Source organism: Streptosporangium sp. NPDC048886, from assembly GCF_055586905.1.
Genome location: NZ_JBVJHH010000032.1, coordinates 59,377 through 116,227, shown reverse-complemented (window position 1 = coordinate 116,227; position 56,851 = coordinate 59,377). Strand labels below are relative to the sequence as shown.

The following is a 56,851-nucleotide window of genomic DNA, read 5'->3' as shown; positions in this document are numbered from 1 at the left end:
GATTCGCTCACCCCGAACCGCGCGGCCAGCTCCGCGTTGGACAGCCCCTGCCGGACGAGCCGTCGCAGCTCGTCCTGGTCGATCAGCGCTCTGCGCCCCACCTGCACCCCGTCTCTCGCATGATCACATCCGCCCGCTGGACGCCTTGGCGTGCGCACGTCCAGCCGATCTGCGCTAAGGTTATGACGTCCCGCCCGAGAGGGCGCAGGACAACCGGGACGTAGCGCAGCTTGGTAGCGCACTTGACTGGGGGTCAAGGGGTCGCAGGTTCAAATCCTGTCGTCCCGACCAGGTTCTCACTGGTCGGCAAGGGTGTCACCCATACGGGGGACACCCTTTCTGCATTGTGGGGCACGGGCCGGGTGATCTCCGGGTTCTCGGCGAAGTGCAGCACCTGACCGGGTCTGGCCGCATGATCTGTGTCCACCGTCCCGCCCCGCGGGGCGGGTGAGCCCGCGCACCCTTCCGGACCGCCGTCCCGTGCCCGGGATGCCCTGTCCGCCCGAGTGGGCTGGACCAGCCGGCGTCAGGGGTGGGCCGGCCGGAGCGTGGCCGCCGGCTGGGTCGCCGGCACACCCTCCGGCGCCAACCGGACGCGCACCAGCCAACCGGACGCGCACCATGGGGCCGAGCGTTCCGGGGGTCTGATCACCCGGGCGGGGAGCCGTCGAATGACGGGTGAGGGCTTCCACGGGCACTCAGGGTAATGATTTAATCACTTGGTGTGACCATGGCAGTTGCTCCCCCAGAGAAGGACACCCCATGATCAGAACAGCACTGAAGGCCGGAGCCGCGGCGCTCGCCGCGGCCGCACTGCTCGCCGCGCCGGCCCTCTCGGCGCCCGTCCAGGCCGCGACCGTCGCCGCGACCAGCCGGATGCCTGCCGGCGATGACGTCTACCGTGACTGGTACACCAGCCACTCCAACTGCGTGACGGCCGGTCAGGGCGGGATCGACCGAGGCCACTGGGATCACTACACCTGTTCCGAAGGCGATTGGCTCTGGCACCTGTGGACCAACCGCTGAACGGCGCGGACCTCGTCGGCCGCAAGGCGCCCCCACCGCCCTGGTCAGGGTGGACGACGGAACGCCACCCGGCTGGATCTGCGTCGTAATGGAGCCCGGACCGCACGCCGGCGGTCCGGGCTCCGTCGTCAAGCTCCCGAACGGCAGATCAACCGTTTGCCGCCTGGCGGCCGGGGTCACGTTCGGGGGGACGCCGCCGTGTCGGGCTTGCGGACTCCGGTCGACTCGACGGTGAGCGCGGTGCCGGCGGCGTCGCGGGGCTGGAGTTCGGGCACGATCGCCCCGTGCCCGTCGACGAGCACCGAGTGCGGCTCGTGGGGGGCGAACAGGTGGCGTTCGCCCCACTGGCGCAGGGCGACGACCGTGGCGAACAGATTCCGTCCGGCCTCGGTCAGGACATACTCCTGCCGTCTGCCCGAGGGGGCCGTCCGGCGGGCCAGAATGCCGTGCTCGACGAGGCGGCGCAGGCGGACGCTGAGGATGTTGCGTGCCACGCCGAGGCGTTCCTGGAAGTCGGTGAACGCACGCGCGCCGTCCATCGCGTCGCGGACGATCAGCAGGGTCCACCGGTCGCCGATCAGGTCGACCGTGCGGGCCACCGGGCAGGTGGGGTCGGTCCACTGACCGCCCGAAGGGGTCGGGACGGGTTGCTCGCCGGTCATGCGCCACCTCCAAAGAGTTGCGATTTGAAACTATTATGTCCTACCTTCAATCAGTTGCATTTTGCTACCAATTGGAGGTCGGAATGGGGCAGGGACCAGGACGCGGGCACCGGACGCTGCTGGCCGTGGTGTGCGCGGTGGCGGTGTCGACCATCTACGCGGCCCAGCCCGTCCTGGAGCGGATGGGGGCCGACCTCGGGCTGACCCCGGGCGGACTGGGCTGGGTCGTCGGCGTCGGACAGCTCGGATATCTGGCCGGCCTGATCCTGCTCGTGCCACTGGGCGACCTGCTGGACCGGCGCCGGCTCATGGCCTGCCATCTCACCCTCACCGCGCTCGGCACCGGCCTGGTGGCCGTCACCGACCAGCCGGCGGCGGCGTTGGCCGGTCTGGCTGTGGCGGGCGTGTTCGCCGTGGTCGTGCAGATCGCCGTGGCCTATACCGCCGCCACCTCCGCCGCACCCGAGCGTGGGCGCAACATCGGCGTCGTCACCTCCGGGGTCGTGATCGGCATCCTGGGCGGCCGGGTGCTCGCGGGGCTCCTCGCCGACCTCGCCGGCTGGCGCGGCATCTACCTCACCCTCACGATCCTCTCCCTCGCGCTGGCGGCCGTCGTCCTCGTCGCGCTGCCCCCGGACGCCCGGAGGTCCCCGCGCGGCCGGGACGGCCGCCGCGGTGGCGCCCGGCGGTATGCGCGGGCGATCGGCGCCGTGGGGCGACTGACGGCGACGGACCGCCTGTTCCGGGGGAGGGCGCTGATCGCGTTCTTCCTGTTCGCCTCCTTCGGCACGCTCTGGAGCGGGATCGCGCTGCCGCTGTCGGCCGAGCGCTGGCAGCTGTCGACCACCCAGATCGGCCTGTTCGGCCTCGCGGGTCTGGCCGGAGCCCTCGGCGCCGCACGGGCGGGACGCTGGGCCGACCGCGGTCGCTCCGGCTCCGTGACCGGATGGTCCCTGGCCGCTCTGATCGCCTCGTGGGGGCTGACCGCCCTGACGGGTCATTCGCTGTGGCCGCTGGGCGCGGGCATCGTACTGCTCGACTTCGCCGTGCAAGCCGTGCACGTCACCAACCAGCAGCTCATCACCGCTGCCCACCCCGGCCGGACCAGCGGCACCATCGGCGCCTACATGGTCTTCTACTCCCTCGGCTCCAGTCTCGGCGCCGTGACCACCACCTGGGCCTACGAGGCCGCCGGGTGGACCGCCGCGAGTGTGCTCGGCGCCGGCTACGCCACCGCCGCCCTGGTGATCTGGGCGCTGCACCGGCGGCCTCACGGCGACATCGGTACGGGCGAGCTCGCCGCGACAGAGAACACGATGGCCACTCCATGAGGCCGTCGCCGTGGGGCCGCTCGTCCCGGCCTCCGCCGCGGGCCGGCCCAACCTGTCGCCGGGGAAGGCGGCCCAAGCCGGCAGTTCCGTAGCCGGTCACGAGGTGTCGGCGGTCAACGACGGCGACCAGGCCACCTACTGGGCGGCCGGCTCCGGCGCGTTCCCGAACACGCTGACCGGCAAGCTCGGCGCCAACGCCGTCGTCGGCTCGGTCGTGGTGAAACTCAACCCCGGCTCCTCGTGGGGCACCCGTACGCGGAACATCCAGGTCCTGGGCCGTGAGCAGAGCGCCACGACCTACCAGAGCCTGGTGTCGGCGGCCGACCACACCTTCAACCCGGCGGACAGCGTCAACCTCTACCTCGGCGGCACCTTGGCCGGCGCTTGAGAGACGGCCGGCCATATGGCGTGCTCCCGGTTGGAACCCCACCGTGGAGCACGCCCGTAGCCGGCCGGGTCACTCCGGTGGGTCCCGCTGGTCGGCGGTATGAGCCTGCTCACTCACAAGAACGTGGGCATGCGGGGAAATCGGCCGGAAATCCCTTGATGTAATTCTCCGCCATAAGAAGATCGCCGACTCGGGCCGCCGACGGGCCGGAGGGTGATCTCTTTGGATGGCATTTGAGATGGTTTATACCTTATATGGCTATTTACCGCATATATGAGGGTATCCCCCGCTTGCGCCCATGAGTGCCCTTCTGTAGCGAGGCAAATACTCTGTTATTTGCCGGAAAGGAGCAGTCATGTTTGGTAAATGCTCACTCATCATCGGGCCGGCACTCGCCGCCTCCCTCGCGTTCCCTCTGGGCTTCGCCGCGGAGGCCCTGGCCGCCCCGTCCCGAGCGAATCCAGAGGTGGCAGCCCCGTCGGAGCCGCAGGACCCGTGCGAGGAGAAGGGGCATGGCTGCCAGCCGGGCATCACTCAGGGCCAGCTCGACGGCCATCGCTGCATCGATCCCAACCCGGGTGGTCACGGAGACTCGGGCCTGCCGGACTTCGAGTACGGCTACTACATAGGTTATGAACAAGGCTGGAATCACGAGGGGTGCGACGAGAGAGGGCAGTGGACGGACGACAACGGCGACGGTGAGGACAACGGAAACGGCGAAGACAACGGCAACGGCGACGGAAATGGCAATGGAAACGGCAACGGCTGGTAGCCGCTGATTTCGAAAGCCCGGGGTCGCGGCGGCTCGGAGACCGGACTTGGACCGCGACACGGCGCCCTGCCGATACTCGGTCGCATGGTCAACACGGGTACTGCACTCCGCAGGATCTCCGCCGTGCCGGCGGGTGCGCTGCTGGCGCCGCTCCACGCCGCGCGCGCCTGGCCGTGGGACTCCGACCTGACGCCCCGGCGGACCGCCCGCCGTACGGCACGGCCCGGGGACGCCGGCGGAGCCCCCCCCCGGGCGGTCAGGGGTTCTGCCAGCGCCCGGCCAGGCTGACGAGGTCCGGGGCGCTGAGGTGCGGGGCGGTCATCGCGCCCGGGTAGGGCGTGCCGTGCCGGTCCAGCCATGCTCCGACGAGCCCGGCCCGTTGCGCGCCCTCGATGTCCCACGGGTGCACGGCGACCAGGACGGCCTGGTCAGGAGGGACTCCGGCGCGGCCGACCGCGTACAGGTAGGCGGCCGCGGCGGGTTTCCACACCCGGGGGCCGTGCACGTCCAGCCGCTCCTCCACCAGGTCGAGGAGCCCCTCCCGCGCCAGCAGGCGCTCGGTCGCCGACGCGGCGCCGTTGGTCATGGTGAACATCCGTATCCCCGCCTCACGGAGCATCCGCATCCCGTCCGGGACGTCCGGATGCACCTTCAGCCCGGCCAGCCCGTCCAGCACGTGCGCGGCCGCGCCGTCCGGGTCGCCGTGCCAGCCGGGCGTGGCGGCGAGCAGCTCCTTGAGCACATCGGCGGCGACCTGGGCGAAATCGGCGTAACCGCCTGCCGCGGCCAGCGCGAACCCGTCGCGCAGCACGCCCGCGAACCAGGTGGGCATCAGATGCCCGGGCGCCCCCACCTCCTCGAAGCGGGCACGCATCGGCGCCATGTCGCTGAGCGTCTCGTTGACGTCGAAGATCACAATCTGGGGGACCGCGCTCATGTCACTCCTCCCGGATCGGTCCGCTGCCGCGTCGCCCCGGGATCACTCCATGTCGTCCGGCGACTGCGCTCTGCGTGGCAGCCAGTCATGTTGCCTGCCGGCGTCGGGGTCTCCCTCGGGCTGGGCGTCGGGCGACTGCGCGAGCGGTGCCGGCCACTCCGATTCCTCGATCGGGAGGTCGTCGGCGGAGCGCCCGTCCTCAACGCTCACCGGCTGGTCCGGGGTGGACGTGTCGTCATGGATCATTGCTCCTCCTTCGGCGCCGCGCTCCCGCCCGTGCCCCGTCATGGAGGAGCGCGCGAGCCGGGCGTGCTCGACGCCGGCCCCGCCGGGCGGGGCGGTCGGGCTCCGGTGAGATCGCGGAGCTGCCGGCCCGATCCTGGTGCTTCCTACCCTGTAAGTATGCGCCGATTCTTGAAGGTCATGGTTGTCCGGGCGCCGCGGGCCGCGGCCCCTCCGGCGGCGTGCGGACAGGCAACCGCCCGACAGGGGTGACCAGCTCACCGGTGTGCGGGCAGAACCACGCCGCCTGGCCGCGCTCCGCCCTGGCCAGCAGGGGGTGCGAATCAGGGTGCGCCGGGCAGTGCGGCCACACCGCGGGCAGGCCCGCCGCCCACAACGCCTCCACCGCCCACTCCTGCACCTGGTCGGCGAGCCGGGCCACCTGCTCGGCCGGATCCTCGCCGAGCACCACGGAGACCTCCTGCCCGCTGCCGTCGGGGCCGTAGAACCAGGCGCAGGCCAGCCCCTCCCAGCGGCCCGGGTCGGCGTGTGCCTCACGGATGTCGGGGGGTACGGCGCAGCCCGTGCGCAGGTCCCGGCAGATCGGTTCCAGCGCGGCCAGAAGTTCCGCGTGCATCGCACCATCGTAGAGCGGGGGAGGGCGACGGCCCGGGGAACGGGGAGATCCGGCCCCGGCGCCCGCGTTCACAGCGCCGCCCAGTCGATGGCGAGCCGCCGGGCGTCCGCGGGGTCGACCCGGACCGGCACCCTGCGGCCCGGCAGCACCGCGCCGGCCGGCAGCCTGGGCAGCGTCTGGCGATGGTCGACGACGTAGGGCTCGGCGGTGCCCGTCCGGACCTCCAGCCGGAACTGCGCGACCGGGGAGTCGTTGACGGTCATGCCCGTGTCGGCCATCGCCAGGATGTCCGCCTCGGCGGGCAGGCCGCCGGTCAGCAGGCCGTCCTCACCGGTCAGGACGCCGATGGAGGACAGGAGCCCGCCGGGGGAGCCTCCGCCGGGGACGGCCTGCACGGAACGCTCCCACATCCGGTCGAAGTAGGCGTGGAACAGCACCGTCGCGGCGCCGATCTCCAGCAGGAGCCCGACGACGAAGAGCGGCACCGCCCAGGCCGGCAGGTGGAGATCGGTGGCCGGGATGACGGCCATGCCGTACAGGCCGGCCAGTGTCATCGCCGTGCCGGTGCTCACGCCGGCCCAGCCCAGTGCTCTCATCATCCTCGCCTCTCGGGATCGTCGGGCGATCGACGGCGCCGTCCGGCGGGGGTGCGCGGCGGCGGCGATCGGCGGGCCGATTGTCGGCGGGGCCGCTTGACCGGCGCTTGCGGGACGGTTGCCCGCACCTCCTCCCCGCGGGGGCGTACGGCGGCGGCCCCGGGGCGGCGCGACCGTACGGCGGACGGGATCCCCCGCCGGACCCGGTCCCGCCCGCCCGGGGCGGGCAGGAGACCGGCCGCCCGGCGCGGCCGTCGTCAGCGGGGGCGCAGCAGCGACACGATCGACCTGAGCTCCGGCTCCTTCGCCTCCTGACCCGGCGTGGCCGCGTAGGCCCAGATCAGGTGGCGAACCTCCGGATAGGTGCCCTCCAAGACCAGGCGCAGCGCCTGCAGGTCCAGCTCCTGGTCCCTGGCCGTGCCCCGTTCGACGTGCTGGCGCAGATGCTCGTGCGCGGTCTGGATGGTGAAGGTCTCGACGTAGAGGGTCGGCTCCTCCATGTCCTCGAAGAGGCTCCACATCGTCGCCCCGGTGCGCCGCCGTGCCCGGCCGATCTCCTGCATCACCTGCAGGAACGCCTCGGCGTTCGCCGGGCCGACGCGCCATTCGACCACCACCAGCAGCGGTCCCCTGCCGTGCTCCAGGTCGCTGGGCGGCTCGGGGTAGTGGCGCACCTGGCGCATGTCGAAGCGCGCCGTCGGCAGCGGCACCCGCAGTACGCCGATCGGCGTGCTCAGGATCAGCACGGCGGCCGGGACCAGGAAGGCCGCCCGCAGGGACAGGCTCTCGGCCACCAGCCCCCACACCAGCGCCCCCACCGCCTGCCCGCCCATGAACACCAGCTGGTAGTAGGCCAGCGACCGCGCGCGCGCCCACTCCGGCAGCAGGAGCTGGGCCGCGGCGTTCAGCGTCGACAGGACGGCGATCCAGGCCAGGCCGGCCGCCACCAGGGCGGCGATGACGACCGGCACGGCCTCGACCGTGCTGATGACGACCATCGCCAGGGCGTAGCAGATCGTCGAACCGGCCACGACCGTGTTGGGCCCCATCCGTCCGCGGGCCACGGGGAGGGCGAACGCGCCCGCGACGGCGCCGGCGCCGACCCCGGCCAGCAGCACGCCGTAGCCTCCGGCGCCGAGACCGAGCGGGCCGCGGGCGAGGGCGGGCAGCAGGGCCCACATCCCGCTGGCGCAGAAGGTGAACGTCACCGAGCACCACAGGACCGCGGCGAACTCCGGGGCGCTGCGGACATAGCGCGCGCCCGCGCGGATCGCGTCGCGGATGTGCTCGGCGCCCAGGGGGCGGTGGTCGGGTGGCCGCTTCCAGACGTACAGCACCAGCATGACGCCGAGGAAGGACAGCGCGTTGAGGGCGAACGTCGCCTCCGGCCCCGCGACGGAGATGAGCACACCGCCGAGCGCGGGCCCGACGGCCCGTGCCACGTTGCCGTTGGCGCCGTTGAGCAGCGCGGCCTGTGGGATCTCGTCCAGGCTGACGAGCTCCGGCTGGATGGCCTGGAAGGTGGGCACGGCGAATGCCTGTCCGACGGCCATCAAACCGGTCAGGGTGAGCAGGAGCGGCCGCGTCACGGCGTCGGCGGCGGTGAGCACCGCGAGGGCGGCCGCGCCGGCGAAAGTGAGCACCTGGCTGACCAGCAGCAGGCGTCGCCGGTCGAGGATGTCGCCCAGCGCTCCGGCCGGGACGACGAGCAGGAAGACCGGGAGCGCGGTGGCGGTCTGCACCAGGGCGATGTCCAGCGCGTCGCCGCCCAGGTCGCCCATGAGCCACTGCGCGCCGACGGTCTGCATCCACGTGCCCGTGTTGGCCACGAGCTGGGCGATCCACAGCGCGCGGAACAGTCGGCGGCGCAGGGGCGCCCACATCGCCTTCGTCGGTGGGACGCCCCTTGGCTGCTGCAGTGGCGGCCGGCTCATCTCTGGCGCTCCCCGGTTCGCTCGGTCCTGGTTCGGAGGCTCCCCTTCGCGCGGTCCCGGCTCCGGAGGCTCCCCTCGGTCCTCTGCGCTCCCCCCGGTTCTCCGCCTCCCCCGCCCGTTCCCTCCGGGTCCCCCTACGCGCTCCGGTCCCAGACGGACGCGCGCGGCGAGATGAGTTCGAGCTGTGCCAGCAGGTGCTCGGCCGTCGCGGCGGCGCGGGCGCGCAGGGCCGGGGTGCGGGCGTTGATCCGCTCGGTGTGCGCGGGCCGCTCGTCCCACACCCTGTCGACCTCCGCCAGCAGCGGGCCGGCGGCCTCCCTGACGACGCCGCTGAGGGCCGGCGCTCCCAGCTGTTGGGCGAAGTCGAACACCTTCCCGGCGTAGGGCAGCGGCAGCAACGGCACCCCCTGCAGCGCGGCGAAGATCAGGAAGTGCAGCCGCATGCCGACCACGAGGTCCAGGTGCCGTGTCAGGCCGAGGATCTGGCGGGGCCGGTAGTTTCCGTGCAGCACGCGGCAGCGGTCGGCGGCGTTCATGTGGGACAGCACCGCGTGGGAGTGCCGTATGTCGTCCCGCTCCATCGGGACGAAGACGATGTAGGCGTCGAGCCGGCGGACCAGGAAGTCTCCCACGTGGGCGAGCAACTCGTGGTAGCCCTGCACGTCCAGGTGCTCGGCGGCGCGGCCGGGCTCGCGCACGCTCATGCCGACCAGCCGGACCCGCTCGGGCACCCCCTCGGAGCGGAGCAGGTCATGGCCGAACTCCTCCTGTTCGAGCAGGAGCGCCGGGTCGGCGGTGACCGTGATCGCGCTCATCACCCCGGTCTCCTCCAGCACCAGCCGGGACTCCTCGTCGCGGACGGTGATCGTGGTGCTGTCGTTGAGCGTCTCCCGCACCAGCATGCAGTCCAGGCGGTCGGTGAGCGGCCCGGCGCCCAGCGCGTAGGTGAAGACCGGGACGTTCTGCTCGTGGGCCAGCCGGGCGAGCCGCAGGTAGCGGCGGGCCTCGGTGTCGTAGAGGATGCCGCCGCCGCCGAGGACCAGTACGTCCAGGCGGCTCACGATCTGTGAGGCCGGTTCGCGGCTGATCCCCTCCCAGCCGACCACCTCGATCCCCTGATGGTGGACGCGGGTGTGCTCGGGGGTCCGGGAGAACACCACCGTCAAGGCGTCGGGGCGTCCTTTCCGGATGCTGTCGAGAATGCTGGTGAGGATGGCCTCGTCCCCTACGTTGCGGCCACCGTAGGAGCCCAGGAGCCCGATGGTCGGCCCGCGCGGTTTGCTCATATTCGCCCCTTTTTTCCGTTTTCGGATATTTTGTACCCGTAGGGCGTTCGGCGTATCCCACCCCGGGCCGGTCCGGTCGTCGGCGTCCCCGGCACCGGGCGGTCAGGGGGTGACGCGGAGCACGAGCTCGCCCCTGGTGCGCAGGACGTCGAGGGAGCGGGTGCCGGTGGAGTCGTGGTCGTCGCCGACCAGGTCGACGACCACGTCCACGTCGTGGACGGCCTCCTCGAACGGGGTGGCGGTGTAGTCGACGAGCTCGTCGGCTCCCAGCTCGCGCAGCCACCCGTGCTTGGCCTCGCGGGCGGTGCCGATCACGTACGCCCCCAGGCGCTTGGCGATCTGGACGGTGAAATGGCCCACCCCGCCCGCGGCCGCGTGGACGAGGACGCGCCGGCCGGGCCCGACGCCGGCGGTGTCCGTCAGGATCTGCCAGGCGGTCAGGGCGGCCACCCGCACCGGGTGCAGCACCTCCGGGCCGCCGAAGGTGTCCTGGCTGATCGCGCGCATGAGAGCCACGATGTTCTCCCCTGCCTGTTGTGGCCTTGTCCCGCCGGTCACGGGTTCCGCCGGTCACGGCGTCCCGGCGGCCGGCCTCCGGACGCGTGACGGCCGCCGGGACCTCCCTCCCGCCGGGGAGCGCCGAGGCCGGCGCGGGAAGAGCGGCCCGTGTCCATGACATGCGCCGTGGGGCGGCATGACAAACACGGCGGACGGGCGGACGGCTCCCGCCGGACGGCGGGCGGGGACGCTCGGGAACGGTAGTAACTTCGACCCATGCGACTGGGTGTTCTAGACATTGGTTCCAATACGGTGCATCTGTTGGTGATGGACGCCCATCGGGGGGCTCGGCCGCTGCCCGCGTACTCCCACAAGGAGGAGCTGAGGCTCGCCGAGCACATGGAGGAGGGCCACCGGCTCTCCGAGCGGGGCGCCGCGCGGCTGCGGGAGTTCGTCGAGAAGGCCGTGCGGCTCGCCGAGGACAAGGGGGTCGAGGACCTCATGGCCTTCGCGACCTCGGCGGTCAGGGAGGCGGTCAACGGTGAAGAGGTGCTCGAAGGGATCAAGGCCGGTTCCGGGGCGGACATCGAGGTGCTGTCCGGCCAGGACGAGGCGAGGCTGACGTTCCTGGCCGTGCGGCGGTGGTTCGGATGGTCGTCGGGGCGGCTGCTGGTGCTGGACATCGGCGGAGGATCGCTGGAGATCGCCTCGGGGATCGACGAGCAGCCGGACGTGGCGGTGTCGCTGCCGCTGGGGGCCGGGCGGCTCACCCGTGACTGGTTCACCGCCGACCCGCCCCCGGCCGACGAGGCGCGGGCGCTGCGCAGGCACGTGCGGGCTGAGATCGCCCGCACGGTGGGCGAGGTGGCGCGGTACGGCCGGGCCGACCACGCGGTGGCGACGTCCAAGACGTTCAGGCAGCTCGCCAGGATCGCCGGGGCGGCGCCCTCACAGGAGGGCTCGGACGTCCGCCGGGTGCTCAGGCACGCCGACCTGATCGAGTGGGCCGACCGGCTGGCCAAGATGGACGTGCGGGAGCGGGCGGAGCTGCCCGGGGTCTCGGACGGGCGGGCCCCGCAGCTGCCGGCCGGGGCGATCGTCGCCGACGCCACGATGGACCTGTTCGGAGTGGGGGAGCTGGAGGTGTGCCCGTGGGCGCTGCGCGAGGGGGTCATCCTGCGGCGCCTGGACGCCATGCCGGAAAGCTAGGTTTACCTCCCCTTTAACCGGTAAGAGCGCATTGCTATGAGAAGCGCTCAGGTGGAAGGCGCCGCGCGCAGAGCGGCGAACAGTCAGACGTTGGACAGGCTGGCCCGGCTCGGACTGGCCTGCCGCGGCGTCCTCTACGGGCTGATCGGGTTCCTGGCCCTGCAGATCGCCTTCGGCGGCGGGAGCGGAGGCAAGGAGGCCGACAAGACCGGCGCGGTCGAGATGGTGGCCGAGCAGCCGTTCGGCACCGTGCTGCTCTGGCTGATGGTCCTCGGCTTCGCCGCGCTGACCGTCTGGCAGTTCTCGGAGGCGGTCATCGGCCGCGGCGAGGCCAAGAAGCGGGTCGAGGCGGCGGCGCACACGGCGGTGTACGCGCTGATCGTGGCGACGCTGCTCAGCCTGCTGCTGCGGGGCGACGCGGGCAGCTCGACCGACAAGAGCTCCAAGGACCTCACCGCCAAGCTGATGGACCTGCCCGGCGGGCAGGTCATCGTCGGCCTCGTCGGGCTGGGCCTGATCGCCCTGGGGGCCTACTGGATCCACAAGGGCTGGAAGAAGAGGTTCCTGGAGGACCTGCGCACCGGCGAGATGCCCCCGAAGGCGCGCGAGCTCGCCGAGAAGCTCGGCATGGCCGGATACCTCGCCCGTGGCGTGATCGCCGCGGTCGCCGGGGTCTTCGTCATCCAGGCGGCGCTCACCTACGATCCCGACAAGGCCAAGGGCGTCGACTCGACGCTGCGCGCGCTGGCCGACACCCCCGCCGGGCCGTGGCTGCTCGGCGTCATCGCCATCGGCCTGCTGCTGTTCGCGGCCTACTGTTTCTTCCAGGCGCGCTGGCACCGGCTGTGACGGATGGGATCGCACGGGGCGGCAGGTGCGGGCACGCAGGCCCGGGCCCGGCTGGCAAGCCCGACCTGCCTATCCGGTAAGTGACCCCATTCATACTTTTGTGAGACATCTACCTTTCCGAGCCCCGCGTCCTCCAGAGGCGCGGACAGCATCGGAGGGGGCCGGATGGACTCGTGGGAGCATGACGGCAGCGAATGGATCCTCCGCCTGGCGGGCTCCGCCGACCAGGTGGCACGGGCCCGGCGGCTGGTCTCGACGACCTTGGGCCGGGACCATCCGCTCCACGACGACTGCGTGCTGCTGACCAGTGAGATCGCCACCAACGCGGTGCTCCACTCCCGATCGGGGGACGGCGGGGCCTTCACCGTCACCGTCGCCTGCTCGCCGGAGGCGGTGCGGGTCCGCATCCAGGACGAGGGCTCGCCGAACGCCCCCTGCGGGTGTCACGCCCCGGCCGACGCCACCGGCGGCCGGGGCCTGCCCCTGCTGGAGGCGCTGTCGCACCGCTGGGGCCTGGTCCGGGAGGCGGGCACCAACATGGTCTGGTTCGAGCTCGTGCTGGAGAAGGCCGCGGTGCCGGCGGGCCGGCTGGCCGGCGCCCGATGAGGACCGGGCCCCGCCCGGGGCGCCCGCCGCCCGGGCGTCCGCGGTCCGGGGCGTCCCCGCCCGGGGCGAGAGTCCGCGCGCCCCGGGCTCAGACCAGCAGCCGGCACAGTCCCTCGGCGAGGGCCTTGGTGGTCAGCCGGGTCCGGCTCTCGCAGCCGAGCTTGGCGAAGATGTGCTCCAGGTGGGTGGTGACGGTGCGGACGCTCAGCACCAGGGCAGCGGCGATCTGCGGGTTGGAGTCGCCGAGCGCGACCCGCGTGATCACCTCGATCTCCCGGCCCGTCAGCTCGTACGGCAGGGCGCACGCGCGCTCGGCGACCACCGCGCCCTGGATGGCGCCGTGCGGCCCGACCCCGGCGCGCAGCAGCCGCACCTCCCGCCACCGCCCGGTCCCGTCGAGCCAGAGCCCGCGCCTGTTGAGCTCGCGGGAGTCGATGAACTCCCTGGCCAGCTCCGCCATGGCCGGCTCGGCGGCGACGGCCTCCGAGGCAGGGGCGCCGGCGACGTCCCTGCGGGTGCCGCTGCGGTCGAAGGCCGCCGCGTGGAAGCCCGGCGGCAGGCCGACGGGGTCGATCACGCAGCGGCTCAGGTCGGTGACGTGCGCCAGGGTGGGGGAGACGGCGCTGATCAGCGTGCTGGTCTCGGCGGAGAACGCCTCGGGGTCGCGGGCGTTCAGATGGAGCAGGCCGGTGTAGCGGCCCTCGGCCAGGAACAGCGGGGTGGTCAGCCCGGCCCGCCAGCCGTACGGCTCCAGATGGCGCCGGAAGTAGCGCTCGGTCCCCGGGGCGCCCATGGTCAGCGGCACCCGGGAGTCCATGGCCCGGCGGTAGGAGTCGAGCCGGACATACTCCTCGGCGGCGTCGCCGTCCACCCGCGCGTAGCCGTCGGAGACCAGGCTGCGGTGCCGCCCGGTCGCCGGGTCGTAGGCGACGAACTCGTAGGCCTCCAGCGCGATGACCTCGCGCAGGGCGCGCATCGCGGCGCAGGCGCCACCGCGCCCGGCGACCTGGAAGCCCACCTCGGTGAACGCATGGAGGTGGCGCGGGCTCAGGGTGATCTGGTCCATGGTCTCCTCCGTGCACAGGGTGCCCCAAGCCGACCGGGGTAGGGAATACGTAAATTATCCGATGCCGTGCCTTGCAACCGTCTTTACCCTCTCCTCGCAACACCCCCTGGAGGAACACAGTGACGGTCTTGACGAGGACGCGGGGCTCCGCCCTCCTCCTGGCGACGATGCTCGCGGTGAGCGCGTGCGGCGGATCCCCGGCCCCGGGCGCCGGTGGGCAGCAGGGCGCGAAGGAGTTCTCCGTCGGGCTGACGGAGCCGGACCACCTCACCCCCGGCAACACCTCCAGCAGCTACTCGATCACCGTGCTGCAGGCGCTGTTCGACCTGCCGGTGTTCATCGACGCCAAGGGACAGCCGCAGATGCGGGCCGCCGAGTCGGTGACCAGCGAGGACCAGAAGGTCTGGACGATCAAGCTCAAGCCGGGGCAGAAGTTCCACAACGGCGAGCCGGTGACCGCCGAGAGCTTCGCCGACGCGTGGAACGCCGCGGCCTACGGTCCCAACGCGTGGACCAACAACTACTACTTCGAGAACATCGAGGGCTACGACAAGCTGAACCCCGAGACCCCCGAGGGCTCGGAGGAGGCGCCCAAGCCCACGACCGACAAGCTGAGCGGGCTGAAGGTCGTGGACGCCACCACCCTCGAGGTGACGCTGACCGCGCCGTTCAGCCAGTTCCCGATCACGCTGGCCTACACCGGCTTCGCCCCGATGCCGAAGGCCGCCTTCGCCGACCTCAAGGCCTACGACGCCAAGCCGATCGGCAACGGCCCCTTCGCGCTGGACGGCGACTGGGTGCACAACCAGAAGATCAGGGTGAAGAAGTTCGACGGCTACGCCGGGCCCCGTCCCGCCAAGTCCGCCGCGGTCAACTTCAAGATCTACGAGAGCCGTGACACCGCCTACGTGGACCTGCGGGCCGGCAAGGTGGACCTGATCCAGACGATCCCGCCGGCGAGCACGTCGGAGGCCAAGCGGCTGCTGGGCGACCGGTTCGTGCCCACGCCGAGCGGGACCATGGACTACTTGGGCTTCCCGGTCTACGACAAGCGCTTCCAGAGCGCCGACCTGCGCAAGGCCGTCTCGATGGCCATCGACCGCCAGGCGATCGTGGACGCGGTCTTCAACGGCGCCTTCAAGCCGATGGGCTCGCTGGTGGCGCCCCTGGTGCCGGGCTACCGGGAGAACGCCTGCGGCGAGCCGTGCGTCTTCGACAAGGCGAAGGCCAAGGCGCTGTTCGACAAGGCCGGCGGGTTCAGCGGCACGATGAACCTCTACTTCTCCAACGCCGACCCCAGCTACGAGCAGTGGATGACCGCGGTGGCCAACCAGCTCAAGGACAACCTCGGGATCGCCGACATCCAGTTCCGCAAGATCCCGGCGGCCGACTACCTGTCGACGCTCCGCGCGCACAAGCAGGACGGGCCGTACCGCAACAACTGGGTGATGGACTACCCGAGCCCGCAGAACTACCTGCAGCCGATGTGGGGCGAGGGCAACCGGATGGGCTGGGAGAGCAAGGAGTTCAACGACCTGCTCGACCAGGCCAACTCCGCCGCCAGCATGGAGGCCAGCATCCCGCTCTATCAGAAGGCCGAGGACCTGGCGCTCAGCGAGATGCCGATGGCCCCGCTGTGGAACTGGCAGGACCAGGCCGGATACTCCGACAAGATCGGTGACGTCCAGATCGACGCCTACAGCCCGAACCTCGACACGATCACGGTGAAGTAGTTGATCAACGAGGCACACGTGACCCCGGGGCGCGCCGCCCCGGGGTCTCCCCGTGGGGCGGGGACGTGAAATACGCGGTCCAGCGGCTGCTCCAGGCCGTCCCGGTCTTCTTCGTCACCACGTTCCTGATCTACGCGATGGTCTTCGCCCTGCCGGGCGACCCGATCGTGGCGCTGGCGGGGGACAAGCCCCTGCCCGACGAGGTCCTCCACACGCTCCGGGAGCGCTACCACCTCAACGACCCGCTGATCGTCCAGTACGGCATCTACATGCTGAACGCCGTCCAGGGCGACCTGGGGGAGACCTTCACCGGGCAGCCGGTCAGCGAGCTGCTCCAGGGACGCTGGGCGGTGACCGCCCAGCTCGCCGTCACCGCCTGGATCTTCGAGCTGGTGGTCGGCATCGGCCTCGGCGTGATCGCCGGGCTGCGCCGCGGCGGGATCGCCGACACCGCGGTGCTGGCCGGGACCACCTTCGTCATCGCGGTCCCGGTCTTCGTCGTCGGCTACACCGCGCAGATCATGCTGGGCCTGAACCTCGCGCTGTTCCCGACCGCGGGCGTGGACGAGGGATGGCCGGTCAGTTACCTGCTGCCCGGCATGGTGCTGGGCTCCTTCGGCCTGGCCTACGTGGCGCGGCTGACCCGTACCAGCCTGATCGAGAACATGCGGGCCGACTACGTCCGCACGGCCCGCGCCAAGGGGCTGCGCCGCAGGCGGGTGATCGGCAGGCACGCGCTGCGCAACTCGCTGATCCCGGTGGTCACCTTCCTCGGGGTGGACTTCGGCAACCTGATGGCCGGCGCGGTGGTCACCGAGGGCATCTTCAACCTGCCGGGCATCGGCCAGCAGGTCTTCCAGTCCATCCAGCTCCAGGAGGGCCCCGTCGTCGTGGGCATCGTCACCGTGCTCGTGATGATCTTCATCCTGGTCAACCTGCTCGTCGACCTCCTGTACGGCGTGCTGGACCCGAGGATCCGTCGTGGTTGAGATGCAGGTCGCAGAGGCCGAGACCGTCAAGAGCCGGCCCGGCTCCCTCTGGTACGACGCCTGGCTGGAGCTGCGCCACCGGGTGATCTTCTGGTTCTCGATGGTGATCCTCGTGGTCGCCGTCGCGATGGCCCTCTTCCCCGGCCTGTTCACCAGCTTCGGTCCCAACCAGGGCTGCAACCTGCGGATGTCGAAGAAGGGCCCGGGCGGCGCGGTGTTCGGCTACGACCTGCAGGGCTGCGAATACTGGTCGCAGATCGTGCACGGCACCCGGGCCTCCGTCCTGATCGGTATCGCGGTGACGGTCTTCGCCCTGCTCATCTCGGTCGTGCTCGGCCTGCTCGCCGGCTACTACGGCGGCTGGATGGACGCCTTCATCTCCCGTCTCACGGACGTGTTCTTCGGCATCCCGTTCGTCCTGGGGGCGACCGTGATCCTGATCGCCTTCCCCGACCACGGCGTCTGGGCGATGACCCTGGTGCTGGTCGTGCTGGGCTGGACCACGATGACCCGTCTCATGCGCGCCCAGGTGATCGCGGTCCGCGACATGGACTTCGTGGCCGCCGCCCGGATGCTCGGGGCGGGCGACGGTCGGATCATGTTCAAGCACATCCTGCCCAACGCGATCGCCCCGGTCTTCGTGGTGGCCATGCTCAACGTGGGCAACGTCATCGCCGGCGAGGCCACCCTCGACTACCTGGGCGTCGGCCTGCAGTATCCCGAGGTCTCCTGGGGTCTACAGCTCAACGTCGCCCAGGCCTACTTCGCCGAATACCCCCACCTGCTCGTCTTCCCGTCGCTGTTCCTCACCGCGACGGTGCTCAGCTTCCTGCTCCTGGGCGACGTCGTCCGCGACGCCCTGGACCCCAAGCTGCGCTAGGGGACCGCCTCGCCGGCCGGGCCCGCGGGGCCGGGAGGCCGGGAGGCCGCTCCGGCCGCGGCCGGTCACCCGCGGGCGGAGTCCTCGGCGCCGGCGCCGAGCGCGTCGAGAGCGGGGCTGCCGGCGAGAAGGCCCGAGAGGGGCTCCCGGCCGGGCGGCTCGGGCCACCCCGCGTCCGGTGGGGCCTCCGTCAGGCCCAGCACGGCGCACGCCAGCCAGTGCTCGCCCGGCCCGTGCTCCCCGGTCAGCGTGGGGATCACCGTACGTGGGGCGAGGACGTTGGTGCCGGGCAGGGCGTGCACCAGCCGTCCGGTCCGCGCCCCGCCGAGGTCCTCGATCACGCACAGACCGGCGGGGGAGTCGATACGGGCGTGGCCCGCTCCCGCGCCGGAGCGGCGGGCCGGCGCGTCACGGCTCACCGCGAACGCGCCCTCGGCGGAGTGGAGCGCGCGTCCCGACCGCAGGCGGTGCACCCGTACGTGCCAGGGGGCGTGGGGGACCAGCCACGTCTCGACCTCCACATCCGGCCACGGCGTCCACCGGGCGTGGAGCAGGTCGCCGTGGGCCGTGGCATCCCGCGGCACCTCGCACGGCCGCCAGTGCACGCCGTCCTCGCTCAGCGCCAGCGTGCTGTCGAAGGCGCCCTGCTCCAGCCCCCAGGTGCCGCTCGGCACGCTGAACCCGAAAGAGGTCGAGTAGGCGAACTTGGCGTACTTCGCCGCGCCGTGCCGTACCCACGTGTGGTGCTGCCGCGCGCTCAGCATGACCACCTGCCGGCCCTCCTCGCAGCGCATCAGCGCGACGCCCGCCTCCGGCTGGGCGCTGACCGGCGGGAGGTCCCCGGCGGGCTCCTCCGGCGCCGTCCAGAACGGGTGCTCGGCGGGCACCGCCAGCGGCAGGAACGCCTTCAGCGCCCAGTAGGGGGAGCCGGGGGCGTTGTACTGCTCGGTGAGCGCGGGCTGGGCGTAGGCGTATCCGAGGGTCAGCAGCCCGGCGGAGTCGCGGATCGGCCGCGCCAGCCACCAGCGCAGGTGCCGCATCAGATGGCCCTTCACCGTCCCCCAGGGCAGGGCCTCGACGTCGGCGAAGGCGAGCGCGCCCCAGAAGGCCCCCTGCGCGAAGCGGTAGGTCATGCTCCGGCCGAAGGGCACGGCCGCTCCGTCCGAGGCGAACCAGTGCTGGAAGTCCAGGCTGAAGGCCGCCGCCCGGTCGCGGAAGCGCCCGGCGCGGGCGGGGTCGCGGTCCCCGGCGAGGGTGGCGTAGATCAGGCCGTAGAAGTGCATCGCGAACGGGACGTAGTAGTCGCGCTGGGCGGTGGGCCCGTCGCCGTACCAGCCCGCGCCGAGCGCGAAGGACTCCAGCCGCTCCAGGTGGGCGAGGTTGGCGGCGGAGTCGAACCGGACGCCGACGCGGTCCAGGCCGAGCCCCACCATGACGGGGAAGAAGCGCCAGTTGTTGTCGGCGGGCTCGGCGGTGATCGCGTGCAGCAGCCACGCCGCGAGGTTGTCCCGCTCCCGGCCGCCCAGCGGGTCCCACACGGCCTCGGGCGCGACGGCGAGCGCCAGGCCGATCGCGGCGGTCTCCACCAGCCGCTGGTCGACGTCGGTCACCGCTCCCCAGAACTCCTCGTGCCGGGGGTCGGTGCCGGCCGCCAGGCCCCGGCGCCACAGGTCCCAGTGCTCGAAGGTCCCCCCGCCCGCGGCCAGGGGGCCCAGCCCCCACAGCGGCCGGGCGAACGCCTCCAGCTCGGCGGCCGCGTCGGGGTAGTGGGCGGCGTTGTCGCCGAGCCGCAGACGCGCGCGGCCGGGGCTGAGGCGGGGGATCAGCGGGTCGGTCAGCTCGCGCACGAGCCGGCCCAGGTCCTCGCGGTCGCGCGGGACGGCGGGTCCCGCTCTCCGCCCGGCGGTCAGGCTCCCCGCCGGGCGGGTCCGCGCCGCCGCCGCTGATGTGGCTGATCGTTCCAATACCGCCAAACCCCGTGTTCCGTGGTGGATGACCGGGTCCGCCGCCTCGCGGGCCGCCTGTTCGGGGCCGGCCCGCTCACCGGGTCACGCGTGGACGGGGCGCCGCGAGAAGAGGTGAAGCCGCCCCACCGGTGAGCCCGGCTGCTCCCCGATCGCTTGCCAATGCTTAAATTTACACTTTGATTAAAGGGGGCCGACAGTCCGGGATCCGGCCCCTGGCCGTCATCCTCTCGACTGTGTTTCAATTCTTATTTTTGTACAGGAAAAAACGTATGACTCCGGCATGACACTCTCTCTTGGCGACGGCCGGCTCTACGTCGACGGGACGTTCCGCGCCGCCCACCCCAGGTCAGCCGTCCGTGCGGACCTTCCCGCCGATCCGGGCCAGGTCCGCGGGGCGCTCGGCCCGCGCCCCCCGCTCGCCGACGGTGATCCACGCGGGCACGGCGGAGTCGAGGAAACCGTTGACCCCCTTGACCACGAAGTCGTCCAGCTCGCCTCCGGCCAGCCGCACCACGGCGGCCCCGCCCCGCGCGCACGCCGTCTCGACCACGCCGTGGGCGGTCTCCACCCTGACCGGCCCCTCGTTGTCGCTCTGCACGAGGACCGTCAGGTACTGGACGTCGCGTCCGGGATGGACCCGCAGGAAGGCGTCCGCCCTGCCGCGCGTCACCCGGACCGCCTGCGCCCGCGGGGCGGCCGGGGCTGCCGGGGGACGGCCGAGCGCGTCGGCGAGCACGCCGTACGGGCGCAGCTCCTCGTCGAGGTCGGGCGTGGGGCCCTCCAGCAGCACCTGCCCGCCGCCCGCGAGGTAGTCGGCCAGCAGGTCCTGGACGTGGCGGTGCATGAACGGGCCGCCGGGGACCGTCAGCGTCCCGTGCGCGCCCAGCCGCTCCAGCGTGGCGCTCTCCAACTCGACGACGGCGTAGTCGTCGCCCGCCAGCCGCATGCGGTCGTGGAAGGCGCGTAGCGACCGGCCGCACTCGGGGCCGCCGGAGCCGGGGCCGGCCCAGGCGGCGATGCCCGCGTAGGGCAGGTAGAGCCCGAAGGCTCCGGCCGTCACCGGTGCGCACTCCAGGAACTCCGCGCCGTGCAGGGCGAAGAAGTCCGCCAGCGCCTGGACGACGGGGGCCTTCTCGGTGGCGGAGCCGTCGGCGGCGATGGGGGCGCGGTCGGGGTAGGGCGCGGCGTGGGCGGAGTCCAGGTCGGGCGACCAGCTGGAGGTGCCGGCGCCGGTGTAGACGTTGAACCCGGTGGCTCCGGCGGCCAGGGCGAGCAGCGTCTGGTGGTGGCTGGTGGCCGCGTCGGAGTACGCCTGGTCGTAGAGCAGGGAGAAACCCCAGTTCTCCTCGAGGTTGGGGCCGGGGGACCGCTTGGCGGCCGTCACGTAGCGGGCCTGGGAGTCGGGGTCCGTCGAGACCACGCCCATCCAGTTGGTGAACCCGTAGGCGACGTCCTGCCAGGTCTCCGGGCGGACCCGGGCCAGCCAGTCGTCCAGCTCCTCGACCGTCGGCGGGTTCAGGTTGACCACCGTGGGGACCCGGCGGTCCACCGCCGCGGCCCAGCGGTGGTAGACCTCGGCGAGGTATTCGGCGTGGAAGCGCCCCCAGTCGGCGTAGGTCTGCAGCTCCTCCGGCCGGGTGGCCGGGGTCCAGGAGCGGGGCGGCTCGATCTCGTCCCAGCCCTGGTGGGCCGTCGCGTGGGTGCGGTTGTACTCCTCGACGGAGCCGTACCACGCCGGCAGGCGCCCGCGGAAGAACGCCAGCCCGGAGGGGCTGTAGTCGTAGGCCGACAGCGACTGCGCGCCGTTGGTGTAGATGCCCTCGTTGGCGATCTGCATCATGATCACCGGGCCGTCCGGGTGGACCGTGGCCGCCAGGACGTCCTTGCCGACCGCCGACAGCCACTGGGTGGCCCTGGCCAGGAACACCGGCCCCAACGGAGCGGGCAGCACCTTTCCCGGCCGCTCGCCCGAGTGCGTCCAGCGCGAGGGCTCGCCCGCGGCGTCGAGCAGCGGCTCGATCTCCGCGTCGACCGAGGGGCAGACCCAGTCGGGCAGGCCGCCGTAGGCCGTCTCGGCGTGGATGAACGGTCCGGGCTTGGCGATCACCTTCAGCCCGAGCTCGTGGCAGAGGCCGATGAAGCCGACGACGTCCCGGGCGGGGTGGCCGGCGCCGGTGAAGTCGGGCGCCGTCCCGGGGTCGGGCTGGTGGTGCCGCCACGGGATGTAGCTGCTGATCACCTTGATGCCCAGCTCGTCGCGGAGCGCCCGCAGCCGGTCGGCCCAGACGCCGGGGTCGTCCCGGTAGTAGGGGTAGTCGGCACTGACGAGCACCTGCGACTCGCCGTCGATGACGGTGATCCCGTCGCGGACCTCGATGGTCACGCTCACACTTCCGTTCGTCGGGTACGGCTCGCGCCGTAGGAGGATCAGCTCTTGAGGCCGGTGAAGGCGATGCCCTGCATGATGCGGCGCTGGAAGATCAGCAGGACGACGATCACGGGGACGACCGCCAGGGCGGCGCCCGCCATGATGTGGTAGGCGCGTCCGGACTCGCTGCTGGCCAGCTGCTGCAGGGCCAGGGGCAGCGTGTAGAGGTCGGGGTTGTTCAGGACCACGAGCGGCCAGACCAGGTCGTTCCAGTGGAAGATGAAGCTGGTGATCGTGACGACCGCGAGCACGGGCTTGGACAGCGGCAGGATGATCCGCCAGAAGATCTGCATCCGTCCGGCGCCGTCGATGCGCGCCGCCTCCTCCAGCTCGCCCGGCAGCGACAGGAAGAACTGCCGCAGCAGGAAGATGTCCAGGACCGAGGCCACGTTGGGCACGATCAGGCCCCATCCGGAGTCGAACATGCCCAGCTGCTGGGTGACGTCGATGCGCGGCACCAGCAGGGTGATGGTCGGCACCATCATGCCCGCCAGCAGCATGACGAACAGCTTGTCCCGGCCCGGGAAGGGGATGCGGGCGAAGGCGTAGGCGGCCAGCGCGTCGATCAGGAGCTTGGCCGGCACCAGGATCAGGCAGACCCAGACGCTGTTGAGGAACGCCTGGCCGAGGCCGCCGACCTGCAGGACGTGCTCGTAGTTCTCCAGCGTCGGCGACCAGTCGCCGGTCTTGCGGTCCAGCGGCAGCAGGCTGGGCACCTTGGTGTAGACGTCCGAGCCGTGCTTGAAGGAGGTGGCCAGCATCCAGACGAACGGGACGACCGAGACCGCCGCCAGCAGCACCAGGGCGACGTGGATGGACGCGCGCCCCGCTCTCCTCGAAGTGCTCACGAGGCCTCCTGCTTGACGAACCTGAACTGCAGCGCGGTGATGATCATGATGAAGAGGAACAGGATGAACGACATCGCGCAGGCGGCGCCCATCGCGTCGTAGCGGAAGGCGAACAGGTACAGGTGCAGGACGTAGGTCAGACCTGACTGCTCGGGGCCGCCGGTGACGCTCTTGCCGCCGCCGCCCGAGAAGATCACGTAGACCAGGCCGAACACCTGCAGGGCCGCGATCACGCCGGTGACCAGCAGGTAGAAGGTGGTGGGCCGCAGCATCGGGAAGACGACCCTCCAGAACCGCTGGACCGGTCCGGCGCCGTCGATGGTCGCCGCCTCGCGGATCGAGTCGGGGACGCCCTTCAGCCCGGCCAGGTAGATGATCATCGAGATCCCGCACTGCCAGGCGGCGATGAACGCCAGCGCCGGGATGACCAGGTCAGGGGTGTTGAGCCAGTTCTGCCCGGGGATCCCGAACAGCCCCAGGAAGCCGTTGACCAGCCCGTACTGCGGGTCGTAGAGCCAGCGCCAGATGGCGCCCACGGCCGCCTCGGCGGTGACCACGGGCAGGAACAGCAGCAGCCGGAACAGGTTGGAGCCCCGGCGGACCGCGTTGAGCAGCAGTGCCTGGGCCAGCGCGCTGCCCAGCGTCAGCGGCACCGCGATCAGCGTGTACTGGAAGGTGACGCCCACCGACTTCCAGAAGTGCGGGTATTTGACGTCGTCGAAGAGTAGGTCGGTGTAGTTGGCCAGGCCCACCCAGTCCGCTGCCGACCGCAGGTCCCAGTCGGTGAAGCTGTAGTAGAGCGCCGACAGCGCCGGGTAGAGCAGGAAGACGACGAAGTACGCCATCGCGGGGGCGATCAGGAGCCACCCGATGACGTGGTCGCGCCTCCCGAGGCCCGGGAGGCGGCGGCGCCTCCCGGGCTCGGGAGGCGCGGTGGGCTTTTCGGCCGGCACCGGAGATGCCACGTCTGCCTCGCCTTCGGGTCAGCCGGTCCAGCCGAGCAGGGTGCGGGTCTTGGCCGCCGCGTCGCTCAGCGCCTGCTGGGAGGTGACCTTGCCGCTCAGCGCCGACTCGATGGCCGGAGCGATGATCTCGTCGTTGATCTGGATCCACTGCGGCAGGGCCGGGCGGGCGTGGGCGACCTTGAGCTGCTCGAGGAAGGCGGCCTGCTCGGGCCCGAAGCTCGCGGCGTCCCGCTCGGCGGCCGCGATGTTGGTCGGGAAGCCGCCGAGGGCCTGGGCCAGCTTGGTGTTGTTGTCGGCGTCGGTCAGGTACCGGATCCACTTCCAGGCCAGGTCGGCGTTCTTGCCCTTGGTGAAGACCACCGCGTTCTCGCCGCCGATGTTGCCGGCCGGCTCGGTCTTGTAGGGCAGCGGCGCGGTGTTGAACTCCAGGTCGGGGAACTGGTCCTTGATGTTGGCGACGTCCCACGGGCCGGAGATCATCATGCCGGCCAGGCCGTTCTCGAACGCCTTGTCCGAGTCGGTGATCTGCCTGGGAGAGGAGGGGAGCAGGTCCACCCACAGCTGCAGCGCGTCGACGCCGGGCTGCTGGTCGAAGAGGATCTTCTTGCTCTTCTCGTCCACGAGGGAGCCGCCGGCGCCGGCGAGGAAGCCCGGCCACATCCAGCCGCCGTAGCCGTCGCCCTTGGGCACCACCATGCCGGCGGTCTTCGGGTCGTCCTGGTGGATCTTCGCGGTGATCTGCTTGAGCTCGTCCCAGGTCTTGGGCGGGGTCGGCACCAGCTTCTTGTTGTAGAAGAGGGCCACCGCGGTGTGGTCCAGCGGCAGGCCGTAGAGCTTGTCGTCGACCCGGTTGGTGTTCAGCGCCCCGGTGTAGAGCGTCTTCTCGTCGACGGTGCCCGCGGGCACCTCCTTGATCGTGCCGTCCAGCGCGTACCGGGACACGAGCGGCTGGTCGAGGACGCCGGCGTCCGGGACGGTCCCGCCGGCGACGGCGCTGCCGAGCTTGGTGTTGTAGTCGTCCTTGGGGATCTTGACGATCTTCACCGTGACGCCGTTGGCCTTCTCGAAGTCGGCCCGGAGCTTCTCGACGACCTCTCCCGCCTGCGGCGTGCGGTCCTGGAACATCCAGTAGGTCAGTGTCTTGGTGTCCGCGGCCTGCTCGGAGCCGCCGCCGCACGCGGCGAGAGCGATGAGCATCGCCACGCCGGACGCCGTCCCTGTGACTCTCCTGATCATTTCCTGACTCCTCATAGGGGGTTGAACGGACGATAATCTAAGACGCAAAAAAAGTTCAGCCCTCTGGGGAAACGCTTTGGTAACGCACCCGCGATGACCCGGGGTCGACGGTGCCGTGCCAGGTCCCGGGGCTTCCGGCCCTGACCTTCAGGCTTTGAACTAATATGCGGGGCGAAGCGGGGAAAGGTGGTCATGGCAAAGCCTGAACGCAGGACGGTCCGGGATGTCCGCAAGGGCAACCAGGCCATGTTGCTGCGGACGCTCTACTTCAGCGGCCCGGTGAGCCGCAACGAGCTCACCGGCCTCACCGGCCTCAGCGCCGCGACGGTCAGCAGCATGACCGGCGACCTGCTCGCCGACAACGTCATCGTCGAGGCCGGCCACGTCGAGTCCGACGGCGGGCGCCCCCGCATGATCCTGCGGGTCAACCCCGTCTACGGCTACGCGATCGGCGTCGACGTGGCCGACACGCACGTGCGCGTGGAGCTGTTCGACCTGGAGATGAACGAGAAGGCCAAGGTCGAGTACGCCCTCCGCCCCGCCAGGCACGACATCGAGCTGGTCGTGCGGCACATCCTCGCCGGCATCGACGTCGTGCTCGCCGACGCCGGGATCTCCGCCGGGCAGGTGCTCGGCGTGGGGGTCGGCGTCCCCGGCATCGTGGAGCGCGGCGACGACGTGCTCGTCCACGCCAAGACCTTCGGCTGGGACGGCGTCCCGCTGGGCGCCCTCATGCGGGCCGGCACCGCGTTCCCGGTGTTCATCGACAACGGCGCCAAGACGATGGGCCAGGCGGAGCTGTTGTTCGGCGCGGGCCGCGGGGCCGGTGACGCGGTGATCGTGCTCATCGGCTCCGGGGTCGGGGCCACCGTCGTCACCGACGGGACGACCTTCCACGGCGTGAGCAGCAGCGCGGGCGAGCTGGGACACACCAAGATCGTTGTGAACGGCCGGGCCTGCCGGTGCGGCGGGCGTGGCTGCCTGGAGGCATACGTCGGGGCCGAGGCCATCCTCGACCGCGCCGGGATCCCCACGCGGACGGCCGACTGGCAGGTCGAGCTGGGCCGTCTGCTCGAATCCGGCTCACCGGTGATCGAGGAGACCGCGACCTACCTGGGGGTCGGCCTGGCCAACCTGATCAATCTGATCAACCCCGAGCGGATCATCATCGGCGGCTGGGCCGGTCTCCTGCTCGGCCGGTACCTGCTCGCCGACATCCGCGCCGCCTCCGCGGACAACTCCCTGGCCCAGCCGTACGCGGCGACCTCCATCGTGCTGGGCCGCCTCGGCCCCGACGCGGTGGCACTGGGCGCCGCCACCCTCGTCCTGGAGAGGTTCTTCAGCGCCCACTCCAGCACCCACTCCGCCGCGAAGGTCCCCCTCGTCCGCTGACCCGTGGGCCCTGGCACGGCCGGCGCCCTCGACCCGGCGGCGCGTCGGGCTGCGCGGGCCGGATCGGTTGTCAGTCAAGATCAATCGCCGCATATCCGGAAAGAGGAAAGGGGCGGCATATCGGTCGTTGGAAAGCGGGCGGCGCCGGTCGCCGGTCCGGTCCCGCGTGTGCCGTCCGACCGGCGCGCGGCGGCGCGGGACCGCCCGTCACCTGCGCGGGCCCGCGCGGTCGGCTCCGCCCGGGCGGCGATCCTCGTCGGCGTCATGAGGGTGGGCGGCCGGACGATCGAGGTGATTGCGGACCGGTACGGACTGATAGGAAACAGCCCCCGCTGAACCGGGATAGACCTTATTCTTGATCAGCGACGGATGACATTTTGTCAAATAATCTGTTTACCGTCGCAATGTCGGGTAGGGCAGCAGTCCGACCATCGCCGAGCAGAGGAGTTGGCACATGAGCAGCCGGGACCTTCGGATCCACCTCGCCGACGCGCCCGCCGGGACCACCCGGCCGGAACGGGACGCCGGTCGCGCGGGTGGCGGCGCCGACGGCTGGGAGTAGACCCGGACGTCGCCCACCCCGGCATGACCGGGCCGACGACATCGTCCCCCCGGCATGACCGGGCCGATCCGGACGCCGGCCACCCCCGGCATGACACGACGGCGGGCCGCCCCTCCCCGGGCGGCCCGCCGTTGGTGTCCTCAGGAGGCGAGGAGGCGGTCCAGGACGCGCACGCCGAACTCCAGGCCCTCGACGGGGACGCGCTCGTCCACGCCGTGGAACATGCCGTAGTAGTCCAGGTCCGGGGTGAGCATCAGGGGCGCGAAGCCGTAGCCCTTGATGCCGAGGTCGGCGAACGACTTCGCGTCCGTGCCACCCGACATCACGTACGGCACCGGCCGCGCGGCCGGGTCCTCGGCGACCAGCGCGGCGCAGAGCTGCTCGAAGAACGGGGAGTCCAGCGGCGCGGAGGGGGCGTCCTCGATGTTGACGAACTCGCGGGTGACCTTGGGGCCGAGCAGGCGGTCGATCGTCTCCAGGAACTCCTCCCGGTAACCGGGCAGGAAACGGCCGTCCACGTGGGCGGTGGCGGTGCCGGGGACCACGTTGACCTTGTAGCCCGCCTCCAGCATCGTCGGGTTCGCCGAGTTGCGGATCTGCGCCTTGAACAGCGCGCCGACCTGGCCGAGCCGCTCGGCCTCCTCCTCCAGGCGGTCGTAGTCGATGGTCTCGCCGAGGATGTCCGCCAGGCTGCTGATCAGCGCCGCCACCCCGGGGGTCAGCCGTACCGGCCACCGGTAGGAGGCGACCCTGGACAGGGCGTGGCAGAGCTCGGCCACCGCGTTGTCCTTCGGCGGCCGGGAGCCGTGGCCCGCGACGCCGTGGGCGGTGAGCTTCATCCAGGCGGTGCCTCGCTCACCCACCGCGACAGGGTAGATCCGCGCGTTCGGGGCCTGGACGCTGTAACCGCCCGACTCGCTGATCGCCTCGGTGCAGCCGTCGAACAGCTCCCGGTGCCGCGTCGCGGCGTACCGCGAGCCGTACTCGCCGGTGGCCTCCTCGTCGGCCAGGAAGGCCAGTACGAGGTCGCGCTTGGGCCGCACGCCGCGCCGGGCCCAGTCGCGGACCAGGGCGAGCGTCATCGACAGCGTGCCCTTCATGTCCACCGCGCCCCGGCCCCAGACGCAGCCGTCGGCGATCTCCCCGGAGAACGGGTGCACCCGCCAGTCGGCGGGCTGGGCCGGGACCACGTCCAGATGGCCGTGGACCAGCAGGGCTTCGGGCGAGTCGCCGGGGATGCGGGCGACCACGCTGGTGCGGTGCCTCGCCGACTCGAAGACCACCGGCTCGATGCCGACCTCGGACAGCAGCCCGGCGACGTGCTCGGCCGCCGGGCGTTCTCCGGAGCCGGGGTTGGTGGTGTCGAACCTGATCAGGTCCGAGCAGATCTGTGCGACCTCGTTCATGGAAGGAGCTCCCCCGAGAAAAGATTGATCATCAGTGCATACCCCGCAGGGTAAGCGGCGGCACCTCGGGCGTCGGGAACCCGAAGATCAGGCCGTAGAAGGCCAGCTCGGCCTCCAGCACGGCGACGATGGTCTCCTCCCGGCGCCAGCCGTGCTGCTCGCCGGGGAAGGTCAGGTAGGCCCACGGGGTGCCCTCGCGCTCCAGCGCGTCGGCGAACCGCTCCGCCTGGACCGGGTCGACGATCGCGTCCTCCAGGCCGTGCATGAGCAGCGCGGGGCCGGAGGCGTTCGCCGCGTGCAGGGTGGGGGAGCGGTCCAGGTAGCGCTGCCGGGTCTCGGGGAGCGGGCCGATCAGGCCGTCGAGGTAGCGTGACTCGAAGTCGTGGGTCTCGGCCGCCCAGCCCTCCGGGTCGGTGATCGCGTAGTGGGCCACCGCGCCGCGGAAGACCTTGCTGTGCACCAGCGCGGCCACCGACGTCCAGCCGCCCGCGCTGCCGCCCCGGATCGCGACCTTCGACGGGTGCGCCCGCCCGGCGTCGATCAGGCCCCGCGCCACCGTCTCGCAGTCGCGCACGTCCACCACGCCCCACTGGTGGCGCAGCCGCTCCCGGTAGGCGCGGCCGTAACCGGTGGAACCGCCGTAGTTGACGTCGGCCACGCCGATGCCCCGGCTGGTGAAGTAGGCGATCTCCACGTCGAGGACCATCGTGCTGGCGCTGGTCGGCCCGCCGTGCACGAAGATCACATACGGGGCGGGGCCGGTCACGCCGCGCGGCGGGTAGAGGTGGGCGTGCACGCCGTCGAAGGTCACCGCCTCGGGCTCGGGCAGCGCGTCGCGGTCGGGCAGGTCCTTCCCGGGGGACAGCACGGCGTGCGCGCCGGTGCGCAGGTCCACCGTGACGACCTCGAACGGCGTGTACGGCGAGGCCGCCACGCCCGCCACCAGGTCCCCGCCGGTGGAGACCGTGGGGTTCCAGTAGGTGGGCGGCGCCTCCAGGTCGGTCATCTCGCCGGTGGCCGGGTCCAGCACGGCGAGGCGGCGCAGGTCCGGGGTGCCGTGCACCATGACGATCCGGTCGCCCGCGAGCGCGAACCAGGTGTTGCCCAGCCGCCAGACGGCGTCGCCGCAGTCCTCCTGGAGCGGGGCCAGGTTGCGGGCCCCGGAGCCGTCGAGGGGGACCAGGTGCAGGTTCCACCAGCCGTCCGGGTCGGTGAGCGCGTAGAGCGCGCCGTCGTCGCGCCACTCCGCCTGGATCACCGACTCCTGCGGGCCGCCGGCGACGACCCGGTAGGGCCCGGCCGCACCCGCGGAGTCCAGGGGGGCCACGCACAGCTCGGTGCCGTCCCAGGGCATGGCGGGGTGGTCCCAGCCGATCCAGGCGACGTGCGTCCCGTCCGGGGAGAGACGGGGGTTGGTCAGGAAGTGCTGGGCGGTGGCGATGACCCGCACCGGTCCGCCGTCCAGCGGCACCGCCACCAGGTCCCGCCGGGGCAGCGGCCGCCGGCCGGACCCGGCGCCGTCCTCCGGACTCTCCGCGGCGCCGGTCCCGGCCGTGCCGGTCTCCGGTGCGGCCGGGTGGGTCTCGCGGACGGCCCAGACCTCCTCGCGTCCCGGCGGCAGGTACAGGTCGCCGTAGCGGGCGCCGTCGTCGGGGGTGAGGGGGAGCGGCCGGTCGCCGTCGCCGTGGGAGGCCGCCGGGCCGCCGGCCGCCCCGTCGGTCCCGGGGGCCGGGCCGGGCCGCCCGCCGTACAGGTAGATCCGCTGGTCGGCCCAGTTGGTGAAGACGACCCGGCCGTCCGGCAACGGCCGCCAGGAGCGTCCGCCGTACTCGATGAGGCGGTTGCGGGAGTTCCAGCCCTGCGGGATCGCGTCACGGGGTACGCCGTCCGGCCCGCGCCGGACCACGCACCTGCGCCCGCCCTCGTGCGGACGAGGCTCGTCCCACCACACCTCCTCCCCGAGGATCTCCACCCAGAGCGGACGGTCGTCCACCCTGGCCACGTCGATGGGGCGGATGGGAGAGTCGTTCAGCATGATCACCAGTTGCCGTCGGAAGGGGGCAGGGGGAAGCCGGGCGGGTGGACGATGTGCACGATCCCCCCGCTGCCGGAGCTGCGGAGCCAGACGTTCTCGAACGCGGCCCGCGGGTAGATCCGGCGCACCGTGTCGTCGTCCGGTGCGGCGGGGTCGTTGGCGATGACGTCGCCGTCGGAGGTGAAGCCGACGACGACCATGATGTGGCCGCCGGTGGAGTATCCCGCGCCGGGCAGCTCGTGGTCCCGGAACGACTGCGAGGTGATCACCGGGATCCCGGCGTGGACCAGGCGCTCCAGCTCGGTGAGCGAGCGCAGCCGGGTGACGAAGCCGTCCATGCCGTACCGGCCGGCGTAGGCGACGCCGAACGGCCAGTTCCCGGTGCCCTGGTAGCTGTGGTCGTACATGTCGCGGGCGGCGTGGTCCACGGCCGGACAGGGGTCGCCCGGCGTGACCCAGGACAGCTCCTCCTGGCGGGGGCCGCGCTCCCAGTAGGCGAGCACCATGCTCATCGAGGCCGGGCTGCACCAGTTCTCCCCGCCGCCGTCCCATTCGGGGAAGTGCCCCGCGTGGATGTGCTGCGACCGGCGCGGCACCTCCAGCTCCACGCCCGCGGCCGTACCGGGCGGGCTCGCCGGCACCGTCGCCCGCACGGGCACCGCCGAGGCCATCACCCCGGCCCGGTGGACCCGCGCGCCCGAGCCGTACAGCGTGAACCTGAGCCGGTAGGCGGTGACCGGCCTGGTGGCGACGTAGGTGTCCACCGCGACGTCACCGTCCTCGTCGCCCTGGCCGGGCAGGGAGGTCCGGTGGATGTCGCCGGCGCCCTCGGCCCAGCGGCCCATCACGTACCACTTGGTGAGGTCGCCGGAGACGGTCCGGGCCCGCAGCCCGACCTCCAGCCAGGTCCCCGGCGGGGTGTTCGCCGTCCATGACGGCACCAGCTCCGTCGCGGGGAACCCGATGTCCCGTTCCTCGCCGGTCCAGCGGTGGTACTCCCAGGTCCTCACGGTGCCGTCGAACGGGTCGCGGTAGTCGGCCAGCCCGCTCTCGTGCGGGACCGGATCCGTCCACCGGTGCAGGACGACGCGGCTCGGATCGTCGGGGAAGGGCGTGACCACCTGGCCGATTGTGGTTTCCGGCCCGGTGTGGCGCATCGGAAGGTTTACGTATCCGGAACCGGCGACCCGCCGCGCCGGCGGCGCGTGGCGTCCTGGCCGGAGCCGGGGCGTGACGGCGCGGGGTCCGCGGGTCCCGGGGCGCCCGGAGGCGGCGGTCCGGGGTCCTGAAGGCGGAAAAGCACGATGACCGGCCGGAGTTAGCGAAATTAAGGACACTCAGTAAACGCATTTATTTATTGTCACTATCAGAATATTTATCCCCATTGACACTGTCAGGGCATTTAGAGAACATTCAGAAGATCTTCCTCGCCCCCAGCCTGATCGAAAAAGACCGCCAAGCTCATCGGAGTCCTGCCAGGGCCGGATCGCCTCCGGCGCCCTGCCCGGCCGCGCCGGGCAGACCAGGACAGCGGTGCGGCCCGGCCATGGTGAGCGCCGCCCGCGCGGCGCCCCCTGAGGCCCGGCCGCTCTCGGCCCCGCGACCGCGGCGGGGCGCCTGACAGACACGTTCACCATCGCCCCCTTCCACGCCGCCGGCCCGCGACCACAGCCGCGCCGGTGCGGTGACCACGCCTGCCCAAATGCCGCCAACGAGAGAACCCAGCCGATAACGCCAGTAACAAGGAGCCCGACGGTGGACGGAAAAATGGAGAGTCCGGCACTTGCCGGGTCAGTCCGGGAGCCCGGCGGAGCCGGGGACGCGCGGCTCGCCGTACACGGCGGCGACCCGGTCCGGCGCACGCCCTGGCCGACCTACGACAAGGGAGCCGTCTTCGTCCATCCCGAAGACGAGGAAGCGGCGCTGCGCGCCATCCGCAGCCACCTCTATTTCCGCTACGACTATCGAGCCCACCGGGAGACCGAGTGCGGCGGGTTCGAAGAGGAGCTGTGCCGCTACTTCGGCAGCAAGCACGCGCTGGCCGTGTCGAGCGGCACCACCGCGATCTCGCTCGCCATCATGGCGGCGGGGATCCCGCCGGGCTCCCTGATCGCCTGTCCCGGCTTCACCTTCGTCGCCACGCCCAGCGCCATCGTGCTCGCCGGCTGCAAGCCCCTCCTGGTGGAGGTCGACGAGAACCTCCGCATGGACCTCGACGACCTCCGCCGCCGCTGGACGCCCGAGATCAAGGCGATCCTGGTGGTCCACATGCGCGGCTTCGCCGCCGACATGGAGGGGCTGACGCGCCTGGCGGCGGAGATGGGCGTGCCGGTGTTCGAGGACGCCGTGCCGGCCCTCGGCGTCGAGCTGCAGGGCCGCAAACTCGGCACCTTCGGTCTCGCGGGCGCCTTCAGCACCCAGTCCGACAAGTCGCTCAACTGCGGTGAGGGCGGCTTCCTGGTCACCGACGACAGCGTGCTCTTCGCCCGCGCCGTCGTGCTCTCGGGCGCCTACGAGGGGCGCGTCCGGCGGCACTTCCCGGACGGCGAGCCGCCGATCGCCACCGACCTCGACCTGCCGCTGCTCAGCTTCCGCATGGACGAGATCCGCGCGGCCCTGCTCCGCGCCGAGCTGCGCCGGCTGCCGGTCCGCCTGGAGCGCTTCCGCCGCAACTACGACTACGTGGCCGCGGCGCTCTCGGACCTCACCGAGATCGAGATCCGGCAGCCGGTGGCGCCCGGCGCCTACCTCGGAGAGGCGTTCATCTTCCGCGTCCCGGGCGGGGACGCCAAATGGTTCGCCCGCGCGCTGTGCTGCGAGGGCATCGACGCGCGCAACCTCGGCTCCGACGAGGACGCCAACGCGCGGGTCTTCTGGAACTGGCGGTTCCTGTTCGGCGCCGAGGAGGTCAAGGAGATCAAGGCGCTGCTGCCCGACACCACGCGCCACATGGAGCAGGCGGTCGACGTCCCCCTGTCCTCCAGCCTCTCGACCGAGGACTGCGACCAGTTGATCGAGGCGGTCCGCAAGGTGGCGCGCGCCGCCGGAGCGGACCGGCGCCCGCCGGAGCCGGTCCAGGCCGGCGCGGCCGACGAGCGCAGGCACGCGCTCGGCGGTTTCACGGCGGAGCCGGTCCCGGCCGCCGGGACGGCCGACGCCGCCCGGCGCAGGCGGCGGCGATGACGACCTCCGCCGACCGGGGCACGATCCCGCGCCGGGCCCTCGTCGGAGTCTTCGGCGGACTCTTCTGCGGCTACGTGGGCCTCACCGCGGCGATCCCGGTCCTGCCGGGCTTCGTCCGGGAGAACTTCGGCGCCACCGACTTCGCCGTCGGGCTGGTGGTCATGGCGACGGCGCTCACGGCGCTGCTCGTCCGGCCGGTGGCCGGCCACCTGGCCGACCGCTACGGCCATCGCCGGGTCATGCAGATGGGCGCGCTGATCGTCGCCGCCGGCGGCGCGCTCTACTTCCTGCCGCTCGGCCTGACCGGCCTCGTCGCCGACCGCCTGCTGCTCGGCGTCGGAGAGGCGTCGCTTTTCACCGCGGGCGCCGTCTGGACCGTCTCGCTCGCGCCGCACCACCGCCGCGGGCAGCTGATCGGGCTCTACGGCGTCAGCATGTGGGGCGGGATCTCGGTGGGGACCTTCCTGGGCGCGGTGCTGCTGCCGGCCGGCTACGGCGCGGTGTGGGGCTTCAGCGTCGCCGCCGCGCTCGCCGGCCTCCTGCTGATCAGCTCGGTCCCCGGGCCCTCCCACGCCGGGCAGCCGAGCGGGGGCGGCGGCCTGCTCCTGCGCCCTGCGCTGCTGCCCGGGGCGGCGCTGGCGCTCGCCGCCGCCGGCTACGCCGGGCTCGCCGCCTTCGTCGTCCTCCACCTGCAGGCCCGCGGCATCCATTCGGGCGTCGCGGTGCTCAGCGGCTTCAGCGCCGTCTACGGCGGCACGCGACTGGTCATCGGGCATCTGCCGGACCGGCTCGGACCGCGCCGGGTCGCGATCTGGTCCGGCATCGGCGAGGCCGCCGGCCTCCTGATCATCGCTCTGGCGCCGAACCTGCCGGTCGCCGTGTTCGGCGGCCTGGTCATGGGGGTCGGATTCTCGCTGCTGCACCCGTCGCTCGCCCTGATGGTGATGAACCTCACCGACAGCTCGAAGCAGGGGGCCGCGATCGGCGCCTACACCTCCTTCTGGGATCTGGGCCTGGCCGTCTGGGGGCCGCTGATCGGAGTGGTCGCCACCGGCTTCGGCTACCCCGCCGTGTTCGTCGTCGGCGCCGTCTGCGCGGCGGCGGCCGTGGCCGTGGCCCTGTGCGTCCGCCAGCCGAGCGAACAGCCGGCGGCCGCGGGCTGAGTTGAGGAGAACACCATGGGAACGACACCACTCAAGATCCTCTGCATCACCGGCTGGTGCCGCAACGGAAGCACCATCATCGGCAACGTCCTCAACGAGATCCCGGGGTTCTTCCACGTCGGGGAGGTGCACTTCCTGTGGAAGAACGCCGCCGGCAAGGGCGTCAACAGCCTGTGCGGCTGCGGCGAGGTGCTGACCCGCTGCCCCGTCTGGTCGGAGATCCTCCTGTCCGGCCTGCCCGCCGGCCTCTCGCCGCAGGCCCACGCCGACGAGGTGATCCGCCGCCAGCGCGCCTGCGTCCGGACCCGGCACACCTGGCGCGTGCTCGACCGGGGGCTGCACTGCGACGACATCCGCGAGCACGCCGCCCTGATGGCGCGGACCTACCACGCCGTCGCCGAGCGGACCGGCACGCAGGTGATCGTGGACACCACGAAGATCCCGGGGGAGGCGGCGCTGCTGCCGCACCTGGAGGGGGTGACGCCCTACTACGTCCACCTCGTGCGCGACCCCCGGGCGGTCGCCCATTCCTGGCGCGAGCCGAAGCAGTACGTCTACGCCATGTCGTCCCGGATGAGCACGGCCTACTGGCACGGCTTCAACCTGGCCTCCCACGCGATCACCCGGCGCCATCCGGAGCGGTCGATCTTCCTGCGCTATGAGGACTTCATCGCCGATCCGGCCGGCACCGTCGACACGCTCCTGCGGCTGTGCGGCGCCGATCCGGCCGGCAACCCGGTGCGGGACCGGGAGGTCGAGCTGCACGCCAACCACACGGTCACCGGCAATCCGGACCGCTTCCGCACCGGCGCCACCGTCATCAGGGACCGGGACGACTCCTGGCGGAACGGTCTTTCGACCTCCGCCAAGCTGGCGGCGGCGACGCTGTCATGGCCGCTTTTCCGGCGCTATGGCTACGGATACGGCGGCACCCTCCAGTCCGGGCGGCGGGCCGACACCGCCGCGCCGCGAGCGGCCAAGAGCAGCGAACAGTAGCGAGCAGCGAGGAGGACGACGATTGGACCTGGGGCTTGAGAACAAGGTCGCGCTTGTCGCCGGCGGTTCGAGCGGCATCGGCCTGGCCGTCGCCAGGGAACTGGCCGGTGAGGGCGCGCACGTCGCGATCGGCGCGCGCGACCGCGACCGGCTGGAGGCCGCCGAGCGCGACCTCAAGGAGGTGGCGCGCGGCCGCGTCCACACCACGAGCGTCGACATCACCGACCGGCAGGCGGCACGCCGCTGGGTGGAGGAGGTCGTCGCCGACCTGGGCGTGCTCCACGTCGTCCTCGTCAGCGGCGGCAGCCCGCCGATCGGTACGGCTTCGCAGTTCGAGCTGGAGGAATACCAGGCGGCCGTCGACAGGGTGCTCCTGCCGGCGGTGAATCTGGCCCTGACGGCGCTGCCGTACCTCAGGGCCGCGGGATGGGGCCGGTTGCTCTTCGTGGCCTCGGAGACCGCGAGCGTCCCCATCGCCCCGCTGGCGCTGTCCGGGATGACACGCGCCGCCATCGTGCGCTTCGCCCAGGCGCTCGCCCCGGAGGTCGGCCGCGACGGCGTCACCGTCAACGTGCTGGCCCCCGGCGGGGTCCGCACCCCGCCGATGGAGCGGGCGGCGGCGAAGCTGGCCGGCGGCGGCGACGTCGAAGCCCAGCTACGCGCCATGGGCCACCACAGCGCCGTGGGCCGCCTGGCCCGCCCGGAGGAGGTCGCCGCCGTCGCGGCCTTCCTCGCGAGCGAGCGGGCCTCCTACGTCACCGGCGCGGTGCACCTGATCGACGGCGGCGCCGGCGTGACCGGGCCGGAGCTGCCGCACCTGACGGCCGCGCAGAAGAACACCTACGCATGACGGACGCGAGACCTGAGCAGACAAGGGAGCCTGTGATGTCGATGACCAGCCACGTCTACACGGAGAAGGACGTCGGAGACTTCTTCGACCAGACCACCGCGACCTACCTGAACTTCTGGGACAGCGAAGGCGTCCTCCACACGGGGTACTTCGCCGACGGCGCCGACGAGGACTACCGCGCGGCCGCCGAGCGGACCTCCGACATCATGGCGGCCGAGGCCGGGATCGACGGCTCCTCCCACGTGCTCGACGTGGGCTGCGGCTGCGGCAACTTCCTGATCCACCTCGCCGACCGGCGCGGCTGCCGGGGGGAGGGGCTCGACCTGAGCGAGGAACGCGTCAAGTTCGCGCGGGAGCTGGCCGGCGACCGGCCCGGCATCGGATTCCGCCACGGCTCGGCGACGCAGATGCCCTACGGAGACGGCGGCTTCTCCCACGTCGTCAGTCAGGACGCGCTCTTCCTCGTGCCGGACAAGCCGCGCAGCCACGCCGAGATCCACCGCGTCCTGCGGCCCGGCGGAGTCTTCGCCTTCTCCGACTTCCTCCAGCCCAAGAAGGAGATCGGCGAGCGCGCCCGCAGGCACGTCTACGACCGCGTGAGATGGAGCGGCGGCTACTCGCTCGTCGAGTACCAGGCGGCCCTGGAGAGGGCCGGGTTCGAGATCCTCCTCGCCCGCAACCTCGAAAGCCACATCAGGCAGACCTACCGCGTGCTGGGCAAGACGGCGCGCGAGCGCGCCGAGGGGACGCAGGACGCCGCGGCGCGGGCCTGGATGCTGGCCTTCTCCGACTCCTGCGAGGAGATCCAGGTCGCCATCGACCAGGGGGAGTTCGGCTGGGGGATCTTCGTCGCCCGCAAGCGGTAGCGCACAACCACGACCAGCGAGGAAGCCATGCAGCGGACAGACAATATGAAGCGCACGATGGCGGAAGTCGTCGCCCAGCGCAAGACGGAGATGTCACCGGGCCGGATGTTCGTCGAGGCCTGTGCCGTCAAGGGGACCGAGGCCTGCGTCGAGTACGACGTGACGATCACCGATTCACTGACGAGCTCGCGGCGGAAGCCGCGCTATCCGGCACGCAACATGCTCAAGGTCGTCGACCTCTCCAGGGACCCGCGGCAGTACTACTGGCGGGAGAGCCCGCCGCACCCGGACGACCCGAAGGTCGACGAGGCCGACCTGAGGCGCGAGGCGGCCAACCGCTTCCACAAGGCGCCGATCCCGGAGCTCCTGCCCACCACCGCGTGGGTCCAGGTCCCGCCGGACCTGTGGGAGGACGCCGAGACCTTCGAGTCCTTCGTCAACTACCGGCTCATCGTCCGCCTCGCCACGGCCGAGAACCACACGATCATCCGCGGCGGGGGCGGGCTGCTGAACATCCCGCAGATCGCGCGCATGACGTCGAAGGGACCGTTCGGCTCGACGATCCTCGCCGCGTGCAACGAGGTGGAGCAGATGGGAGGCACGGCCGACGGCCTCATCATCAACCCCGTCGACTACTACACGTTCATGGGCAACAGCCGCCTGATGGACGACGTCGAGCAGAACGGCGTCTTCATCGTGCGCACGCGTCTGGTCGATCCGGGGACCGCCATCGTCGGCGACTTCGGACACGGCGCCCTGCTGTTCGACGCCGGCCGCTCGGTGATCCGCTTCGCCGAGCCGCCCCCGGGGGTCTTCGCCGAGCCCGGCCTCGCGCTCATGGCCGAGATCTACGAACGGGTCGTGATCAACCTCCCGACCAACTTCTTCATCGTGAGCCTGTAACCGTGAGCCTGTAGAGGACAGCACATGCCGACGATGCTCCCCCCGGACGCGACGCCCATGAGACACGATCCCGACGTCCTCGTCATCGGCGGCGGCATCGTCGGCCTGTTCTGCGCCTACTTCCTGCGCCGCGCCGGCAGCAGCGTGACCGTGGTGGAACGCGGGCCGGTCGGCGGCCCGCAGTCCTGCTCCCACGGGAACACCGGCTTCGTCGGCACGCAGGGCGCGGCCCCCCTCGCCGAGCCCGGCGTGCCCGCCCAGGGGATCCGCTGGCTGCTGAACCCGGAGAGCCCCTTCCACATCAAACCGCGCTGGGACGGCGGGCTGCCGCGGTGGCTGTGGCACTTCCGCCGGGCCTGCAACGAGCGGGACGCGGAGGCCGCCTTCCACGTGCTGCTCGACCTGAAGAAACGGAGCCTGGAGATCCTGCGCGAGGTCTGCGCGGACGACGGCCTCGCCTCCACCTTCACGGCACAGGGCATGGTGCTGGCGTTCAAGACGCCGCAGGGATTCGACAAGGGGTGCCGGTCGGTGCCGCGGGCGGTCGACAACGGCGTGCCGCTGCGCGTCCTCGACCCGCAGGAGCTGCGCGCGCTCGAACCGGACGCCGAGTTCGACATCAGCGGCGCCCTGTACAACGAGGAGGGCGCCTACCTGCGCGTCCCCGACTTCCTGCGCGAGTTCGCCCGGACCCTCCAGGGCATGGGGGTCGAGATCCACGGGCAGACCGAGGTCGTCGGCTTCGAGGTCACCGGCCGTGACGTCGGGCTGGTGAGGACGGCGCGCGGAGACCTCAGGCCCCGCGAGGTGGTCGTGGCCGCCGGCACGTGGTCGGCCGAATGCGTCCGCGAGCTGGGCGTCGGGCTCATGCTCCAGCCGGCCAAGGGCTACACCGTCACGGTCAAGACGCCGCGCAACGCGCCGCGGCGGCCGGTCCTGCTGAGCGAGGGGAAGGTCGCGATCGCACCGCTCGGCGACCGCCTCCGCCTCGGCGGGACCCTGGAGCTGTCGGGCATGGACCGCACGGTCTCCCGCCGCCGCGTCGAGGGCATCCTGCGGACCGTCCAGGCGTATCTGCCGGAGATGGAGCGCACCGAGACCCTCGAGACCTGGAGCGGCCTGCGTCCCTGCACGCCGGACAGCCTCCCCTACATAGGGCGGGCCGAGCCCTACCGCAATCTCTCCATCGCGTGCGGCCACGGCCACATCGGCCTGGGCCTCGCGCCGGCCGGCGGCAGGCTGATCGCCCAGATCCTCGCCGGGGAGCGGCCCGACATGGACCCGGAGCCGTTCCGCGTCGGCCGCTACGGCGGGTGGGCGCGCCCCTTCCGGCTCCGGTGACGACGATGACGACGACAAGGACATCCGGCGGGAGAACGACCATGGCAGACGGAGCGGAGGCGGGGCGGGACATCATGATCGGAGTCCTCTGCCTCGACACCTCCTTCACCAAGATCCCAGGACATATCCGCAACCCGACCACCTTCGGCTTCCCCGTCACCTACAAGGTGGTGGAGGGCGCGACGCCGGAGCGCGTGGTGAGCCAGGCCGACCCGCGCCTGCTGGAGCCGTTCGTCCACGCGGCCCAGGAGCTCCAGGCGCGAGGGGCGGCGGCGATCACCGGCGCCTGCGGCTTCCTCGTCCTCTTCCAGGAACGGCTGGCCGCCGCGGTGGAGGTCCCGCTCTACGCCTCAAGCCTGATCCAGCTGCCCATGGTCCACCGCATGCTCCGCCCGGACCAGAAGGTCGGGCTGCTGGTGGCCAAGGAGTCCTCCCTCACCCGGCGCCATCTCGCGGCGATCGGCGGCGAGCACGTCCCGACATGCGTCACCGGCATGGCGGAGCAGCCGGAGTTCCGCGAGGTCATGCTCGAAGGGCGGCGCGTCGAACTCGACGCCGGCCGCCTGGAGCGTGAGGTGCTGGGCCAGGTCGACCGGCTGGCGCGCGACAATCCGGACATGGGAGCACTCGTCATCGAGTGCACGGACCTGGTGCCCTTCGCGCACGCGATCCAGGCGCGGATCGGCGTGCCGGTCTTCGACATCGTGACGCTCACCGAGATGGTGCACCGGAGCCTGACACGCCGGCCCTTCGGCGGCCCCGGCGCGGCCTGGTAGTGCTCTGTGCCGATGGCCGAGCGCCTCGGCGTGGATCACCAGGGACCGCAGCAGTTCGTCACCTCCTCCACCTGGGACTTCTGCGCGGTACGGCAGCGCCAGGCCGCGGCCGCCACCGTCGGCGTCACCCGGGAGGGGGGCCGAATTCTCCACGCGCCCCGCATCATCGGGTCGGTCCGTTCGCCGAGATCGCCCCGACCAACGGTTGGAATCCTCGCGCTCGGAAACCTCCGCCGGGCGGCGATCCTCAGTGCGGCCGGCCTTCTTCCGGCAGGTGCCGAGCGGGAGACCGAGCATCCGGTGCTCACGGACGCAGTAACCACCTCACCCGCGCCGCCTCGCGGGTGAGGTGGTCGCGCTCCGGCGCGCTGGTGGCCGCGCGGGATGCCTCGGCGTACAGCTCGGCGGCCTGCTCGAGGTCGCCGGCGCGTTCGAGGAGATAGGCGCGGACCGCGGTGTACCGGGGCAGGTCGGGATCCACCTTGCTCAGCTCTGTCAAGCCGAGCTGCGGTCCGTCGGCCTCGCCGACCGCGACTGCGCGGTTGAGTCGCACCACCGGGCTACCCGTGAGGTGCAGTAGTTCGTCGTACCACTCCACGATCTGCACCCAGTCCGTCTCGGAGGTGCTCGGGGCGTCCGCGTGCAGGGCGGCGATCGCGGCCTGCGCCTGGTATTCGCCCAACCGGTCGCGAGCCAGTGCCGCTTGCAGAACCGTCACTCCTTCGGCGATGAGGCCGGTGTCCCAACGAGATCGGTCCTGTTCACCGAGCGGCACCAGGCGACTGCCCGGGCCGAGGCGGGACGCGCGGCGGGCATGGTGCAGCAGCATGAGCGCCAGCAGGCCCGCGACCTCGGGCTCGTCGGTGGAGCCGGCCAGCTGGCGGGTGAGGCGGATCGCTTCGGCTGCCAGATCGACGTCCCCGCTGTAGCCCTCGTTGAAGACGAGGTAGAGGACGCGCAGCACCGTCGCCAGATCGCCGGGTTGATCGAGCGGCAGCCCCGTGATACGCCGCTTGGCCCGGCTGATCCGTTGTGCCATGGTCGCTTCGGGCACGAGGTATGCCGTCGCGATCTGCCGCGTCGTCAGGCCGCCGACCGCGCGCAACGTCAACGCGACGGCCGAACCGGGGGACAGCGACGGGTGCGCGCACAGGAAGTAGAGCCACAGCGAGTCGTCCGTGCCCGGCACCGGACCGATCGGCGGCTCGACCTCCACGGCGATTTCCCGTCCGCGCCGCGAGGTCTCGGCCCGGGCGGCGTCGAGGAACTTGCGCCAGGCGGCCGCGACGAGCCAGGCTTTCGCATCGCGCGGTGGATCGTCGGGCCAGCTTCGCAGAGCGCGGATCAGCGCCTCCTGCACGGCGTCCTCGGCCGCCGCGAAGTCGGCTCCGCGCCGGACGAGGACACCGATCACCGCGGGCACGAGCTCCCGCAGCAGCGACTCGTTCACTCGGTCACCGTGGGCATCGCGGTGAGGAACGGCCGCACCTCGAGCCACTCCTGGACCGGCTTCCCACCCGCACCGGGCGCCGCGGACAGCTCGGCGGCCAGCTCGAGTGCGCGCTCGTAGGTCTCGACGTCGATCACCATCCAGCCGGCGATCAGGTCCTTCGTCTCGGCGAACGGTCCGTCGGTGACCGGCGGGAGGCCCTCGCCGTCCGAGCGGACGAACGTGCCCTGCGGGGAGAGCGCCTGACTGTCGACGAACTCGCCGCTGGCCTCCAGCCGCGCGGCGAAGTCCTCCATGTACCGCACGTGGGCCGCGAGTTCCTCCGGGGTCCACCGGTCCATCTGCACGTCGTTGACCGATGCCGGTGCGCCCCGGTAATGCTTGAGCAGCAGGTATTTGGCCATCGTTCTCTCCTTGGAGTGGTTAGGGCCCATTCTGGCCGCGTCGACCTCAGGCGTGCTGACGTTCGGCCCGTTGCCGGATCAGCTCCTCGACCGCGCTGGGCAGGGTGGTCTCGAAGTCGATGAGCTTCGCCCAGGTCGGGGTGACGACGATCCGCACCATGCCGTCATAGAGCGAGCGGACCTCGGTCTCCCACTCGACACGCTGCTCGGGTGTCATCTCGTAGCTGCCGTTCATCTGGAGATACTCGTCCGGGATGCCGTCGACGACGTCCAGCTCGGCCCGCCCGCGGATGAGCAGGATCTTCGGCGGGTGGACCTCGGTGTCGATGGTCAGGGCAACCATCGGGTTCTTGCGCAGTGCGGGCAGTTTCGGGGCGTTCTTCGTGGTGCACAGGACGATCTGCGAGCCGTTCCAGGTGAAGGCGATCGGGATACTGCGCGGTGTGCCGTCCTTGGCGACGTAGGCCAGGCGGGTCAGGTCGCGGGCCAGCAGCTCCTGGCTGATCGGTCGGTTCAGGATCTCGGTGATCTCGGTCGGTCGCATGGTGATCGCTCCTTCGTCGGCGTCGTCGAGCGACACGTCCGTGGCCGCTCGTGTCCCTGGGACGGAGCCGGCCGGACGTTCTCGACATCCGCGGCGCACGAATTCTCGAAATTTTCCGAGCTCGATCGCCACGACACCTGAAGATCGGCTGACGGAGCCGTGCGGGGCACCCAGCGGCGCGCGATGCCGCTGCGCAGGTCGCGGTGGCACCGCTGCGCGATCCAGCCGGAACCCGTTGAGCCGCGGCGGGCCGATGCCGGTGCACGGCCCTCCAGATCGCCGGTGGTGTCGGCCAACGCCGGCAGCGCAGTCGGCCACCCGAAGCCCTCGGCGGCCCCGGTGGCCCGGGAGCCCGGCGGTCCGGAGGCTCGGGACTCCGGCGGTCCGGATCATGTTTTGTCGGTGGCGATCTCTACTGTCCGGCGCATGACGACCGCGGTACAGGCGTATTCCTACGCCGGACTCTCCATGCTCTCGGACGGCCACCTGGGGCTGTCGACCTCCGGAGGCCGGACGGCCATGGGTTTCCTCGACCATCCCCGCTTCTTCAGCGGGCTGCTCACCCAGGCCGCGCCCGCCGCGGCGGGGCTGCTGGCGGTCGCCGACGTGGCGCTGGCGCGCTATCACCGGCCGCAGCCGGGGTTCACCCGCGACCCGGTGGTGACCTGCGGCGGCGACCGGCTCCGGTTCGAGTCGTTCTCCGCCTGCGGCGGCGTCTACGCCCGGCTGGACGTGCTGGGGCCCGCGCTCGACGGTGAGGTCTTCGACCGGGGCACCACCAACGTGGACGTCAACAATCCGCTGCGCGAGGCGCTGGCCAGGGTCGGCGGCCGGGACCCGCTGCACGTGGGCGTGGGGCCCGACGAGCTCACCGTCACCACGCTCGACGGCGCGGTGGTGGAGAAGAAGGTCCCGCTGCCCGCCCGGTGGCTGCGCGGCTTCGCCGAGGTCCAGGTGATCGCCGCCGGGTTCGACCTCCGCGCCGAACTGCCCGGCCCGCACGCCGTGCGCTTCCTGCGGAGCCTGCCCAAGCGGGCGGCGGCCGAGGTGTGGGCCGTACCGGCCGGCCGGGAGCTGCGGGTGTCGGAGCGGCAGGCGCCCGGAGGGGTCCACCTGGCCGGGGTCGGGCGGCTGGCCACGATGACGCCGCTGCTCAGGTTCGTCAAGGCCCTGCGCGTGTACGGCCCGGCCGACGGTTCCGGGTCCAGCGCGTGGGAGCTGGAGCTGCCCGGCATGCGCTACACGCTGGCCCTGTCTCCGCAGGCCTGGCGGGGCTTCTCCGGTGAGGGCGCCGTCCTCGACGACCTGTCTGGCCAGGAGGTGGCCGACGACGCCGACCTGGTGGGCCTCCTGCTCAACTTCGAGCCCACCCTGGAGCTCGGCCTGCTCGCCGAGCGCTCCGGCCTCCCCCCGGAGCGGGTCCGGGCCGCGCTCACCCAGCTCGGCACGGCCGGCCGGGTCGGCTACGACCTCGCCGAGGCCGCCCACTTCCACCGCGAGCTGCCCTACGACCGCGACCACGTCGCGGCGCTGAATCCCCGGCTCACCTCCGCCCGCGCGTTGGTGGCCGGGGGCGCCGTCCGGCTGACCGGCCCCGGCGCCGCCGAGGTGACCACCGGCGGCGGCGTCCGCACGGTCGGGCTGGCGGACGGATCGTGCACCTGCACCTGGTGGTATGACCACCGAGGCTCGCGCGGCCCCTGCAAGCACGTGCTCGCCGCCCGCATCCTGGCCCGGGAGATCCCCGACGTCCCCGACCGCGAGCGCCTCGGCGCCCTCACCTCGGAGGCCGCCGTCCCCGGCAGCCCCGAGGCCGCCGTCCCCGGGACCGCCGCCTCCGGGACCGCTGGCCCTGACACCTCCGGCCCGCAGACCGTCGCCTCCGGGACCGCCGCCTCCGGGACCGCTGGCCCTGACACCTCCGGCCCGCAGACCGTCGCCTCCGATACCTCCGGCCTCGAGCCCTCGGGCCCCGTGACCGCCGTGACCGCGCAGGAACTCCGGCGCCAGGAGCCCTCCCGATGACCGTCTGGGACGAGGTCCGCGACCTCATCGACGCCCGCGGGACCGCCGCGCTCGCGACCCGCATGACCCGGCTCGACGACGCCGGACGGCAGGAGGTCGCCCGCGAGCTCCCCGGACACCTCAAGCTGGTGTGCCGGAGGGTGGCCGAACACACTCCCTGGGCCGGGGCGGGCGACTGGGCCGAGCCGCTGCGGGTGGCGGGCGCGGGCTCGCTGGGCGGCGCGGCGGCCGTGGCCGCCTGGCTGAACAGACGCGACCTCGCCGCTTCCCGGTGGGAGGCCTTCCACGACACCGAGGCCCTCGTGGAGGTCATCTCGGCGCGGGACCCGCAGTGGCAGGCGGACCTGGCCACCCGGCTCGCGCTCCGCGTCCGCGACCGGCGCTCCCCGGGAGCGCCGCTGGTCCTGGACCTGCTGCGCCGTACCGGCGTGACCCCGCCGCAGCACGACCCGCTCGTGGTCGCCTGGGTCTCCACGCCGCCCAGCGCGCGCGTTCTCCGCAAGGACCCGCTCCGCGACGCGCTGCTGCCGAGGATCTTCGAGGCCCAGGGCGTCGGCCGCGCCCTGCGCGAGGAGCGGAGCGACCCGCTGAGCGCCTACTCCTGGCTCGGCGCGCTGGCGGTGCTCGCCGGCGAGGGCACGGTCAGACGCGAGCTGCTCCTCGACGGCTGCGTCAACCGCTTCCTGCGCGGCGGAGACGCCCACGACCTGCGCTTCTTCGCCCGGCTGCACGAGGTGCTCGATCCCACCCACATCGAGGTGGAGTCCCGCGCCCGCGACTACCTGCGCCTGCTGCCGGCGGCCCCCGGACCGGTGGCGGAACTGTCGCTCAGGCACCTGCGCCGCCTCGACCACATCGACCCGGACGACGCGGCCGAGGCCCTGGAGGGCCTGCTGTTCCGCGCCGAGGGCGGGCTGGTCCGGGCCGGGCTCACCTGGCTGGACCGGATCGTGGGGCAGGCGCCGGAACGGGCCGACGGGCTGGCCCCCGCCCTCGCCTCGGCTCTGGGCCACGAGGCGTACGCCGTGCAGGAACGGGCCGTGCGCCTGGCCGTCAAGCACGCGCGGCACCTGTCCCCACCGGGCGCCGAGACCCTCCGCGCGGCGCTCGCCGTGCTCCCGCCCGACCTCGGACGGCGGCTGGCCGGGGCCGTCGGGGGAGAGGCGAGGCCGGAGGAGGAACCCGAGGCCGTCACCCTGCCGGAGCTCACCGCGCCGCGGCCGCCGGAGCCGTTCCCCGAGCTCCCCGGCACGGCCGCCGAGCTCGCGGGCACGCGGTGGTCCCACACCTGGCAGTCGGCGGAGATCTGGCTGGCTGGCTTCGTCCGCTCCGCGGCCGAGGAGCGCGAGGGGCTGCGCGCCGCGCTCTCCGGGACGGCCGGCCGGGATCCCGGCCTCTACCGGCGCGAGGACTGGTACCGGCCCCAAGACTGGTTCACCGCGATGGCCAGGGAGCTGCTCTCCCCGGGCGCCGACCCCGGCCCGCCGGTCGAGGAGCCCGAGGGGCGCGAGGGTCCCGGCTTCGAGGACGTCGACCTCAACGCCATGATCAGCGTCAGCGACGCGAGAGGAGAGACGCTGTCCTTCGACGACCTCCCCGCCGAGACGCGGGAGCGCATCATGCGATTCATGGCGGGGACCGGCGAGGACGGCCCGGATGATCCGGAGGCCGGCGGGCAGGACGGCGAACCGGACGGCACGGGATGGGAGGGCGCCGGATCCGGCACCGGGGAGGAGGCGGGCGGACCCGAAGACCCGGGCACGCAGGAGACGGCGGCGCAGGAGGACGGCGGGGGAGAGGCGGAGTACAGGATCACCTTCGGCTGGTTCGGCTACGCCCCGCCCGGATTGCGCCGCCCGCCCCGCGAGGTCCGGCCCGACCGGCTGCCCCGCGACCACGACGTCTCCCCGCCGCACCGGTTCCTGCTGCGGCGGTGCGCCGAGGTGCTGGCCGCGCTCAAGACGGACACCCTGCCGCCGGTGCTGCTCGCGACCCCGACCGGCGCAACAGGACACCTCGACCCGGCCGTGTTCCTGGCCAGGCTGGAGGCGGTCGAGGCCACGGGCGCGGAGCCGTTGCCCGCCGACTTCCAGCAGGCGCTGCTCCGGCTGCCGAGGGCCGTCGGCCCCGAGATCGCGGCCAGGGCCGGGCTGCTGACCTCCGAGGCCGGGCGGCGGGCGGCGCGCTGGCTGAGGGAGGGCCCGGTCGAGCCCGAGACCGGCGCCCGCTGGAGGTATTCCGAGGGCGGGCAGGAGCACTACGCCGACGAGCGCAGACCGCGTGCCGGCTCCCGCGTGAGCCTGGTCCCGCACCTGCGCGCGGAGCCGACCGGTCTGACCCATGTCGACGGGCTGCTCGACGGGGTCGCCAACCGTAATTGGGGGGAGCACGGCGGCTACCTGGACTGGTGGCCCGCGATCCTGCCCTCGCACCGCGACGCGGTCGCCGCCCACTGCCTCCCCCACCTGTTCGACTCGTGGGAGAGGCCCGGAGCCGAGCCGGCCTGCGTCGAGATGCTCGCCGCCGCCGACGGACCGGCCGGCGAGCCCGTGGCGCTGCTGCTGGCCTCCTTCCTGGCCCGGCCGGACCCGGCCGAGGGCGTGCGGCTCCTGCTGCTGATGGCGGCCCGGGGAGACCTGCCCGCGGCCGCGCTCGGAAAGCAGCTCGTCCTGTTGACCGCGCACACCTCGGCGAGACTGCCGCACGCGACGGCGGCGCTGGAGCAGGCCGCCCGGCAGGGCGCCCACCGGGAGGTCTGGCAGGTGATCCGCGCGGCGCTGCCGTACGCGCTGCCGGGCACGGGGGAGCGGCCGGCGCCCGACCTGACCGCTCTCGTCGCCCTGGGCGTCACGGTCGCCCGGTGGGCCGGCGCGAGCGGGGAGATCCCCGAGCTCACCTCGTGGGCGCGCCGCGGGTCCTCCAGCGCGTTCGCCCGCGAGTGCCGCCGCCTGCGCGAGCTGCTCGCGCGTCCCTGATCCGGGCGGCGGGCGCCGGGCCGTCCGGGGCTGGGCCCGCCCGTGGGGAGGCGCTCCAGGCGTACGGGAGGTCTCCCCGGGCTCCGGCTAGGCGTACCAGTCGCCGGCGATCTCCTGGATCGTCTTGCCGCCCGGAGGCAGGGCGCCGCCGACGGTGAGGACCTGCACGACCGACTGCGGGTTGTTGAGCAGGCTGAAGACGTAGAACGAACCGCCGTCCCGGGTGCGGAAGCCGTAGGCGGGGGTGAACGACCTGAAAGCCCCGTACAGGCCCTTGACGACCTTGGGGTAGGCGAGGCGGCTGTAGTTGTCCCTGGCCAGCCGGTAGCCGAGCGCTCCCGCCCGCTTGTGCGTGGAGCCGTTCCAGAAGGTCATGTACTCCAGGGCGATGGCCGTGCCGTCCACGCGCGACGCGGCGGTGACGTATCCCTCGGAGTCCAGGCGTGGTGCGGGCACCCGCCGGCCGTAGTGCAGCGGGGTCTTCGCGGCCAGTTTGAAGGACTCGCCCTCCGGCCGCCAGAAGGCCATGATGTGCGGCCGGTCCTGTCCCCGGTAGGTCGCCTGGAGGAGGAACCACTCCCCGCCGGGCGGTTGCCGGCGGGGCACGTAGTAGGTCTGCCTGCCGGTCAGCCGGATCGGCTTGCGGAACCCGCCCTTGTCGCCATCCTCCACATGACCCTGATCGATGACCACCTCGTGCCGGGTGCCGTCCCAGAACAGCTCGTCCCTCTTGGCCGCGTCGTCCCACCAGTCGCGATCCCGGACCGTCCTGTTGTGCTCGGCCACCCAGGACGCCGCGGCCTTCTTGGCGTCGGAGACGGTGAGCCGGATGCCCTCGGGCGAGGCGGAGGGCGAGGGCGCCGTGGTGGGGGCCGTGGTGGAGGCCGGGGTCGGAGCCGTGCCGGACGGGGCGGGAGAGGCCGTCCTGGGCGGGGCGGCCGGCTGGGCGAAGGGGGCGGGCACCAGGCCGCAGCCGGTGAGGGCTGCGGCCAGGACGGCGATGAACGGCGCCTTTCGCACGTTTTCGGTCCCCTTCGCCTACTGCGACAAATGACAACGCGAAAGACCGTACCGGACACTCCGCCGGGCCGTGATCGCGGGCATGGCCCGGCCGGCGGCGGCCGTCCCGCGTCCGGCCGGGTCACGCTCCCGGGGAGCGGCCTCGGCTCACCGTCCGTCCCCGGACCGCCGGATCCGGATCCGGCCTCTCACAGGCGCGTGCCCGGGGCCATCGGGGTGATGTCGAGCCGCCCGTCGTCGCAGACCCTGGCGGTGAAGGGGATCTCCAGGTGCGCGACCTCGTCCGGCGGGATGATCATCAGCCGTGCGGAGACCGGGCACCTCCGCTCGCCGCCGCCGGGCACTTCGGTCCAGTGGATCCTGGCGTGGGCGCCGGCCCCCGGCCGCAGGGTGACCCGGCGCGGCCCGACGTTCTCCCTGCGCGTCCTGGTGCGCAGCGCGTCGCCGTCGCGGTCGATCATGATCAGGCCGGCGAAGCCGTACACCCAGCAGGTCCGGGTGGAGCCGTTGACGACCACCAGCGGCGCGTACCGCTGGCCCGCCCCGGCGTCCACCGGGCCGATCCGCGCCGTGAGCGCCTCCGTACGGCACCGCCCGGCCGCCGACCCCGCGGTGGCGGAGCCGGATCCCGCCGCTTCCGTGCCCGCCGCCGTGGAGCCCGCGCCCGCGGGCCGTACGCCCGTGCCGGTGCGCGCGCTCGCGGGCCGTACGCCGGCGCGCGTGTCCGCGGGCCGTACGTCCGCGGCGGATGAGACGGCGGCCCCGGCGGCGGATGCCCGGGCCGGTGTGCTGTCCTGTCGGGAGGGGGCGGGGGAGCCGCACGCGGCCGACACCGTCAACACGCCCGCCATCACCGTCGAGAGAGCCGCCAGCCGCCCGGCACCGTTGGATCGTTTCATGCCCTGTTGGACGCGCGCCGCACGGGTTTTGTTGCCGCCTCCCGGGGCCGGCCGGTCCGAGCCGTCCCCCGTGACGGTCAGCTCTCCGGAAGGTGCCTGGACCGGGCCACCTCGAGGACGCGCCGCGCCCAACGCGGATCCTCGACGCTCCCCTGGAGCGTGACGGCCGAGGCCACGGCATCGGCCAGTTCGGCGGGAGGCGTCCCCCAGAAGGCGAGGAGCGACAGGGCGAACGCCCGTATCCTCCAGCTCTCGTCACCGCGGGCGTAGGAGTTCACGAGCCGGACGGTGCCCTCGTCCAGAGGGGCGTGGACGGAGAAGTTCTCTGCGATCAGATGAAGCTGCTCGTCGCCTCCCGGGCCGGCGGAGGACAGCTGTGAGGCCAGGTAGGGCAGATCCAGCAGTTCCAGCGGCGTGTGCTCCCACACCGTGACGAGCAGTCCGGTGAGCCGCCTCTGCAGGTCTCCTCCGCGGAACTCCCGCTCTATCTCGCCGGCGCTCGCTCCGGCGCGCAGCAGAAGGTATGCCGCGCTCGGGGGGTGGGGGGTGGCGGAGCCGTTCCTGAGCTGTGCGGGCAGCCAGTCCAGTATGTCGCGGGTGTAACCGCCGAGGGGATGATCCACGACGAACTCGTACAGCGCGCTGCAGCACGCGTGATGGACGTCCCTGCGGTCCGTGGTCAGCGCGGTGTGCTTGATCCACTCGTACTTCTCCTCCGCCTCGACGATGGAGGAGAGCGCGGTGTCCATCGCCGTGTCCGGTGAGAGCATCCGGAGGGCCTCGGTGAGAAGCCCGGTGACCGCCGCCGGAGGCCGGTCGCCTTCCTGGGATCGCACCAGGACGAGACGGGCCATCAGCCGGGTCCTGGCGTCGGGATCGTCCTCGACGACGGCGTGGAGGACCTCCTGCAGGAGCGGTGCCCGCCATGACTCCCCGATCAGGGAGTGGGAGAGCTCGAAATACGACCGGTCGAAGTAGAACTCCTGGCCGAACACCTTGAGCGCGGTGAACGCGACGGTGAGCCGGAGGGCGCGCGGGTCGCCCGCCCAGTGTCCGGTGAGATAGGGGACGGCGATCTCCGTGATGTGCCTGCGCTCCCGGCCCACCCGGGCGGCGATGACCTCCAGGAGAGCCTCGTCCAGTGACCAGCTCCTGGTCAGCGCCCTGAGCGCCTCGCCACGGACGCGGGCGTGCCGGTCGGAGTCGAAGACGTCGAGCAGGGCGTGGCCGGCCCGCTCGTTGCCCGGCCACTCGCGCTCCAGCACCGCGATGGCCCCCCGGCTCGTCGCCTCGTCCCCGGACAGCGCGGCGAGTGTGAAGTCCAGCCGGTCCGCCCGGCCGCGCAGCGCGACCCCGAGCTGGAAGGCGGTCAGCCGCGCCCGGATGTCGCTCATGTTCGCGAGCGACTGGATCCGGGCCCTGGCCGCGTCGGAGAGCGGGACGGCGTCCCCGATCAGGAAGAGCGCCGAGAGGTATTCGGCGACGAGCGCGTCGCGGCTGTCGGTCCGGCCCATCCCGGCGGTCGCGACCGTGGCGGAGACCACCTTCTCGACCAGTCCTGCCGCCCACGGCTCCGCGCCCGCCTCGCCGAGGAGCCGGGCCGAGAAGGCGAGCGCCTCCTGGTGCGGGATCTGGTGACCGACGTATTCGATCACCTTCTGGACCGGGGAGCCCTGGCCCTTGAGCATCGCGGCCAGCAGCAGCAGGATCTCGCGCCAGTCGTCGGAGTGCCAGCGGGCGCCGAAGATCTCGTCGGTGAGCCAGCCGAAGTCGGACTCGCGGGAGTTGAACTCGGCGAGGATGTGGCCGGCGGCGAAGAACTCCATGAAGGTGCGGTGGACGAAACCGAAGACGTTCTCGCCGATCTCGGCCAGCACGTATGTCCGCTCGCGCAGGTGGTCGAGGATCTCGTCGGCGATGCCGAGGGCCTCGCCGGGAGAGCGGCGGTAGGTCTCCTGCAGGTAGCCGGAGACGATGCCGCGCAGGGGCCCGCGGGCGACGGCGTTCAGCTCCCGGCCCGGCCGGGCGCCGTTCAGCATGGCGACGGCCACCCGCTGCAGGAGCTGCGCCTTCTGCTCGGCGGTCATCACGAAGCTCAGCAGCTCCTCGCGGCCGATCTTCTTGCGCTTGACGTCCCAGTCCTCCAGCAGCACCTCGGTGCACTTGCCGTACAGCTGCCAGCGGCGTTCGGGCAGGTCGGAGTGTTTGTAGATGACCGCCATCATGGTCAGCAGGAGGGGGTTGCCGGCCAGCTCGCGCAGCCGCGCGCTGTCGGCGATCCGGCGGATCAGGCCGTGGGCGTCCCGCTCGTCGCCCTGCAGGGTGTAGAACTCATACCACTTGGGGACAAAGGATCTGATCTCCGGCATCCCGAAGTCCAGCAGCGTGTAGTGCGTGAACCCCGCCTGCTCCAGCTCGCCGGCGTCGTAGCCCGCCAGGCGTGAGGTCACGACGACGGACGCTCCCGGGAACGCCCGGGCGAACGCCCGTATCTCGCCGGTGACCTTCGCGCGGTCGTTGGGGCCGAGGACCTCGTCCAGGCCGTCGAACAGGACCGTCGACTCCCCGTTGAGCAGGAGATCCCTCAGTCCGGCCGGGTCGAGGTCCATCACGTGGTCGCGGTTCAGGCTGGCGACCATGTAGTCGAGCAGGCTCCGTGACGGGTCCAGCGCGTACTGCCGCAGCTCGACCAGGATCGGGACCGGGGCGTCCGGGTCCTCGCACAGCCGCAGCGCCGTGCTCAGCAGGAGCGTGCTCTTGCCGCTGCCGGGACCGCCCAGGACGACCTGGCGGCCCTCCCGGCCGATCATGGCGGTCGCCGGCCCGTCCGACCGGTGGGCCGGCAGGGGGCCGGCCGCCGCCTCCTCGGCGGGGTCGGCCCGCGTGCCGTTCTCCTCGGGGACGTCGTAGTCGGGGCGCCCGCGCCGGCAGGGCTGGGGCACGAACACCTCCGACAGCGGGATCTCGACCGGCCGGTCCTGGCGGGCGCCCATGATGACCTGCAGGCGCACCAGCCGGTGCCGGTCGGTGACCGAGACGCGGTAGGAGCCCCAGTTGACCAGGTGTCCCGGCCGGGCGGAGTCCTGCTCGCGCCCCCAGGCGTGGACGGCGGTGGCGACCTTGTTCCCGAGGTCGCCCGCGTCGGTGAACTCGCCCGTCAGGAAGGACTTCCGCAGCCTCTCGCGGAAGCGCTGGAGCTGAGGGTAGGCCGCGAACTCGATCTGGCCGGTGTCCCAGCTCGCCCCCTCCTTGAGGACGAAGGCCAGGGTGGGCCTGCCCAGCTCCTGGGCCTTGAGGAACTCCAGCTCCGTGATGGAGTGCTCGTGCCCGTCGGGGACGAAGCCGTAGCGCAGGGCGACGACGCAGATGTAGAGGTCGCAGTCGGCGACGTCCCGCAGGCAGCGCTCCAGCGGCCGGGCGTCCTCGGCGACGTAGTACTCCATGGCGACGTCGGTGTGCCCCATCTGCCGCAGCGTCGTGCGGACGCGGTGGCGGCACTCGACCAGGTCCTGGAACGTGGAGGAGACGTATACCTTCGCCAACGAGGAACCTCGCAATACGGTACGGAACTCCCCCGAGGTCCTGTGCCGACCATAGCCGCTCATCGCAGCCGGAGTCCTCAGAACGCGCGGCCCCGGGGTGGGGCCGCGCGCTCCTCACAGGTAGAGGCCGGTGGTCTCCGGGGAGGTGGCCGGGCGGCCGGCCACGCCGTCGCGCAGCGCGAACAGCTCGGCGAGGGTGGCGCCCGCCGGGGGGACACCCTCCGCGCCGCCGAGCCAGCGGACGGCCTCGTCGTGGGGGAGGGCGCCCACCTCGATCTGGGCCAGGCAGCGGCCGGGGCGGACCACCGCCGGGTGGAGGCGGGCCAGGTCCTCGTTGGTGGTGATGGCCACCAGCACGTCGCGGCCCTGGCCGAGCAGGCCGTCGGTCAGGTTGAGCAGCCTGGACAGACCCTGGCCCGTCGCCTCCTTGGCGCCCGACCTGATCAGCTCGTCGCAGTCCTCCAGCACGAGGAGCCGCCACTTCTCGCCGTCCTCGTCGGAGTCCGAGCCGACCGCGACCTCCATCAGGTAGCCGGGGGAGTTGAACAGCTGCTCCGGATCCAGCACGCAGTCGACCTGGCACCACGACCGCCACTCGTGGGCGAGGGCCCGCAGCAGCGTCGTCTTGCCGGTGCCGGGCGGGCCGTGCAGCAGGACCAGGCGGCCGTGCACGTCGGAGGGGGTGAGGGACATCAGGCGGGACAGCGGGCCGTCCAGGGACCTGGCGTAGTTGTCGCTGATCCTGGCCCAGGGGGAGGCGGTGATCGGCCTGCCGGAGCGGCGGCTGCCGTGGGGACCCCACCACCAGAAGCCCATCTCGACGTGCTCGCTCTCGGGGGCGGCCTCCACCGCGTCCTTGGTGACCTCCTCGATCACCGAGCGGGCCAGCTCGTCGTCGACCGCGGTCACGCTGACCGTGGCGGCGCGGTTGCGGTAGCGGACCACGCGCAGGGTCCAGCCCTGCCCGCGGACCAGCCGGGACTCGCGGCCGTCGTCCTCCCGCGCGGCCCGGAGCAGCGTCCCGGAGGCCGGCGCGAGCGGGGCGTCGAGCCGGACCCGCTCCAGGCTCACGGTCCGCGACCAGGGCTGGGCGCCTGTGGCGAAGGGCGACAGCGCCAGGGCGTCGATCACGTCCATCGCCGAGTCGCCGTCGTCGAGCCACACCTTCATCGGCAGTTCGGCCGGGTGCGGCTCCGGGGTGAAGGGGACCTCCTTGAGTACGGACATGACGGTAATGATCCTCTCCGCCGCACCGCCGGTCGACGGGTTTTAGCGGGGTCCGTGGGGCAGGGCGGGCGGCCATGGCGGGAGAGCGCGGTGGCGGCGGGGCCGCGGCGCGGGCGGCGTCAGGCGGAGGGCCTGCGGCGGCGGGTGCGGGTCACCTTGACCGGGTCGATGTCGGCGGTCCACCGCTCGGCCATGGCCAGGGTCGGCTCGCGGCCGTCGGCGACGTGGCGGAGCGCGCAGGCGGCGGCCCGTTCCGCGTCGCCGCAGGCGATCGCCGCGTAGAGCTCCTCGTGCTCGGTGCACTGCCGGCCGGGGTCGCGGTCGGAGGCGAGCCGGAACAGCCGCCGGAGCTGGGCGTCGAGCGGCCGCATCAGCGTGTCGAGCAGCGCGTTGCCGGAGACCCGCACGATCTCGGAGTGGAACTCGGCGTTGGCGGCGGCGATCTCCCCCCGGTCGTCCCGCCGTACGGCGTCGCGGGCGCGTTCGAGGAGGGCGTGCAGCCGCGCCAGGTCGCAGGCGTCGGCCCGCCCGGCGGCCAGCCGGGCGGCGAGCACCTCCAGGCTCTCGCGCACGTCGAACAGGTCGCGCACGTCCGCCGGGGTGAACGGGCTGACCAGCGCGCCCCGGTTGGGCACGATCACCACCAGGCCCTCGGCGGACAGCAGGCGCAGCGCCTCGCGGAGCGGGATGCGGGAGACGTCGAGCTCGGCGGCGAGGTCGCGCTCCACCAGCCGCTCGCCCGGCCGTAGCTCCACCTCGACGATGCGCCGCTTGAGCGTCTCGTAGACCCGGTCGCGCAACGCGCTCAACTCCGCCCCTCCCGCCTTCCGCAGGGGTCAGCCTAACTTGCCCGGTTAACGGTATACCACTAACGTCGCCGTGGACGGCACCATGGAGGAGAGGAAGGGATGACGATGGCCGAGCTGCTGCTGCGCGACGCCCGGATCTGGGGACGTGCGGGCGCCGCCGACCTGCTGGTCCGGGACGGCCGGATCGCCGAGATCCGCGAGATCCCGGGCGACCGCCGGCCCGCCGGGGAGGGTGGGGAGGGCGTCGAGGACCTGGCCGGCGGGCTCGTGCTCCCCGGCCTCGTCGACGGTCACGCCCACCTGGACAAGACGCTGTGGGGCGGCCCCTGGGTGCCGCACGACGCGCCCCCCGGCCTGATGGGCAAGATCCGCAACGGCCAGGAGCGGCGGCCGGAGTTCGGCGTCCCCAACGCCGACTTCGTGGCCGCGCTGCTGGAGAACATGATCGTCTGTGGCACCACGCACGTCCGCTCGCACGTGGACGTCGACCCGCTGGTGGGCCTGGGCTCGGTCGAGGCGGTCCGCGAGGCGGTAGAGCGGCACGGTGGCCGCATCTCCGCCGAGCTCGTCGCCTTCCCACAGGCGGGCATGCTGATCAGTCCCGGCACCGAGGCGCTGCTGGAGGAGGCGCTCAGGGCCGGGGTCGAGTCGATCGGCGGCCTCGACCCGGCGGGGGTGGACCGGGACCCGGTCAGGCACCTGGACGCCGTGTTCGCCCTGGCCGAGCGGTACGGCGCGGGCGTGGACATCCACCTGCACGACGGCGGCACGCTCGGCGCCTGGCAGTTCGAGCTCATCATCGAGCGGACCAAGGCCCTCGGCCTGGGCGGCAAGGTCACGATCAGCCACGCCTTCGCGCTCGCCGACGCCGACCCCGCCACCCAGGACAGCCTGATCTCGGGCCTGGCCGGGGCCGGGATCGCGCTGGCCTCGGTCGCCCCGAACCGGGGCCTGCTGCCGCTCCGCCTGCTCGGCGAGGCCGGGGTCCCCGTGACCCTGGGCAACGACGGCGTGCGCGACCTGTGGAGCCCGTTCGGCACCGGGGACATGCTGGAGCGGGCCATGTTCCAGGCCAAGGGCACCGGGCCGCGCGATGAGGACGTCGAGCTCGCGCTGGAGGCCGCGACCTACGGCGGGGCCCGCGCCCTCGCGCTGCGGGACTACGGCCTGTCCGTCGGCGACCGGGCCGACCTGGTGGTGGTCGGGGCCCGCAACGCGGCCGAGGCCGTGTGCGTGCGCCCGCGCCGGTCCCTGGTCGTCAAGTCGGGCCGGATCGTCGCCCGCGACGGCGCCCTGGTCCGCTGACCTCCCGCGCTCCCGCCTCCCGCGCTCCCGCCTCCCGCGCTCCCGCCTCCCGCGCTCCCGCCTCCCGCGCTCCCGCCTCCCGCGCTCCCGCCTCCCGCGCTCCCGCCTCCCGC

Annotated in this window: 48 protein-coding genes and 1 tRNA gene (1 of these 49 cut by a window edge); 23 read left to right on the top strand and 26 right to left on the bottom strand. The window is 72.4% G+C overall.

The window, feature by feature from the left end; genetic code table 11:
• Positions 1-101, bottom strand: the 5' portion of a protein-coding gene (locus ACZ6R6_RS33445; RefSeq protein ID WP_470100152.1) for a hypothetical protein. The gene continues 343 nt to the left of window position 1, outside the view; the window shows 101 of its 444 coding nt (coding positions 1-101); its start codon is at positions 99-101; the stop codon falls past the left edge of the window.
• A gap of 113 nt (positions 102-214) precedes the next feature.
• Between ACZ6R6_RS33445 and ACZ6R6_RS33440 the strand changes: the two genes are divergently transcribed.
• Positions 215-291, top strand: a tRNA-Pro gene (locus ACZ6R6_RS33440).
• Positions 292-762: 471 nt separating this feature from the next.
• The gene (locus ACZ6R6_RS33435; RefSeq protein WP_470100150.1) at positions 763-1,026 is read left to right on the top strand and encodes a hypothetical protein; all 264 of its coding nucleotides are present in this window, start codon (positions 763-765) and stop codon (positions 1,024-1,026) included.
• Between the two features lie 176 nt (positions 1,027-1,202).
• Here the strand turns inward: ACZ6R6_RS33435 and ACZ6R6_RS33430 are convergent, their stop codons facing one another.
• Entirely contained in the window at positions 1,203-1,688 is a 486-nt protein-coding gene (locus ACZ6R6_RS33430) for a winged helix-turn-helix transcriptional regulator (protein ID WP_470100148.1), read from the bottom strand.
• Between the two features lie 83 nt (positions 1,689-1,771).
• Between ACZ6R6_RS33430 and ACZ6R6_RS33425 the strand changes: the two genes are divergently transcribed.
• The 3 genes from ACZ6R6_RS33425 to ACZ6R6_RS33415 all read left to right on the top strand — a co-directional run bounded on the left by ACZ6R6_RS33425 (position 1,772) and on the right by ACZ6R6_RS33415 (position 4,179).
• Positions 1,772-3,019 carry an MFS transporter gene (locus tag ACZ6R6_RS33425; protein WP_470100146.1) on the top strand — a complete coding sequence of 416 codons (1,248 nt, stop codon included), beginning with the start codon at positions 1,772-1,774 and terminating at the stop codon, positions 3,017-3,019.
• A gap of 10 nt (positions 3,020-3,029) precedes the next feature.
• A complete protein-coding gene (locus tag ACZ6R6_RS33420) occupies positions 3,030-3,407 on the top strand; it encodes a galactose-binding domain-containing protein (RefSeq protein WP_470100144.1) in 378 nt (125 codons plus the stop codon).
• A 355-nt stretch (positions 3,408-3,762) separates the two neighbouring features.
• Complete coding sequence (locus ACZ6R6_RS33415; protein WP_470100142.1) at positions 3,763-4,179, top strand: hypothetical protein; 417 nt, start codon at positions 3,763-3,765, stop codon at positions 4,177-4,179.
• Positions 4,180-4,435: 256 nt separating this feature from the next.
• On the opposite strand, the gene ACZ6R6_RS33410 is transcribed toward ACZ6R6_RS33415, so the two are convergent.
• From ACZ6R6_RS33410 to ACZ6R6_RS33380, 7 genes are all read right to left on the bottom strand, one after another.
• Positions 4,436-5,116 (bottom strand): haloacid dehalogenase type II, encoded by a 681-nt coding sequence (locus ACZ6R6_RS33410; protein WP_470100140.1) that lies wholly within the window; start codon positions 5,114-5,116, stop codon positions 4,436-4,438.
• A gap of 42 nt (positions 5,117-5,158) precedes the next feature.
• Positions 5,159-5,362, bottom strand: a complete 204-nt coding sequence (locus ACZ6R6_RS33405; protein ID WP_470100138.1) for a hypothetical protein — start codon at positions 5,360-5,362, stop codon at positions 5,159-5,161.
• Between the two features lie 175 nt (positions 5,363-5,537).
• Positions 5,538-5,975 (bottom strand): hypothetical protein, encoded by a 438-nt coding sequence (locus ACZ6R6_RS33400; protein ID WP_470100136.1) that lies wholly within the window; start codon positions 5,973-5,975, stop codon positions 5,538-5,540.
• A gap of 68 nt (positions 5,976-6,043) precedes the next feature.
• Positions 6,044-6,574: a hypothetical protein gene (locus ACZ6R6_RS33395; protein WP_470100134.1), complete on the bottom strand. Its 531-nt coding sequence runs from the start codon at positions 6,572-6,574 to the stop codon at positions 6,044-6,046.
• A gap of 254 nt (positions 6,575-6,828) precedes the next feature.
• On the bottom strand, positions 6,829-8,505 hold the full coding sequence (locus tag ACZ6R6_RS33390) for an MFS transporter (RefSeq protein WP_470100132.1): 1,677 nt from the start codon (positions 8,503-8,505) through the stop codon (positions 6,829-6,831).
• Positions 8,506-8,639: 134 nt separating this feature from the next.
• Complete coding sequence (locus tag ACZ6R6_RS33385; RefSeq protein ID WP_470100130.1) at positions 8,640-9,791, bottom strand: polysaccharide pyruvyl transferase family protein; 1,152 nt, start codon at positions 9,789-9,791, stop codon at positions 8,640-8,642.
• A 102-nt stretch (positions 9,792-9,893) separates the two neighbouring features.
• Entirely contained in the window at positions 9,894-10,298 is a 405-nt protein-coding gene (locus tag ACZ6R6_RS33380) for a zinc-binding dehydrogenase (protein ID WP_470100185.1), read from the bottom strand.
• 303 nt (positions 10,299-10,601) lie between these two features.
• On the opposite strand from ACZ6R6_RS33380, the gene ACZ6R6_RS33375 reads away from it, so the two are divergent.
• The 3 genes from ACZ6R6_RS33375 (at position 10,602) to ACZ6R6_RS33365 (ending at position 12,953) form a co-directional block, all read left to right on the top strand.
• Positions 10,602-11,498 (top strand): Ppx/GppA family phosphatase, encoded by an 897-nt coding sequence (locus ACZ6R6_RS33375; protein WP_470100128.1) that lies wholly within the window; start codon positions 10,602-10,604, stop codon positions 11,496-11,498.
• Between the two features lie 90 nt (positions 11,499-11,588).
• Positions 11,589-12,347, top strand: coding sequence for a DUF1206 domain-containing protein (locus ACZ6R6_RS33370; protein WP_470100126.1), 759 nt, complete (start codon positions 11,589-11,591; stop codon positions 12,345-12,347).
• Positions 12,348-12,512: 165 nt separating this feature from the next.
• A complete protein-coding gene (locus ACZ6R6_RS33365; RefSeq protein ID WP_470100124.1) occupies positions 12,513-12,953 on the top strand; it encodes an ATP-binding protein in 441 nt (146 codons plus the stop codon).
• 88 nt (positions 12,954-13,041) lie between these two features.
• Here the strand turns inward: ACZ6R6_RS33365 and ACZ6R6_RS33360 are convergent, their stop codons facing one another.
• A complete protein-coding gene (locus ACZ6R6_RS33360) occupies positions 13,042-14,019 on the bottom strand; it encodes a helix-turn-helix transcriptional regulator (protein WP_470100122.1) in 978 nt (325 codons plus the stop codon).
• Between the two features lie 128 nt (positions 14,020-14,147).
• On the opposite strand from ACZ6R6_RS33360, the gene ACZ6R6_RS33355 reads away from it, so the two are divergent.
• From ACZ6R6_RS33355 to ACZ6R6_RS33345, 3 genes are all read left to right on the top strand, one after another.
• On the top strand, positions 14,148-15,752 hold the full coding sequence (locus tag ACZ6R6_RS33355; RefSeq protein ID WP_470100120.1) for a peptide ABC transporter substrate-binding protein: 1,605 nt from the start codon (positions 14,148-14,150) through the stop codon (positions 15,750-15,752).
• Positions 15,753-15,817: 65 nt separating this feature from the next.
• The gene (locus ACZ6R6_RS33350; protein ID WP_306858079.1) at positions 15,818-16,741 is read left to right on the top strand and encodes an ABC transporter permease; all 924 of its coding nucleotides are present in this window, start codon (positions 15,818-15,820) and stop codon (positions 16,739-16,741) included.
• 1 nt (position 16,742) lies between these two features.
• Positions 16,743-17,621: an ABC transporter permease gene (locus ACZ6R6_RS33345; protein WP_470100183.1), complete on the top strand. Its 879-nt coding sequence runs from the start codon at positions 16,743-16,745 to the stop codon at positions 17,619-17,621.
• 65 nt (positions 17,622-17,686) lie between these two features.
• Here the strand turns inward: ACZ6R6_RS33345 and ACZ6R6_RS33340 are convergent, their stop codons facing one another.
• From ACZ6R6_RS33340 to ACZ6R6_RS33320, 5 genes are all read right to left on the bottom strand, one after another.
• Positions 17,687-19,585 carry a DUF2264 domain-containing protein gene (locus ACZ6R6_RS33340; protein WP_470100118.1) on the bottom strand — a complete coding sequence of 633 codons (1,899 nt, stop codon included), beginning with the start codon at positions 19,583-19,585 and terminating at the stop codon, positions 17,687-17,689.
• Between the two features lie 349 nt (positions 19,586-19,934).
• On the bottom strand, positions 19,935-21,971 hold the full coding sequence (locus tag ACZ6R6_RS33335) for a beta-galactosidase (RefSeq protein WP_470100116.1): 2,037 nt from the start codon (positions 21,969-21,971) through the stop codon (positions 19,935-19,937).
• Between the two features lie 44 nt (positions 21,972-22,015).
• Complete coding sequence (locus tag ACZ6R6_RS33330) at positions 22,016-22,864, bottom strand: carbohydrate ABC transporter permease (protein WP_470100114.1); 849 nt, start codon at positions 22,862-22,864, stop codon at positions 22,016-22,018.
• The gene (locus tag ACZ6R6_RS33325) at positions 22,861-23,709 is read right to left on the bottom strand and encodes a carbohydrate ABC transporter permease (RefSeq protein WP_470100112.1); all 849 of its coding nucleotides are present in this window, start codon (positions 23,707-23,709) and stop codon (positions 22,861-22,863) included. Before ACZ6R6_RS33325 ends, ACZ6R6_RS33330 begins: the two co-directional genes overlap by 4 nt.
• 138 nt (positions 23,710-23,847) lie before the next feature.
• Positions 23,848-25,065: an ABC transporter substrate-binding protein gene (locus tag ACZ6R6_RS33320; protein WP_470100110.1), complete on the bottom strand. Its 1,218-nt coding sequence runs from the start codon at positions 25,063-25,065 to the stop codon at positions 23,848-23,850.
• Between the two features lie 192 nt (positions 25,066-25,257).
• Here ACZ6R6_RS33320 and ACZ6R6_RS33315 point away from each other — a divergent pair, with 192 nt between their 5' ends.
• Complete coding sequence (locus tag ACZ6R6_RS33315) at positions 25,258-26,457, top strand: ROK family protein (RefSeq protein ID WP_470100108.1); 1,200 nt, start codon at positions 25,258-25,260, stop codon at positions 26,455-26,457.
• 702 nt (positions 26,458-27,159) lie between these two features.
• On the opposite strand, the gene ACZ6R6_RS33310 is transcribed toward ACZ6R6_RS33315, so the two are convergent.
• The 3 genes from ACZ6R6_RS33310 to ACZ6R6_RS33300 are packed head-to-tail and all read right to left on the bottom strand — an operon-like array spanning position 27,160 to position 31,581.
• Positions 27,160-28,425: a M20/M25/M40 family metallo-hydrolase gene (locus tag ACZ6R6_RS33310; protein ID WP_470100106.1), complete on the bottom strand. Its 1,266-nt coding sequence runs from the start codon at positions 28,423-28,425 to the stop codon at positions 27,160-27,162.
• Between the two features lie 31 nt (positions 28,426-28,456).
• Complete coding sequence (locus tag ACZ6R6_RS33305; RefSeq protein WP_470100104.1) at positions 28,457-30,460, bottom strand: S9 family peptidase; 2,004 nt, start codon at positions 30,458-30,460, stop codon at positions 28,457-28,459.
• A 2-nt stretch (positions 30,461-30,462) separates the two neighbouring features.
• Positions 30,463-31,581, bottom strand: a complete 1,119-nt coding sequence (locus ACZ6R6_RS33300) for a C39 family peptidase (protein ID WP_470100102.1) — start codon at positions 31,579-31,581, stop codon at positions 30,463-30,465.
• 634 nt (positions 31,582-32,215) lie between these two features.
• On the opposite strand from ACZ6R6_RS33300, the gene ACZ6R6_RS33295 reads away from it, so the two are divergent.
• Genes ACZ6R6_RS33295 through ACZ6R6_RS33260 form a run of 8 tightly spaced genes read left to right on the top strand, consistent with a single transcriptional unit; the run spans position 32,216 to position 40,538 of the window.
• The gene (locus ACZ6R6_RS33295; protein WP_470100101.1) at positions 32,216-33,643 is read left to right on the top strand and encodes a DegT/DnrJ/EryC1/StrS family aminotransferase; all 1,428 of its coding nucleotides are present in this window, start codon (positions 32,216-32,218) and stop codon (positions 33,641-33,643) included.
• Positions 33,640-34,806, top strand: a complete 1,167-nt coding sequence (locus ACZ6R6_RS33290) for an MFS transporter (protein ID WP_470100099.1) — start codon at positions 33,640-33,642, stop codon at positions 34,804-34,806. Before ACZ6R6_RS33295 ends, ACZ6R6_RS33290 begins: the two co-directional genes overlap by 4 nt.
• 15 nt (positions 34,807-34,821) lie before the next feature.
• Positions 34,822-35,802, top strand: coding sequence for a sulfotransferase (locus tag ACZ6R6_RS33285; RefSeq protein ID WP_470100097.1), 981 nt, complete (start codon positions 34,822-34,824; stop codon positions 35,800-35,802).
• A gap of 22 nt (positions 35,803-35,824) precedes the next feature.
• The gene (locus ACZ6R6_RS33280) at positions 35,825-36,652 is read left to right on the top strand and encodes an SDR family NAD(P)-dependent oxidoreductase (RefSeq protein WP_470100095.1); all 828 of its coding nucleotides are present in this window, start codon (positions 35,825-35,827) and stop codon (positions 36,650-36,652) included.
• 35 nt (positions 36,653-36,687) lie between these two features.
• On the top strand, positions 36,688-37,518 hold the full coding sequence (locus tag ACZ6R6_RS33275) for a class I SAM-dependent methyltransferase (protein ID WP_470100093.1): 831 nt from the start codon (positions 36,688-36,690) through the stop codon (positions 37,516-37,518).
• A 57-nt stretch (positions 37,519-37,575) separates the two neighbouring features.
• Positions 37,576-38,421, top strand: a complete 846-nt coding sequence (locus ACZ6R6_RS33270) for a family 3 encapsulin nanocompartment shell protein (RefSeq protein WP_470100091.1) — start codon at positions 37,576-37,578, stop codon at positions 38,419-38,421.
• 24 nt (positions 38,422-38,445) lie between these two features.
• Positions 38,446-39,762, top strand: coding sequence for an NAD(P)/FAD-dependent oxidoreductase (locus tag ACZ6R6_RS33265; RefSeq protein WP_470100089.1), 1,317 nt, complete (start codon positions 38,446-38,448; stop codon positions 39,760-39,762).
• Positions 39,763-39,803: 41 nt separating this feature from the next.
• Positions 39,804-40,538: an aspartate/glutamate racemase family protein gene (locus ACZ6R6_RS33260; RefSeq protein WP_470100087.1), complete on the top strand. Its 735-nt coding sequence runs from the start codon at positions 39,804-39,806 to the stop codon at positions 40,536-40,538.
• Positions 40,539-40,842: 304 nt separating this feature from the next.
• Here ACZ6R6_RS33260 and ACZ6R6_RS33255 read toward each other — a convergent pair whose 3' ends face one another.
• From ACZ6R6_RS33255 to ACZ6R6_RS33245, 3 genes are read right to left on the bottom strand one after another with little or no spacing between them, the layout of a single operon-like run.
• The gene (locus ACZ6R6_RS33255) at positions 40,843-41,988 is read right to left on the bottom strand and encodes an RNA polymerase sigma factor (protein WP_470100085.1); all 1,146 of its coding nucleotides are present in this window, start codon (positions 41,986-41,988) and stop codon (positions 40,843-40,845) included.
• Positions 41,985-42,392: a YciI family protein gene (locus ACZ6R6_RS33250; protein WP_470100083.1), complete on the bottom strand. Its 408-nt coding sequence runs from the start codon at positions 42,390-42,392 to the stop codon at positions 41,985-41,987. The genes ACZ6R6_RS33255 and ACZ6R6_RS33250 overlap by 4 nt, the downstream gene beginning before the upstream one ends.
• A 46-nt stretch (positions 42,393-42,438) precedes the next feature.
• Positions 42,439-42,936 (bottom strand): pyridoxamine 5'-phosphate oxidase family protein, encoded by a 498-nt coding sequence (locus tag ACZ6R6_RS33245; RefSeq protein ID WP_470100081.1) that lies wholly within the window; start codon positions 42,934-42,936, stop codon positions 42,439-42,441.
• A gap of 426 nt (positions 42,937-43,362) precedes the next feature.
• Here ACZ6R6_RS33245 and ACZ6R6_RS33240 point away from each other — a divergent pair, with 426 nt between their 5' ends.
• The gene (locus tag ACZ6R6_RS33240; RefSeq protein ID WP_470100079.1) at positions 43,363-44,961 is read left to right on the top strand and encodes an SWIM zinc finger family protein; all 1,599 of its coding nucleotides are present in this window, start codon (positions 43,363-43,365) and stop codon (positions 44,959-44,961) included.
• A complete protein-coding gene (locus tag ACZ6R6_RS33235; protein ID WP_470100077.1) occupies positions 44,958-47,936 on the top strand; it encodes a DUF7824 domain-containing protein in 2,979 nt (992 codons plus the stop codon). Before ACZ6R6_RS33240 ends, ACZ6R6_RS33235 begins: the two co-directional genes overlap by 4 nt.
• Before the next feature lie 87 nt (positions 47,937-48,023).
• Here ACZ6R6_RS33235 and ACZ6R6_RS33230 read toward each other — a convergent pair whose 3' ends face one another.
• The 5 genes from ACZ6R6_RS33230 to ACZ6R6_RS33210 form a co-directional block, all read right to left on the bottom strand.
• The gene (locus ACZ6R6_RS33230; RefSeq protein WP_470100075.1) at positions 48,024-48,956 is read right to left on the bottom strand and encodes a DUF8094 domain-containing protein; all 933 of its coding nucleotides are present in this window, start codon (positions 48,954-48,956) and stop codon (positions 48,024-48,026) included.
• 188 nt (positions 48,957-49,144) lie between these two features.
• Positions 49,145-49,855 (bottom strand): DUF4232 domain-containing protein, encoded by a 711-nt coding sequence (locus ACZ6R6_RS33225; protein WP_470100073.1) that lies wholly within the window; start codon positions 49,853-49,855, stop codon positions 49,145-49,147.
• A 77-nt stretch (positions 49,856-49,932) separates the two neighbouring features.
• Positions 49,933-53,397, bottom strand: a complete 3,465-nt coding sequence (locus tag ACZ6R6_RS33220) for a DUF4062 domain-containing protein (RefSeq protein WP_470100071.1) — start codon at positions 53,395-53,397, stop codon at positions 49,933-49,935.
• 114 nt (positions 53,398-53,511) lie between these two features.
• Positions 53,512-54,624 (bottom strand): DUF5925 domain-containing protein, encoded by a 1,113-nt coding sequence (locus ACZ6R6_RS33215; RefSeq protein ID WP_470100069.1) that lies wholly within the window; start codon positions 54,622-54,624, stop codon positions 53,512-53,514.
• Between the two features lie 119 nt (positions 54,625-54,743).
• Positions 54,744-55,433, bottom strand: coding sequence for a GntR family transcriptional regulator (locus ACZ6R6_RS33210; protein ID WP_470100067.1), 690 nt, complete (start codon positions 55,431-55,433; stop codon positions 54,744-54,746).
• A gap of 99 nt (positions 55,434-55,532) precedes the next feature.
• Between ACZ6R6_RS33210 and ACZ6R6_RS33205 the strand changes: the two genes are divergently transcribed.
• Positions 55,533-56,738, top strand: coding sequence for an amidohydrolase (locus tag ACZ6R6_RS33205; RefSeq protein ID WP_470100065.1), 1,206 nt, complete (start codon positions 55,533-55,535; stop codon positions 56,736-56,738).
• Positions 56,739-56,851: the final 113 nt, after the last annotated feature.

What these genes read in the sequence shown, in the direction of transcription:
- ACZ6R6_RS33385 (WP_470100130.1), bottom strand. Translation starts at nt 9,791, where the DNA reads ATGAGCAAACCGCGCGGGCCGACCATCGGGCTCCTGGGCTCCTACGGT.
- ACZ6R6_RS33315 (WP_470100108.1), top strand. Translation starts at nt 25,258, where the DNA reads ATGGCAAAGCCTGAACGCAGGACGGTCCGGGATGTCCGCAAGGGCAAC.
- ACZ6R6_RS33360 (WP_470100122.1), bottom strand. Translation starts at nt 14,019, where the DNA reads ATGGACCAGATCACCCTGAGCCCGCGCCACCTCCATGCGTTCACCGAG.
- ACZ6R6_RS33400 (WP_470100136.1), bottom strand. Translation starts at nt 5,975, where the DNA reads ATGCACGCGGAACTTCTGGCCGCGCTGGAACCGATCTGCCGGGACCTG.
- ACZ6R6_RS33380 (WP_470100185.1), bottom strand. Translation starts at nt 10,298, where the DNA reads ATGCGCGCGATCAGCCAGGACACCTTCGGCGGCCCGGAGGTGCTGCAC.
- ACZ6R6_RS33410 (WP_470100140.1), bottom strand. Translation starts at nt 5,116, where the DNA reads ATGAGCGCGGTCCCCCAGATTGTGATCTTCGACGTCAACGAGACGCTC.
- ACZ6R6_RS33235 (WP_470100077.1), top strand. Translation starts at nt 44,958, where the DNA reads ATGACCGTCTGGGACGAGGTCCGCGACCTCATCGACGCCCGCGGGACC.
- ACZ6R6_RS33265 (WP_470100089.1), top strand. Translation starts at nt 38,446, where the DNA reads ATGCCGACGATGCTCCCCCCGGACGCGACGCCCATGAGACACGATCCC.
- ACZ6R6_RS33215 (WP_470100069.1), bottom strand. Translation starts at nt 54,624, where the DNA reads ATGTCCGTACTCAAGGAGGTCCCCTTCACCCCGGAGCCGCACCCGGCC.
- ACZ6R6_RS33425 (WP_470100146.1), top strand. Translation starts at nt 1,772, where the DNA reads ATGGGGCAGGGACCAGGACGCGGGCACCGGACGCTGCTGGCCGTGGTG.
- ACZ6R6_RS33260 (WP_470100087.1), top strand. Translation starts at nt 39,804, where the DNA reads ATGGCAGACGGAGCGGAGGCGGGGCGGGACATCATGATCGGAGTCCTC.
- ACZ6R6_RS33320 (WP_470100110.1), bottom strand. Translation starts at nt 25,065, where the DNA reads ATGATCAGGAGAGTCACAGGGACGGCGTCCGGCGTGGCGATGCTCATC.
- ACZ6R6_RS33405 (WP_470100138.1), bottom strand. Translation starts at nt 5,362, where the DNA reads ATGATCCATGACGACACGTCCACCCCGGACCAGCCGGTGAGCGTTGAG.
- ACZ6R6_RS33285 (WP_470100097.1), top strand. Translation starts at nt 34,822, where the DNA reads ATGGGAACGACACCACTCAAGATCCTCTGCATCACCGGCTGGTGCCGC.
- ACZ6R6_RS33435 (WP_470100150.1), top strand. Translation starts at nt 763, where the DNA reads ATGATCAGAACAGCACTGAAGGCCGGAGCCGCGGCGCTCGCCGCGGCC.
- ACZ6R6_RS33325 (WP_470100112.1), bottom strand. Translation starts at nt 23,709, where the DNA reads ATGGCGTACTTCGTCGTCTTCCTGCTCTACCCGGCGCTGTCGGCGCTC.
- ACZ6R6_RS33415 (WP_470100142.1), top strand. Translation starts at nt 3,763, where the DNA reads ATGTTTGGTAAATGCTCACTCATCATCGGGCCGGCACTCGCCGCCTCC.
- ACZ6R6_RS33365 (WP_470100124.1), top strand. Translation starts at nt 12,513, where the DNA reads ATGGACTCGTGGGAGCATGACGGCAGCGAATGGATCCTCCGCCTGGCG.
- ACZ6R6_RS33270 (WP_470100091.1), top strand. Translation starts at nt 37,576, where the DNA reads ATGGCGGAAGTCGTCGCCCAGCGCAAGACGGAGATGTCACCGGGCCGG.
- ACZ6R6_RS33395 (WP_470100134.1), bottom strand. Translation starts at nt 6,574, where the DNA reads ATGATGAGAGCACTGGGCTGGGCCGGCGTGAGCACCGGCACGGCGATG.
- ACZ6R6_RS33430 (WP_470100148.1), bottom strand. Translation starts at nt 1,688, where the DNA reads ATGACCGGCGAGCAACCCGTCCCGACCCCTTCGGGCGGTCAGTGGACC.
- ACZ6R6_RS33225 (WP_470100073.1), bottom strand. Translation starts at nt 49,855, where the DNA reads ATGAAACGATCCAACGGTGCCGGGCGGCTGGCGGCTCTCTCGACGGTG.
- ACZ6R6_RS33310 (WP_470100106.1), bottom strand. Translation starts at nt 28,425, where the DNA reads ATGAACGAGGTCGCACAGATCTGCTCGGACCTGATCAGGTTCGACACC.
- ACZ6R6_RS33245 (WP_470100081.1), bottom strand. Translation starts at nt 42,936, where the DNA reads ATGCGACCGACCGAGATCACCGAGATCCTGAACCGACCGATCAGCCAG.
- ACZ6R6_RS33275 (WP_470100093.1), top strand. Translation starts at nt 36,688, where the DNA reads ATGTCGATGACCAGCCACGTCTACACGGAGAAGGACGTCGGAGACTTC.
- ACZ6R6_RS33205 (WP_470100065.1), top strand. Translation starts at nt 55,533, where the DNA reads ATGACGATGGCCGAGCTGCTGCTGCGCGACGCCCGGATCTGGGGACGT.
- ACZ6R6_RS33250 (WP_470100083.1), bottom strand. Translation starts at nt 42,392, where the DNA reads ATGGCCAAATACCTGCTGCTCAAGCATTACCGGGGCGCACCGGCATCG.
- ACZ6R6_RS33345 (WP_470100183.1), top strand. Translation starts at nt 16,743, where the DNA reads ATGCAGGTCGCAGAGGCCGAGACCGTCAAGAGCCGGCCCGGCTCCCTC.
- ACZ6R6_RS33290 (WP_470100099.1), top strand. Translation starts at nt 33,640, where the DNA reads ATGACGACCTCCGCCGACCGGGGCACGATCCCGCGCCGGGCCCTCGTC.
- ACZ6R6_RS33305 (WP_470100104.1), bottom strand. Translation starts at nt 30,460, where the DNA reads ATGCTGAACGACTCTCCCATCCGCCCCATCGACGTGGCCAGGGTGGAC.
- ACZ6R6_RS33390 (WP_470100132.1), bottom strand. Translation starts at nt 8,505, where the DNA reads ATGAGCCGGCCGCCACTGCAGCAGCCAAGGGGCGTCCCACCGACGAAG.
- ACZ6R6_RS33240 (WP_470100079.1), top strand. Translation starts at nt 43,363, where the DNA reads ATGACGACCGCGGTACAGGCGTATTCCTACGCCGGACTCTCCATGCTC.